The sequence below is a fragment of the Bradyrhizobium diazoefficiens genome, from assembly GCF_016612535.1.
In the GTDB taxonomy this organism is placed as follows: domain Bacteria; phylum Pseudomonadota; class Alphaproteobacteria; order Rhizobiales; family Xanthobacteraceae; genus Bradyrhizobium; species Bradyrhizobium diazoefficiens_C.
In genome coordinates this window covers 1-56027 of sequence record NZ_JAENXS010000002.1, presented here as the reverse complement: position 1 = coordinate 56027, position 56027 = coordinate 1, and the positions used below count along the sequence as shown (strand labels likewise).

The window sequence follows — 56027 nt, the reverse complement described above, 5'->3', positions numbered from 1 at the left end:
TGCGCTTGCTCCGCAGCCGCAGATGTTCGTCGGCCTCGAGCTTGGTCATGCCCAGGAGATAATGCAGCACATCGAGCTTGTGACGCTCGGCGAGCTTGCGCAATGCGCCGACCTGCTCGGCGATGAAGGCGACGGCCTCGTCGACCCCGCCCTCCCCCGGTTCCTCGTTTCGCGAGCCTCCGCGCACGCCTGAGGCGGCGCGCGCTCGTTTCTGTCCTGGCTTTGCCACCAGCCCCACCCGAATCCATGCCCGGTGAAAGATTACGCCGATCACGATCGCAACTCCAAGGTGGTAATTTACAACTTTCTCGATATGAAACTTTTCCCATTTGGCGGGCTTTCAACAGCCTTCGATTTGACAGCGAGGGCCTCACCACCCATGTTCGGGACGAAACGGCCGACCCGAATCTTGTCGATTTTGGCCCGTAATTTTCCCGTAAGTCACTGGAACTACATGAATATCGTCATTGTGGAGTCGCCGGCGAAAGCCAAGACGATCAACAAGTATTTGGGCTCGTCCTACGAGGTTCTGGCCTCGTTCGGCCATGTCCGCGACTTGCCGGCGAAGAACGGTTCCGTCGATCCCGACGCCAATTTCAAGATGATCTGGGAGATCGATCCCAAGGCAGCCGGCCGGCTCAACGATATCGCCAAGTCCCTGAAGGGCGCTGACCGCCTGATTCTCGCGACCGACCCTGATCGCGAGGGCGAGGCCATCTCCTGGCACGTTCTGGAGGTGTTGAAGGAGAAGCGCGCGCTGAAGGATCATAAGATCGAGCGCGTGGTGTTCAACGCCATCACCAAGCAGGCCGTCACGGACGCGATGAAGCATCCCCGCCAGATCGACGGCGCGCTGGTCGACGCCTATATGGCGCGCCGTGCGCTCGACTATCTGGTCGGCTTCACCCTCTCCCCCGTACTGTGGCGCAAGCTGCCGGGCGCCCGCTCCGCCGGACGCGTGCAGTCGGTGGCGCTGCGGCTCGTCTGCGACCGCGAGCTCGAAATCGAAAAGTTCGTTGCGCGCGAATATTGGTCGCTGATCGCGACCCTGCTGACGCCGCGCGGCGATGCCTTCGAGGCGCGTCTTGTCGGCGCCGACGGCAAGAAGATCCAGCGCCTGGACATCGGCACCGGCGCGGAAGCGGAAGACTTCAAGAAAGCGTTGGAAACCGCTGCCTACGCCGTGACCTCGGTCGACGCGAAGCCCGCCCGGCGCAATCCGCAGGCGCCCTTCACCACGTCCACGCTGCAGCAGGAAGCCAGCCGCAAATACGGCTTTGCCCCGGCCCACACGATGCGCATCGCGCAACGCCTTTATGAAGGCATCGACATCGGCGGCGAGACCACCGGACTCATTACTTATATGCGGACCGACGGCGTCCAGATCGATCCGTCCGCGATCACCCAGGCGCGCAAGGTGATCGGTGAGGATTACGGTAACGCCTACGTGCCGGACGCCCCCCGCCAGTACCAGGCCAAGGCCAAGAACGCGCAGGAAGCCCACGAGGCGATCCGCCCGACCGACATGTCCCGCCGCCCCGACAGCATGAGCCGCAAGCTCGATGCCGATCAGGCGCGGCTCTATGAGCTGATCTGGAAGCGCACCATCGCCAGCCAGATGGAATCGGCCGAGCTCGAGCGCACCACGGTCGACATCACGGCGAAGGCCGGCGGTCGTACCTTGGAGCTGCGCGCCACCGGCCAGGTCGTCAAGTTCGACGGTTTTCTGGCGCTCTACCAGGAAGGTCGCGACGACGAGGAGGACGAGGATTCCCGCCGCCTGCCCGCGATGAGCCCGAACGACGCGCTGAAGCGGAAGTCGCTTGCCGTCACCCAGCATTTCACCGAGCCGCCGCCGCGCTTCTCCGAGGCCTCTCTGGTCAAGCGCATGGAAGAGCTCGGCATCGGCCGGCCCTCGACCTACGCCTCGATCCTCCAGGTTCTGAAGGACCGCGGCTACGTCAAGCTGGAGAAGAAGCGCCTGCACGGCGAGGACAAGGGCCGCGTCGTGGTCGCCTTCCTCGAAAGCTTCTTTGCCCGCTACGTCGAATACGATTTCACCGCCAATCTGGAAGAGCAGCTCGACCGTGTCTCCAACAACGAGATCTCCTGGCAGCAGGTGCTGAAGGATTTCTGGACCGGCTTCATCGGCGCCGTCGACGAGATCAAGGATCTGCGCGTGGCGCAGGTGCTGGACGTGCTCGATGACATGCTCGGCCAGCATATCTATCCGCCCCGCACCGATGGCGGCGATATCAGGCAGTGCCCGAGCTGCGGCAATGGCCGGCTCAATCTCAAGGCCGGCAAGTTCGGCGCCTTCGTCGGCTGCTCGAACTATCCGGAATGCCGCTACACCCGGCAGCTTGCCGCCGACGGCGAGGCCAGTGCTGACCGTTCGCTCGGCCAGGATCCCGAAACCGGCCGTGACGTCTGGGTCAAGGCCGGCCGCTTCGGCCCCTATATTCAGCTCGGCGAGCAGAAGGATTATGCGGAAGGCGAGAAGCCGAAGCGCGCGGGCATTCCGAAGGGCACCTCGCCCGGCGATGTCGAGCTCGAGCTTGCGCTGAAGCTGTTGTCGCTGCCGCGCGTGATCGGCAAGCATCCCGAGACCGGTGAGCCGATCACCGCTGGGCTTGGCCGCTTCGGGCCGTTCGTGAAGCACGAGAAGACCTACGCCAGCCTGGAGGCCGGCGACGAAGTCTTCGACATCGGCCTCAATCGCGCCGTCACGCTGATCGCCGAGAAGGTTGCCAAGGGCCCGAGCCGGCGCTTCGGCGCCGATCCCGGCAAGACGATCGGCGATCATCCCACCCTCGGCACCGTCACCGTGAAGAGCGGCCGCTACGGCGCCTATGTCACCGCGGGCGGCGTCAACGCGACGATCCCTGCCGAGTTCGAAAAGGACACTGTCACACTGCCGCAGGCGATCGCGCTGATCGACGAGCGCGCAGCCAAGGGCGGCGGCAAGAAGCCGAAGAAGGCGGCGAAGCCAGCCAAGGCCAAGAAAACTGCAGCGAAGGCTGCGGACGGCGACGACGCCGCGCCAAAGCCGAAAAAACCGGCCGCGAAAAAGGCGGCCAAAACCAAAACCGAGTCCACCAGCAAGGCGCGCGCAGCCGTGTCGTCGACCGCCAAGACCTCAGCAGTCAAGACGTCGCCGACCAAGGCATCTGGCGCTGCCAAAGCTCCGGCCAAGAAGAGTGCCGGCACCAATTAGAGGTTAAGTGAAACGCAAGAATGACCGTGGCTTTCCCGATCGGGCAGCCATCGTCGCCTTCATCAAGGCACATCAGGGAAACGTCGGAACCCGCGACATTGCGCGCGAGTTCGGCCTGAAGAACGCCGATCGCATCGAGCTCAAGCGCCTGCTGCGCGAGCTCGCGGACGACGGCACCATCAAGAAGAAACGCCATACCATTTCAGAGCCGGACAGCCTGCCGCCGACGCTGGTCGCCGACATCACTGGCCGCGACAGTGATGGCGAGTTGATCGCCTCCCCGACCGAATGGGACGAGGTCGAAGGCGGCGAGCCGCCAAAAATCCGCATCCAGATGCCGCGCCGGCCGAAGCCCGGCACCGTCGCCGGCGTCCGCGACCGCGTGCTGCTGCGCGTCGAGCCGTCCAACGAGACCGACGGCCCGGCCTATCGCGGCCACGTCATCAAGGTGTTCGACAAGGCCAAGAGCCGCATCCTCGGTGTCTTCCGCAGCCTGCCCGAAGGCGGCGGACGGCTCGTCCCCGTCGACAAGAAGGCCGCCGACCGCGAGCTGAACATCGCCCCGACCGAGACGCATGGCGCGCAGGACGGCGACCTCGTCAGCGTCGACATCATTCGTTCGCGCAGCTTTGGGCTCGCCTCCGGCCGCGTGAAAGAGAAGCTCGGCTCGGTCAAGACGGAGAAGGCGATCAGCCTGATCGCGATCTACGCCCACGACATCCCGCTGCAATTCTCCCCCGCCGCCGAGCGCGAGGCGGAAGCGGCTGAGCCTGCGAACCTCAGGGGACGCGAGGACTGGCGCGACGTCCCCCTCGTCACCATCGATCCGCCGGATGCGAAAGATCACGACGACGCGGTGCATGCGCAGCCCGATCCCGATCCGAACAACAGAGGCGGCTTCATCGTTGACGTCGCCATTGCGGATGTCAGCTTCTACGTGCGGCCCGGCACCGCCCTCGACCGCGACGCGCTCGACCGCGGCAACTCGGTCTACTTCCCCGACCGCGTCGTGCCGATGCTGCCCGAGCGCATCTCCAACAATCTCTGCTCGCTGGTGCCGGGCGAGCCGCGCGGCGCGCTCGCGGTAAGGATGATCATTGCGCCTGACGGGCGCAAGAAGTCGCACAGTTTTCATCGCATCCTGATGCGTTCGGCGGCGAAGCTGAATTATGCGCAGGCGCAGGCCGCGATCGACGGACGTCCTGATGACAGCACCGGCCCTTTGCTCGATCCGATCCTGAGGCCGCTCTATGCTGCCTACGCCTGCGTCAAGCGCGCCCGTGACGAGCGCGATCCGCTCAATCTCGATCTGCCCGAGCGCAAGATCCTCTTGAAGAGCGACGGCACGGTCGATCGCGTCGTCGTTCCGCAAAGGCTGGACGCGCACAGACTGATTGAGGAGTTCATGATCCTCGCCAACGTCGCGGCCGCCGAGATGCTGGAGAAGAAGTCGCTGCCGTTGATCTACCGCGTGCATGACGAGCCGACGCTCGAAAAAGTCCACGCGCTCGCGGAATTCCTGGAGACGCTGGACGTTCCCTTCGCCAAGACCGGCGCGTTGCGCCCCACTTTGTTCAACCGCGTGCTGGCGCAACTCGAAGGTCACGACCACTTCCCGCTGGTCAGCGAAGTCGTGCTGCGCGCTCAGGCGCAGGCCGAATATTCCTCCGAGAACTACGGGCACTTCGGCCTGAACCTGCGCCGCTACGCGCATTTCACCTCGCCGATCCGCCGCTATGCCGATCTGGTCGTGCACCGCGCGCTGGTCCGGGCCTTGGGCCTGGGCGAAGGGGCGCTGCCCGACAGCGAGACGCCGGAGAGCCTCGGCGAAGTCGCCGCGCATATTTCGCTGACCGAGCGGCGCGCGATGAAGGCGGAGCGTGAGACCGTCGACCGGCTGATTGCCCATCACCTCGCCGATCGCGTCGGCTCGAGCTTCCAGGGCCGCGTCTCCGGCGTCACCCGCGCCGGGCTCTTTGTCAAACTGGCTGAAACTGGCGCCGACGGCCTGATCCCGATCCGATCCCTCGGCACGGAATATTTCAACTATGACGAGAGCCGTCACGCGCTGGTCGGCACACGCAGCGGCACCATGCACCAGCTTGGTGACGTGGTTGACGTCCGTCTGATAGAAGCAGCCCCCATAGCCGGCGCGCTGCGCTTCGAGCTGTTGTCATCCTCAGGCGAGACCGCGCCGCGTGGCCGCAGGCCATCTGGTCCGCAACGCCGCCCTTCGTTCAAGGCGCAGCCCGGACGCAGTCCGGCGAAGAAGCACAAGCCGGCGAAGCCAAAAAAGTCCGGCAAGGGCAAGAAGGTGAAGGGGAAAGGCAAGGGCCAGAAGGGCAAGGCATGGTGACCATGAGCACGGCGCCAAAAATCTGGACGCGCGAGACCGGCCTGGTCGAGAAGCGCGACGTGTGGGCTGCGATGAAGCGCGGCTTTCGCGGCCGCTGCCCGCGCTGCGGCGAAGGCAATCTGTTCCGCGCCTTCCTGAAGACGGCGGACAATTGTGCAAAATGCGGCCTCGATTTCACGCCGCATCGCGCCGACGATCTGCCCGCCTATCTCGTGATCGTCATTGTCGGCCACATCACCGTGCCGACCATCCTCTGGATCGAGACCAATTATACGACGCCGGTCTGGATCAGCTTTGCTGCCTATTTGCCTTTCACATTCTTCGCCTCGCTCGGGCTGCTCCAGCCGGTGAAGGGAGCTGTGGTCGGCTTGCAATGGGCTCTGCGCATGCACGGCTTTGAGGACAACCCTCCGGATGGTATTCCGCCGGTGTAAGCAAATAACCAAAAGCGGTTTGGGTGAGGACATGACGGATACGGCGCAGACGGCCGAGAAGGCCAGGATCCACGAGGGCAAGGAAGCCGACCACCATCCCTATTTCCGGCCCAAGGATGCGGCGACACTGATTCTGGTCGATCGCAGCGGCACCATCCCGAAGGTCCTGGTCGGCAAGCGTCACGACAAGGTGGTGTTCATGCCCGGCAAATTCGTCTTCCCCGGCGGCCGGGTCGACAAGGACGATTATCGCGTGCCCTGTGCGGCGCCCATCACCCCCGAGTTGGAGGCCAATCTCGCCAAGGGCAGCCCGAAGACGCCGGCCTCGCGCGCGAAGTCGCTGGCGATCGCCGCGATCCGCGAAGCCTGCGAAGAGACGGGTCTCTGCCTCGGCCGCAAGACAGGGATCAAGGCGAAACTCGAAGGCGCCTGGCAGCCGTTCGCGGATGCGGGCCTGCTGCCCGATCCGTCCAGCCTGTTCCTGATCGCGCGCGCGATCACCCCGCCCGGCCGGGTCAAGCGGTTCGACACGCGCTTCTTCACCGCGGATGCCTCCGCGATCGCCCACAGCGTCGAGGGCGTGATCCATGCCGATGCGGAATTGGTCGAATTGGTCTGGGTCGAGCTCGGCTCGAAGCCGCTCGCCGATCTGCATCCGATGACGCGCAACGTGCTCAACGAGCTCGACACGCGCCTCGCCACCGGTCCGCTCCGCCACGATGCGCCGGTGCCGTTCTTCCATTTCTACGGCGGCAAGATGCAGAAGGATATTTTGAGCTAATCAGCGTCAGGCTCGGTGCCGACATAGTCGCGTGCGGGCAATTTCAGCGCTAGCCCAAGCTCCTGGGCGAGCCGATCAGCATCCTCGCGTTTGGTAAAACTCATCAGCGGGATCGCCTCGGTACCCTTGTTGCCGCAGAGATTGACGTCATACGTCGTCGCTTGCGGATCGTAGTCGTCGGTGATGCTGATGAAATGATAGTCGGCGAGACTGCGGTGCTTGCGAATATTCAGCGGGCCGAACTGCCGGGTGATCACGATCTGGCGCAGAGTCTCGTTAAGCACGACGAAAGTGCGGAACGTGAGCAGGATCAGGCCCGGGATGCCGACGAGCAGCCCGAGGCCGGTGAACACCAGCACCGGCACGAGATCATCGGCCAGCCTTCCGAATCCGGAAAAATCCTGCCGGAGGCCAAGCGCAACGTTCCAGAGCAGATAGGCGCTCGCCGCCAGAAGCGGCAGCGACAGCAGCCGGCCGATCCATGGCATCGGCCGGTCGATGCGGACCATGCCGCCATCCACTATCATTGCGCCTGCCATCAAAAATATTCCTCGCGAGGTCATGCTTAGTCGGAGCGAACGGCGGATCGGTTCGATGGCCTCCGTCATTCCGGGCTCGCCGCTGACGCGGCGCCCGGAATGACGGGAATGTGCTGAGGATCCATCGAAAAACGAAAAACTGTTCTTGGCCTCCCCCGATGGCGGAGTTCCGCCGCGTCCCTATGTCTTCTGCAATGACACCCAGAACGGAATTAGGGCGCGATGGCACAACGGCAACTCAAGCTCGGCGCATTCATGCGCCCGATCAGCATCCACACCGGCGCCTGGCGCTATCCCGGGGCCTGGCCCGACGCCAATTTCAACTTCGGCCATATCAAGACGCTGATCCAGAAGCTCGAGGCCGGCAAGTTCGACGCCTTCTTCATGGCCGATCACCTCGCCGTGCTGAATATGCCCGTCAACGCGCTCAAGCGCAGCCACACCGTGACTTCGTTCGAGCCGTTCACGGTGCTATCGGCGCTCTCTGCGGTCACCGAGCGGATCGGGCTGATCGCGACCGGCTCGACCACTTTTGACGAGCCGTATCATGTCGCCCGCCGCTTCGCCTCGCTCGACCATCTCAGCGGCGGCCGCGCCGGCTGGAACATCGTCACCACCGCGAACCCGGATGCCGCGCTGAATTTCGGTCTCGACGATCACATGGAGCATGCCGAGCGCTACAAGCGTGCCCGCGAATTCTACGACGTCGTCACCGGCCTGTGGGATTCCTTCGCCGACGACGCCTTCGTGCGCGATGTCGAGAGCGGCGTGTTCGTCGATCCCACGAAGATCCACACGCTCGACCACAACGGCAAATATCTGAAAGTGCGCGGCCCGCTCAACATCGCCCGCCCCGTGCAGGGTTGGCCGTTGATCGTGCAGGCCGGCGCATCCGAGGACGGTCGGCAGCTTGCAGCCGAGACGGCGGAAGCCGTGTTCACCGGCGGCGGCAGCCTCGCCGACGGCCAAAAACTCTACGCCGACATCAAGGGCCGGATGGAGGAGGTCGGCCGCGATCCGGAGCACCTGAAGATCCTGCCGGGCGCCTTCGTCGTGGTTGGCGACAGCGTCGACGAGGCCAAGGAGAAGCGTGCGCTGCTCGACAGCCGCGTGCACTACGACAGCGCCATCGCCTCGCTCTCGGTCATTCTCGGCACCGATGCGTCCGGTTTCGATCCGGACGGACCGCTGCCCGAAATCCCCGAAACCAACGCCAGCAAGAGCGGCCGCCAGCGCATGGTCGATCTCGCCGCGCGCGACAAGCTCACCGTGCGCCAGCTCGCCCAGCGCGTCGGCGGCTACGGTGGGCTCGCCTTCGTCGGCACGGCCAAGACCATCGCCGATCAGATGGAGGAATGGCTGGTCGGTCGCGGCTCCGACGGCTTCAACATCATGTTCCCGTTCCTGCCCGCCGGCCTCGATGATTTCGTCGATAAGGTAGTGCCGGAGCTGCAGCGGCGCGGGATTTTCCGCAAAGAATACGAAGGCCCCACTTTGAGGGAGAATCTGGGCCTGCCGCGGCCGAAAAACCGGTTCTTCGAGGCGTAATGGGCCCGATTTGAGTGGTTTTTCGCCCCTAAAACCTTGACATCAGGCAGTTTCTGGCTAGGTTGCCGGCCAACGCGGGCCGTTTGGCCGGCTCCAGATTCCCTTCATTTTTGAGGTCCTGAACATGGCCAAAGCGGTCACCATCAAGGTCAAGCTCGTGTCCTCGGCCGACACCGGCTTCTACTACGTCGCCAAGAAGAATTCGCGCACCATGACCGACAAGCTGGTCAAGAAGAAGTACGACCCTGTGGCGCGCAAGCACGTCGAATTCCGCGAATCCAAGATCAAGTAAGATCGCGGAACGCTGGAGACTTTTACGGGGCCCTTTCGGGCCCCGTTTTATTTTGTGGCCCGCTCGTGTCCCGGACGCGGTGCAGCGCGTAGCGGTGCGCCGCAGAGCCGGGACCCAGACAGCAACCGGCACAATACAGAGACATGGGCCCCGGCTCTGCAGCGCACCGTCGAAGTGACGCTGCGCTGCGTCCGGGGCACAAGAGGTGGGCAGGAGCCAAAGCAGCCGTCAGCCTCGCGAAATCCTGGCGTGGTTAGAATGACAAGCCTTGCTGCCTTCGATTGCGAGGCTGCCACGACTTCCACCGCTGTACAATTTCCAGCCGTTCATGAATCGCAGAGAGCGCCGGGTCGCGGCCAAACAATCCGGTCAAGTCACGCCGGCGGCGCTGTGCCAGGCTGGCTTCGCGCATTTTCAATCCGGACGCATTGCCGACGCCGAGCTGTGTTGCCGGCAAGCGTTGACGCTGGACGAGCAACACCCGGATGCCCTCCATCTGCTCGGCGTGCTTTGTTTTCGCGCGCAGCAGCCTGACGCCGCCGCGGAATGGATCGGGCGCGCAATCAAGCAGACGCCAAAAGCCGAGTACCTCTTGAGTCTCGCCACGGTGCTGGAGCGGCAGGGTCGGCTCGAGGAAGCGCGGCAGCATTACAGCCACGCCTTAACCCTCAAACCGGAGGATGCGGGCCTCTGGAATCACCTCGGCAATCTGCTCTGGCAACTCGGGCGCAGGAACGAAGCTGTGCTGCACTTGCAGCACGCCTTGAAGCTAAATCCCGACTATTGGGAGGCCGCGCACAATTGCGGCATGCTGCTGCTCGAGCTCGGCCGGCACGCGGAAGCCGTCGAATGCTTCGACCTGGCCGAGAAACTGAATCCGAATTCCGCAGCCCTGTATCAGATGCGCGCCGTTTGTCTCTCGGCGGTCAATCGGTTCGAGGAAGCGGAGGCCGACTACGAGAGGTCCATCGCGCTGGATCCGAGCCTTGCGGAGACGCACAACAATCTCGGCCTGCTGCATTGGCGATTTGGCCGGCTGGAGCAGGCCTTTGCCTGTTTCGATCGGGCGCTGGCGCTTCGCCCGGATTTTCATGCCGTGCTTAACAACAAAGCCGTGATCTTGTTGCATCTGCAAATGCTGGATGAGGCATTCGCGACCCTGCACAGATCGCTGGCGGTCGCCCCCAACGATGCGCAGACGCTGTTCTATCTGGCGACGCTCCAGCTCTTGACCGGCGACTTCGAGCGCGGCTGGCTTGCGCGCGAAGCGCGTTGGCGCCTTCCCTCTGTCGGTCTGGTCGATCGCGGCTTTGCCCAACCCCTTTGGCTTGGCGAGCCGATCGCAGGCAAGACCATCTTGCTTCACTCCGATGACGGACTGGGTGATGCGATTCAGTTCGCCCGCTATGTGCCCATGGTAGCCGCGCTCGGAGCCAAGGTCATTCTGGAGGTCGAGCCACCGATCCAGCACCTTCTGGGCGGCATCACCGGGGTCGCGGAGTGTGTCGGCCGATCGTCTTCGCCCGTATTCGACCTGCATTGCCCTCTTGGAACGCTGCCATTAGCGTTTGGGACGCGTCTCGATACGATCCCCCTCGCGGAGGGGTACGTTCCTGCGCCCCCGGCGGCGCGCGTGAAGGCGTGGGAAGATCGGCTCGGCCCCCGCAACCGCTTCCGCGTCGGTCTGGTCTGGGCGGGGAACCCGGATCACAAGAACGATCACAACCGATCGATGGCGCTGCGCACGCTGGCACCTCTGCTGGATTGCGACGTCCAGTTCGTCTCCTTGCAAAAAGGCGTCCGGGATCAGGACCGGGCGTTCCTCAGCGAGCGCTCCGACATCGTCGACCTGACGGAGCAACTGACAGATTTCAGCGAAACAGCGGCGCTGATTGGATGCCTTGATCTGGTGATCTCGGTCGACACCAGCGTCGTTCACCTCGCCGGCGCGCTGGGCGCTCAGGTCTGGACGATGGTGCCTTTCAACCCGGATTGGCGCTGGTTGCTCAATCGCGACGATAGTCCCTGGTATCGATCGATGAGGCTGTTCAGGCAACCCAAGAGAGACGATTGGGCACGCGTGGTGAACGACGTTCGCCTCGAACTTGAGGGCCTGGTTGCCGTGTGGCGGTCAAGGCAAGATCAATCTACGCTCCAGGGTCCGCTGTGCGCGCGGAAGATGACGTTGAAGCCGAATAGCTCAGTGTCAGCCAACTAGGGGCCAGAAGCGGTCATTCGGGCACGCCGGCTATGCGCCAAGCTTCGCTCAATTTATCGACGTCTTCGCGTCGGCGAAATGGCGCGGCTTTGATGCTGGAAATATGCAAGGCAGGGTCCGCTTGCAGAACTGCGTCGCAAGCGCGACGGGCTTCGTCAATATGCCCGGCCATCGCCAGACTCGACATGCGTATTCGCTGTGCGCCCGGAAAATTCGGCTGGCGCTGGATCGCTCTCGTGGCCAAGAATAGACCCTCTTTGTACTGCCCGGCAAAAAAATGAGCGAATGCCATTCCCGTTTGCGGCACGAACAGATGGGGATCGATCGGGCTCAAACGAATAGCCGCCGAGAAGTGCTCAATCGCTGCGTCGTGATCGCCGAGATAAACCTGTGCCCAGCCGGCCCAAAGGCGCGCCATCATTAAATTGGGATCGAGCGCGACCGCCCTTGCAGCCAAAGCTGATCCAGTCTCGGGTTCTTCGAGTACGTAGGAATACACCTCTGCTGCGTGCGCAAGCACCAGAGGATCGCCCTGATCAAGTTGCATCGCCCGTTCCGCCAAGTGTCGGCTTTCGGCCCGTTCCTTTGCCGCGTCCTCGATCCAACCGAAACCCTTCTTCTGACCGAAAATGTTGGCTCCGGAAGCGTGGGCAACGGCAAATTCGGGATCGAGCGCGATGGCAAGTCTCGTCATCCTGAGAGCTTCATCGCTGCCTTCCCTGGTCCACTGGTAGATGCTGAACTTGGAGCGCAGATAATAGTCATAGGCTTGGAGGTTTTCGGTCGGCTTGCGCCGCGCGCGCTCGATTTCGGCGCGCTCGAGCTGTGGAGACATCGCGCCGATCACGCTGCTCGTCAGTCGATCCTGTACATCGAAGATATCTTCAAGATCGCTGTCGAACTTGTCCGCCCAGATGTGCACGCCGGTGGTTGCGTCGATCAGCTGCCCGGTCACGCGAACCTTTTTTCGTCCTTTGCGTACGCTGCCTTCCAGGACATAGCGAACGCCAAGCTCACGGCTGACTCGCTTGATATCAACCGCTTTCGTTCCGTAGGTGAAACTTGAATTTCGCGAGATCACGAACAGCAGTTTCGAGCGCGATAATCCCGTGATGATGTCCTCGACCATGCCGTCGGCGAAATAGTCCTGATCCGGATCGTGGCTGAGATTCTGGAAGGGCAGCACGGCAATGGACGGTTTGTCGGGAAGTTCGAGGATCGGCTTCGAGGGTTCGATCTGACCGTCAGTGACCGCCGCACCAGGAAGTCCATGCTCTTGCTGGACCGGTCCGACGAAACGGAAGCCCTTTCGCGGCAGAGTCCTGATCAGGCGCTGTTCGCCGCCGGAATCGTCGATCGCGCTGCGCGCGGCATTCAGGCGAGTTGTCAGTGCAGCGTCGGACACGCTGCGCCCGTTCCAGATGGCATTGATGAGGTCGTCCTTGCTGACGACGCGCTCCCGGTTGCGGATCAGAAACTCGAGCAGGTCGAATACTTGTGGCGCGAGGGCGACAAGATCCGAGCCGCGATGCAACTCGCGCCGGTCCGTATCGAATGCGAAACTCTCGAATAAAAAGCGCAAAGCTGCCGTTCCCTCGGCTGACCTCCGATCGTCGGGGCAGCAACACCGGTTGCAACTCGAAGAATAAGCTGCCGATAAGGAAAAAGTAAGCCGCAGATTAAGCGTGCCCGTCCCTGCGCTGACACGTTCGCCCGGACCGAAATGTCGCCCCGCAGCGTCTGCGACTCAGGAGCAAGTCATGACCGAATCGGTTCAGGCAGCGCCCTTGTCCCTTCCACCGCATGTTCAGCTGATACAAATGGGAACGGCCGGAGCAGTCGCCAATGTCGCGCACATCGCCGCAAGGCTCGGGTTGGCGGATAGACTTGCTGATGGCCCAAAGAGCGCGACTGAACTGGCCGACCCCCTGGCTCTTCATGCGCCGTCGCTGCACAGATTGATGAGGACGATGGCCAGTCTTGGGCTTCTCACTGAAGTTGGTGGCCAGCGCTTCTCGTTAACGGGGCTCGGCGAGGCTTTGAAGTCGGATGCTCCGGGCTCAGCAAGATCGACCTTGCTCATGACAGGCAGCAGCTGGGTTGGAAGCGGCTTTGCCAACCTTCTCCATTCCTTGCAAACCGGCGGTACGGGGTTTGAAAAAGCACAGGGAATGCCGTTCTTCGACTATCTTGCTCAACATCCCGAAGCCGCATCGGTGTTCAGTGAAGCAATGGTCGGGCTTCATGGGGCCGAACCTCCGGCAGTCGCGGAAGCCTATGATTTTTCAACATTCAAGACGGTCGTCGATGTCGGAGGGGCGTCCGGCAATATGCTCGCCGCCATCCTTGCGCGACACCCGGAGCCGCGGGGCGTGTTGTTCGATCGGCCGCACGTCGTGGTCGATGCGGAGAAGCTGCTCAAAGCGAACGGCGTTTCCGATCGCGTGACCGTCGAGGCTGGAGATTTTTTCCGGTTGGTGCCGTCTGGGGGCGATGTCTACATCCTGTCGCACATCCTGCACGACTGGAACGACGACCAGTGCCTGGCAATTCTCGGCCATTGCCGCAAAGCCATGAAGCCCGATGGCCGGCTGTTGATCGTCGAGATGGTTCTGCCTCCCGGTGACGCTCCGCATCCGGGGAAAATACTGGACATGGTGATGCTGGTACTGATCGGCGGCCAGGAGCGCACGGAAGCTGAGTATTCCCGTCTGCTGGACAGGACTGGTTTCCGCCTCAGTCGCGTGGTGACGACGCAATCGCCGGTGAGCGTCATCGAAGCCGTGCTGGCCTAATCCTCCGGTTATGCCGTCCGCAACGCCGGCGTCGGCGGCTGCGACGGTCGGATCAGCGCGAACGCGATCTGGACGATGCCGGCGGCAAGCCCGACCGCGACGCCGATCCGCCAGGCCATGTTGTAGGAGCCGAGCGCGTCGTAGATCAGGCCGCCGCCATAGGCGCCGACGAAGCTGCCGAGCTGATGGCTCGTGAAGGCGAGCCCCTGGATCATCGCCTGCCATTGCAGGCCGAACATCTCCGCCACCGCGCCCGCCACCAGCGGACCGACGCCGAGCCAGAGAAAGCCCATCAGCGCGCCGAACACCAGCGTCGAGGCCTCCGTCGGCGGCAGCATGAAATACCAGGCCAGCACCAGCGAGCGCGTGACATAGATGCCCCCTAACAGCGCGAGCTTGTTCCAGCGCTGGCCGGCCCAGCCGAAGAACAGCGACCCCAGCACGTTGAAGCCGCCGATCACCCCCAGCGTCTTTGCGCTCAGCATCGGGTCCATGCCGCAGATCTGCAAATAGGACGGCAGATGCGTGGTGATGAAGACGAGCTGCATGCCGCAGACGAAATAGGCCGCCGTCATCACCGAAAACGACACATTGCCGAAGGCCGTGGCGGTCGCGGTTGCGGCCGATACATTGCCGAGCCCGCTCGTCCTCGGCAGCGGGATGCGGTCGATCCGGCCTGCAAACCACGCCGCTGGCAACATCAGAAGCGAGAGCACGACAAAGCTGCCGAGCCCGAAACGCCAGCCGTAGCCCTCATTGAGCACCTGCCCGATCGGCGCCGCCAACAGCGCGCCGAGCGAGCCCGCGGCCGAGACCATGCCGAGCACGGTCGAGCGCACGCTCTCGGGCACCGCGCGCGCGGCAACCGACATCGCCATCGCCGCCGCGGTGCAGGCGAGCGAGGTGCCGATCAGCACCCCCGCCCCGATCATGACCGTGATCAGGCCGTGCGCGCCGGTCATCAGCGCGAGCCCCGCGATATAAAGCAGCGCGCCGACCATCATGATGATGCGAAAGCCGTAGCGCACGGTGAGCGCGCCGGCGAGCGGCTGGAGGAAGCCCCAGGCGAGGTTCTGGACGGCGATCGCGAGCGTGAAGTCCGACACGGAGATGCCGACGTCATGGGTCAGCGGCTGCAGGAAGATGCCGAGCGATTGCCGCAGGCCCATGCTCAGCGTCAGCATCAGCGAGGCGCCGATCAGGACCGGGAGGGTTGGACGAAGCGCTTGCAACAACGGCATGATCGGTCTTCCCTTTATTCTTGCTCTTGCGGCATTACACAGGTCTGTGTAATCTAGACTGCAAGCCGGCGCCGCTGTCAAGGCGTTTATTACACAGGTCTGTGTTATGCCCTCTGCCGAAAAATCCGACATGAAGGAGCGGATCCTCGCCACCGCCGACCGGTTGTTCTATCTTCAGGGCATCCGCGCCATCGGCGTCGACACCGTTGCGGCCGAGATCGGCATCTCCAAGCGCACGCTCTACAACCACTTCCCGTCCAAGGACGCGCTGATCGCGGCCTACCTGGAACGCCGCTTCGTGCGCCCGCCGCCGTCGGCGCCCGACGCGTCGGCCAAGACCGCGGTGACGCAGATCCTGTCGACGTTCGATTCGCTGGAACGGCGATTCGCCTCGCCCGACTTTCGCGGCTGTCCGTTCGTCAATGCTGTCGCGGAGGTCGGCAGCACCGACCGCACGGTGAAGAAGATCGCCAAGGCCTTCAAGGAGAGCCGCCGCGTCTGGTTTCGCGAGCGCCTCGAACAGCTCGGTGTTGTTGATGCGGAGGCGCTCGCCACCCAGCTCGTGCTCCTGGTTGATGGCTCGATCGCGCAGGACCTCGTCCGCGACGATCCCGCGATGGCGCGTGCGGCGAAGGAAGCTGCGAAGGTGCTGCTGCGGAATGCGGGTGTGGATGTCGGTGGTGGCGCGGCGACGGTGAAAGGCAAGCGCGCGCCGCAATAGCAATTGTCGTCCCGGCCTAGTGCGCAATTGCGCACGGGGGCCGGGACCCATAGCCACGGGCCGTAGTTTGACGAAGACTCGGAATTGCCAGTTCGCATCCACAACCGCTCCCTGGGGTTATGGGTCCCGGCTTTCGCGGGGACGACAGCGAGAATGAGGCAGTGCCACCGCCTCACGCCGCCTGCGACACCACGCGATTGCGCCCGTCGTGCTTGGCACGATACAGCGCAGTATCGGCGCGCTTGAGGACGTCGGCGACTGCCTCGCCCTTCTGCTCGAGCGTGGTGAGCCCGATCGAGATCGTGACCTCGATGCGCTTGGTACCCTTGTGGACGGCGAACGGTTCGCCCGCGATCGAGCGGCGCAGGCGCTCGGCGACCATGCCGGCGACGTGGAGATCGGTCTCCGGCATCACGATGACGAACTCCTCGCCGCCGTAGCGGCAGGCGAGATCGATGCCGCGGATCGACTTGCGCACGCGCACCGCGAATTCACGCAGCACGTCGTCGCCGGCATCGTGGCCGTAATTGTCGTTGATCGACTTGAAATAGTCGATGTCCAAAATCATCAGCGCCAAGGGCTTGCCGCGGGTCGAGGCCTGCTCGGCGAGCGTCGCCAGATGGCTCTCCATGTAGCGGCGGTTGTGCAGCCCGGTGAGCGCGTCCGTGATCGCCATCTCGATCGAGTTCTGCACGTTGTCGCGCAAATGATCGGTGTAGCGGCGGCGGCGGATCTGGGTGCGGGCGCGCGCCAGGAGCTCGGTCTTGTCGATCGGGCGCAGCAGATAGTCATTGACCCCGATCTCGAGGCCGCGGAGCAGCCGCGTGGAGTTCTCGGCTTCCGCGATCGCCAGGATCGGCACGTGGCGGGTGCGCTCCAGCGAGCGCGCCTGGCTGCACAGCCTGAGCCCGTCGAAATTGTTGAGGTCGAGCGAGACGATCAGCAAATCGTAATTGCCTTCGGCCGCGTGGAACAGCGCTTCCGTCGGATTGGGCTCGACGTCGACGGTGTGCTCGGCGGCGAGGATCGTCGCCAGCCGCTCATAGGACGACTGCCGGTCGTCGACCAGCAGGATGCGGCCGCCCTTACCGGCATCGGCGATGGCGCTGCGCTCGGGCGCCTGCATGCCGATCTCGAGCGAGGTGATGGCGCGCATGCGCAGCTCGTCCGTCATCATCTTCAGCCGCGTCAGCGAGCGCACGCGCGCGATCAGCACGACGTCGGAGACGGGCTTCGTGAGGAAGTCGTCGGCACCGGCTTCGAGACCCCGGTTGCGATCGGCGGGGCTGTCGAGTGCGGTGACCATCACGACGGGAATGTGGTGCGTGGCCGGATCGGTCTTCAGGCGGCGGCAGACTTCGAAACCGTCCATGTCGGGCATCATCACGTCGAGCAGGATGATGTCGCATTCGGCGCGGGCACAGATCGCGAGCGCCTCGGTGCCGTTCGAGGCTGTCATGACGTCGAAATATTCGGCGGAAAGACGGGCTTCGAGGAGTTTGACGTTGGCAGGGACGTCATCGACAACCAGGATACGCGCGGTCACTTTGAACTCACTTCCTATCCGATAAAACGCCGGACCGTCTCAATGAATTTGCCGACCGAGATCGGCTTGGACAAATAGGCTTCGCAGCCGCCCTCGCGGATGCGCTCTTCGTCGCCCTTCATCGCGAAGGCCGTGACCGCGACGACGGGAATGGCGCGCAGCTCCGGATCGTCCTTGATCCAGCGCGTCACCTCCAGGCCAGAGACCTGCGGCAGTTGAATATCCATCAGCACGAGGTCGGGCCGCATCTTGCGCACGAGGTCGAGCGCCTCGTAACCGTTGCTGGTGCCGGAGGTCTGGTAGCCGTGCGCCTCCAGCAGGTCGCGGAAGAGCTTCATGTTGAGCTCGTTGTCTTCCACGATCAGGACGGTCTTAGCCATCCCGCCCTCCTGTTTGGTCCTAGAGACCGATGCATGTGACGCCTCAGGCGCCGCTTTCCGGCGCTTCGAAAACTGGATTCAAACTAGCCTCAGATTCGCTTGAGTTTCGTTAAACCCGAGGGGCCACTTTCTGCGATGTGGTTTCCAGTTGCTTGTCTGGGGCCGCAAGATCAGGCCCGAGACTCAGTCCCAAGACTCGGGCATATTCCAAAGTAGACACCGAAAGTTAACGGAAAGGCAAACCGGGCCCTTGAAAAAGCCTGTTCACAACCCCCGCGAAGTCGCTGAAATCGTTGCGATTCAGGCGCTGTCCTTTGTCGCAGGCAATCCCGAGCGGCTGGGGCTGTTCCTGGCCGAGACAGGTGTCGGCCCGGAGACGCTCCGGAACGCGGCTTCCGACCCGAATTTCCTGCTCAGCGTCCTCGATTTCGTGATGCGCGATGACGACACCGTGAAGGCCTTTGCCAAGGTCTCGGAACTGCATCCCACCAACGTTGCCGCAGCGCGGCAGGTGCTGGGCGATGCGCTCGGCGACCGGACGTGGGAGCGCGACGTGCCGTGAGCGTCCCCGATCTGGCCGGGCCCTGCTGCTTCTGCCGGGATTGTCTGGCCGATCTGGATGTGAGCGTGCGCCGCTGTACGGCCTGCGGCTCCCCTCGCCTCGTCTGCCACCGGACGCTCGCGACGCTGACCATCGCCCATATCGACTGCGACGCCTTCTATGCGACGGTCGAGAAGCGCGACAATCCGGATATCGTCGACAGGCCCGTCATCATCGGCGGGGGAAAGCGCGGCGTGGTGTCGGCCGCCTGCTATATCGCGCGCACCTATGGCGTGCGCTCGGCGATGCCGATGTATAGGGCGCTGGAAGCCTGCCCGCATGCGACCGTGATCCGGCCGGACATGGCGAAGTATGTCCGCGTCGGCCGCGAGGTACGCCAGGCCATGCAGGCGCTGACGCCTCTGGTCGAACCGCTGTCGATTGACGAAGCCTTCCTCGATCTCTCCGGCACCGAGCGGGTCCACGGCATGATCCCGGCCAAGGTGCTGGCGCGCTTTGCCCGCGATGTCGAACGCGACATCGGCATCAGCGTCTCCGTCGGCCTGTCCTGCAACAAGTTCTTGGCCAAGATCGCCTCGGACCTCGACAAGCCGCGCGGCTTCGCCGCCCTCGACCAGGAGGAAGCGCGCACGATGCTGGCGGAAAAGCCGGTCGGCTTCATTTTCGGCGTCGGCCCCGCGACGCAGGAGCGCTTGGTGCAGCGCGGCTTCCGCATCATCGCCGATCTCCAGAAGGCCGACGAGATCGAGATGATGCGGCAATTTCCGAGCGAAGGCCGCAGGCTGTGGCGGCTCGCCCGCGGCATCGACGACCGCAAGGTCGAGGCCGACCGCGGCGCCAAGACGATTTCGAGCGAGACCACGTTCGAGACCGACATCCGCGATTTCGCGACGCTGGAGAAGATTTTGTGGCGGCTGTGCGAGAAGACGTCGTCGCGGCTGAAGAGCAGCGAGCTTGCCGGCTCGACCGTGACGCTGAAGCTCAAGACCGCCGACTTCCGCCAGCGCACGCGCTCACACTCGATCGCCGCCCCGACACAGCTCGCCGCAAAGATCTTCTCGATCTGCCGTGAGATGCTGGCGAAAGAAATCGACGGCACCGCCTTCCGCCTGATGGGCGCCGGCGTCAGTGCATTGCGCGAGGGCTCGCCCGGCGACGACACCGACATGCTCGACCGCCGCGCCGCGCATGCAGAACGGGCGGTGGACAGCCTGCGCAAGAAGTTCGGCAGTGCAGCGGTGATCCGCGGCATTGCGTATGACGGGCCGGAGAAGGCGCAGGAGTGATGGGATGACGGAGGTGCTCATCCCGTCATCCTGAGGTGCGAACCATGGGGCGCAACGCGCCGCATGGAGAGCCTCGAAGGATGCACGGCCGAGATGCAGCCGGGGCCGTTCATCCTTCGAGGCCTCCGCCCAGCGGCGCAATTGCGCCGCCAGGCTCAGGCACCTCAGGATGACGGTGCTGGATACGTCTGAGAAATTTCGCGAGAGGTAACGACCATGCAAGCCGAACGCGATCTCACTACCCTGCTGAAGAACATGAAGCCGGAGCTGCAGCCAGGCATTTTCGTGTTCTGCACGATCGCGACGGACGCGCCGATCCCGGCAGCAGTCAAACCGCTGCTGACGTTCCGCGAGCAGGAAGGGACCACGCTCGTGATCCCACGTGAAGAGGCCCAAGCCGCAGGGTTAGACCATACATTCGCCTCGCGCCTAATCACGTTGACAGTCCATTCCGCACTCGATGCGGTGGGGTTCCTGGCGGCGATCACGGCGTGTCTGGCCGACGCCGGCATCAGCGTGAACGCCGTTTCGGCCTTTCACCACGATCATCTTTTCGTACCTGCTGACAGGGTCGATGAAGCAATGGCTCTCTTGCATGACAGGTTCCGGCCGAAACACGCTTGATTGCGCTTGATCTAGGGTCTGTTGAGATTCATCTGGAATGGATTACAGCGGTGGCGAGGTAAATCATCGCCTCGAAGCTGCTGTCTGTCTTGTCGCAACGCATTGCTATGCGTTTGAATTCCTTGAGCTTGCCGAAGAAATTTTCGATCAAGTGACGCCATTTGTAAATGTCTTTGTCGATGTCGAGAGGCTGAGCGCGCCTTTGATGTTGCGAGATGACGATCTTGGCCTTGCGTTCGTTCAAGTCTTCGATGATCCAGTTGGAATCAAAAGCCTTGTCGGCGATCAAGCCACCGAACTCGATATCCTTGATCAGGGGCACGACGCCGACGGTGTCAAAGCGATGGCCGGGGAGCAGGATGAACCGCACCAGATTCCCGAGCGCGTCAGTCAGCGCGAGGATTTTGGTGGTCCAGCCGCCTTTTGACTTGCCGATGGCCTGATTTTTGGTCCCCCTTTTGCTCCCTGCCCGTGGCGGTGAACCTTGACGATGGTCGCGTCGACCATGGCGAACTCCATGTCCGGATCATCCGATACGGCATCGAAGATCCGCTTGAAAACACCGGCTTTCACCCAGTCGCGATAGCGTTTGAACACGGTATTCCAGTTGCCGAACGTCGGCGGCAGATCCCGCCATGGGCTGCCCGTGCGGGCGATCCACAGTACAGCTTCCAGAAACAGACGGTTATCGCTTCCACTGCGGCCGGGGTCCCTCGGCTTGCCCAAACAAACCGGCTCCATCTTCGCCCATTGAGCATCTGTCAGAACGAATCGGGGCATGCCAAACTCCTTTCGGAGCTTGAATCACGGACATTCCGTTCTGTGAATCCTGAATCTCAACAGACCCTAGAGCATGCTCTAGCTTGTAGAGAGATGGCTGGCCTCGATCCAAGGAGACAGCCCATGACAGTGATCGACAACAAGGCGCTCATTCAGGACATCATGGATGCGCGCGCACGTCGCGACCCCGGCCCGTTCATCGCCGCGATGGCAGATGATTTCGTCTGGCGCATTACCGGCTCGACGGCCTGGTCCGGCGAGTATGTCGGCAAGGCCGACGTGCTAGAGCGCCTGATGAAGCCTCTCCACCGACAATTCACCGCTCCCACCAGCCTTACGGTATCCCGCATCATTGCTGAGGGCGATTACGTCGTCGCCGAGTGCCGGGGCAATGCAACGACGCTGGCCGGCGAGCTCTACGCCAACACGTACTGCTTCGTCATTCGCGTGGCGGACGGAAAACTGCGCGAGCTGACCGAGTACATGGACACCGCATTGGTCGAGAGAGTGCTAGGGCCGCCCGGCAGCCAATGAGGCCTTGAGGCGTCCATGCGGCGACGCGGCGGGTCTTTCACCTCTGTCGATCCACTCCTCATAGAATTCGACCTTGGCTTCGATGAGCGCCAAAGCCTGCGACCAGCGGCGGATGTTGTCCTGCACGCGCTGCCGGTGGGCTGCGAGCAACGCGTGACGCTCGGTCAAACTCGCTTCGCCCCGTTTGGCGAGTGCGGCGTACTCCCGCATCTGCTTGACCGACATGCCGGTGCCGCGCAGGCGTTCCATCAGATCCAGCCAGCCGACGTGAAAATCGCTATAGACCCGCCGACCACCGCGGTCTCTGACGACGCCAGGGATCAAGCCCTGGGCCTCATACCAGCGGATGGTGTGGATGCTGCGGCCCGTTCGGCCGGCGACCTCTCCGATGCGAAGCCCTCGCGACATGGCCTTTCCTTTCGTTCGAAGCCGCCTCGCGAGCGTAGCGCTGTTTGCCCGGAGACAGGATATCGCGCAGCCTGGATCGCGTCGCCTGCCTCGATCGGCCGTTGCGATGTTGGGACGGCTATGATGGCATAGTACTACTGTTTTGCCCGACGCGTCAAAGTAAATTCTAAAAAAACGAAATAACGCATCCCGTTCCAAGATTGCGTTTCTACTGTGCATGGGGTTGTTTTAAAGTTTTGCGAAAGCGTGGGCCTGCGGCCTCAATCCGCAACCGCGATCGCCTCGATCTCGATCAGCCATTCGGGGGCTGCGAGCGCGGAGACGCCGACCAGGGTCGAGGCCGGCGGCTCCATGCCTTCGAAGAAGACGGAACGGGCCTTGCCGATGATCGGACGCAGCTCCGGCTTGTAGCCGACGACGAAGGTCGTGATCTTGACGATGTTGGCGTAGGTGGCGCCAGCCGCCTTCAACGCGTGGCCGAGATTCTGCATCACCTGCGTGGTCTGCGCGGCGAGATCGCCCTCGCCGACGATCCGCCCCTCTTCGTCGGTAGACACCTGGCCGGAGATGTAGATGGTGCGCGCGCCGGAGGCAGTAACGACGTGGGAATAAGCGGGATTATGGTGCAGGCCGCTGGGGCGGAGGTGATCGAGTTTGGGCATGGTGCTGCTCCCGGAGGTTTGTGATTGAGGGAGAGCGTAACCGGAGACGCCGTTGACGGCTAGCCTTGCGCCCTCAATTGCAGGGCTTGCTATCCTTGACGTCGAACTTGCCCATCGAACCGGAGATGACGAAATCATTGTAGTCGAGCACGAGCTGGCGGGAGACGCCGTTCTCGTAGAGTTCGAACGACATCGCATAGACCGGCGTCTGCTCGCCTTCCTTCTGCGGGACGTCGCGGTCGAAATAGCTGACGGTGACCGGCCAGCGCTTCAGCGACTTCATGTGTTCGTCCGACGTCGAGGGATCGGGCGACGCGATGCGGTCGTCGGGGATCGGCTGGCCGATCACTGTCAGCGTGTTGTAGACCTTCTGGCCATCGTCGGAGCCGTCATAGACGGACAGTTCCAGGAGCGATTTGCCGTCCTTGGCGGCTGCAATGATGCGCTCGATCTGTTCGGTCGGGAACACGATCTTGCCGTCGAGGGTGAAATTCTTCGGCGCCGGCAACTTCAGCTTGACGTTGATGTGGTCGCCGTCGCGCTCAGCCGAGCCGTCGACCAGGCCGGCCTCGGTCTCGTTCATCCGCGTCTCGATCTTGAAGCGGTAGCTTTTTCCCGCGGCGTCCTCCCAGGAATTGGAGCGGAGGTCGCTCAGCGTGATCTTGCCCTCACCACTGTCGAGCTCGGAGACCTGGCGGAATTCGGAGGTGTAGCCTTCGCAGCTATTACCGGCGAAATTGTAGAGGATGCGGCCGCGCGCGCTGTTGATGGAGTTAGAGCGCGATTTGACGAGGCTCAAATCATAGAGCGCCTGGTGCGAGAGGAACGGACCGCCGGCCGCATGGGCTCCATCGCCAGTGCCGAAAGCAACCGCCGCGAGCGCTATCACACCGAGCGAGGTCCGGAAAAGGTGCACCATGTCTGTCCTTTGGGAAGCGCAGATTCGACACTTTAATGACCGTTCCATTGCGTCGCAACTGCGGCGGTTTCACGTAAAGTTGCGCCTCTCCGCTGAACCTCCTGTCCTGCCTCAGGAAAATGCAGTCCAGCCCGGCGCCCGGCGGCCCCGCGGGCTTGCTTGCATGTGGCGGCATGATGGGCGAAACAGATCCGCCCGGCCGCGACATCAGGCGGCCGAAGCGGATGATTTTTGGACAATGAGGTCGAAGATGGCGGGCACGGTCGAACAGAAACTGGCGGAACAGGGCATCAAGCTGCATGAGGCCCCCACCCCCGTGGCCAACTACGTCCCGTTCGTGCGCACCGGCAATTTGCTGTTCGTGTCCGGTCAGGTCTGCTTCGCCCCCGACGGCAAGCTGATTGCGAAGGGCAAGCTCGGCGACGGCGTCTCGCTTGAAGACGGCGCCGCGGCAGCCCGCGGCTGCGCCGTCAACCTGCTGGCCCAGGTCAAGGCGGCGCTCGGCGATCTCGACAAGGTCGTCCGCGTGGTGCGCCTCGGCGGCTTCATCAACTCGGCGCCCGATTTCCTGGACGGGCCGAAGGTCCTGAACGGCGCCTCCGACCTGATGGTCGCCGCCTTCGGTGACAAGGGCCGCCACGCCCGCACCACCGTCGGCGTCGCCTCGCTGCCTGCGGATGCGGCCGTCGAGGTCGACGGCGTGTTCGAGGTCGCCTGAGGCCAGCATCGTGCGTGCTCCTGATTGGCTGACAGCGCGGCCGATCGCCCATCGCGGCCTGCATGACATCTCGCGCGGCATCGTCGAGAACATGCCGGGCGCGGTGCAGCCGGCGATCGCGGGCAATTTTTCCATCGAGGTCGACATCCAGCTCTCGGCCGACGGCGAGGCCATGGTGCATCACGACCATGCGCTTGGCCGCCTCACCGAGGCCGCCGGCGATGTGGTCGAGAAAACCGCCGCCGAACTGAAAGCCATCAAGTTCAAGGACACGCCGGAGCGGATGATGTCGCTGTCCGATCTCTGCACGATGGTCGCCGCCCGCGTGCCGCTGGTGATCGAGGTGAAGAGCCATTTTGACGGCGACCGCAAGCTGGTGAGGCGGATGGCCGAGGTGCTGGGGTCATATCAGGGACCGGCGGTCGGCATGTCCTTCGACCCCGACCAGGTGTTGGCGCTGCGCGAGCTGCTGCCCTCCCGCCCGCGCGGCATCGTCGCGCAGCGGAGCTATGAGGACGAATACTGGGCCAATCTGACGCAAGCGCAGCGCGACAGCATGCTGTACCTGCGCCACGGCTTCCAGACCCAGCCGCATTTCGTCGCCTTCAAGGTCGACCACCTCCCGGCCCCGGCGCCCTGGATCGCCCGCAATGTGTTCGGCTGCGCCCTGCTCGGCTGGACCGTGCGAACGCCGGAGCAGCGGACGCGGGTCGGGCAATATGCGGACCAGATGATTTTCGAGGGGTTTGTGCCGTAGGCTTGATGTTCCCCACTCTTGAAGTCGCTGCCGCAATGCACGATCTTGGGCGCAATGGCATCATCCGACATCACGCTCGACGCCGTCCCATCCATCAGCGAAGTCTCGCCGGAAGATTGGGACGCCTGCGCCAATCCTGGCAGGGCTTATCTTGAAAAGGCTTGCAACGGGCATAGCGCGGGAACCTCGTCCGGGCTCCCAGCCGATTCCCTCGGCCTCTTAAGGCCTCCGTATAACCCATTCGTATCCCACGCGTTTCTTGCTGCCGTTGAGAAATCGGGTTCGGCCACAATCCGCACCGGCTGGGGACCGCGGCATCTGGTGGCCAAGATCGGCGGCCGTGTCGCCGGAGCAGTGCCCTGTTATCTGAAGTCGCACAGCCAAGGCGAATACGTCTTCGACCGCGGCTGGGCGGACGCCTATGAGCGCGCCGGCGGACGCTACTACCCGAAGCTCCAGGTCTCTGTTCCCTTCACGCCGGCGACGGGGCCGCGGCTGCTGGTCCGCGACGGGGTCGACCACGAGCGCATCACGGAAGCGCTGGCGAGCGGTCTGGTGGCGTTGTGCGGCGTCAGCAAGGCGTCTTCGGTGCACGTTACCTTCGCCCGCGAGGCCGAGTGGAAGCTGCTCGCGCGACACGGCTTCCTTCAGCGTACCGACCAGCAGTTCCACTGGCGCAACGAGGGTTTTGCCACCTTCGACGACTTTCTGGCGACGCTGAACTCGCGCCACCGCAAATCGATCAAGCGCGAGCGGCGCGATGCGCTGGCCTCTGGGATCACCATCCACTGGCTCACCGGCCGCGATATCACCGAGGACGCCTGGGACGCCTTCTTCACGTTCTACATGGAGACAGGCTCGCGCAAATGGGGCCGGCCATATCTCACGCGCGAATTCTTCTCGCTGATCGGCGAGACCATGAGCGAGGACGTGCTGCTGGTCATGGCCCGCCGCAACGACCGCTGGATCGCGGGCGCGATCAATTTCATCGGCTCGGACACGCTGTTCGGCCGCAACTGGGGCGCGATCGAGCACCATCCCTTCCTGCATTTCGAGGTGTGCTACTATCAGGCGATCGATTTCGCGATCAAGCGCGGCCTGACCCACGTCGAGGCCGGCGCGCAGGGTGAGCACAAGATCGCGCGCGGCTACCTGCCGCGGACCACCCATTCCGCCCACTTCATCGCCGATCCCGGCCTGCGCCGCGCCATCGACGATTACCTCAAACGCGAGCGCACCTATGTCGCGGAGGCCGGACGGGAGTTGGCTGAGCTCGGCCCCTTCCGGAAAGGCCTCGACGAGGCGCCTTGACGGCTCACTGCGGCTGGTGACAGTAAGCGCAAAATTCCAGGGAGCCGCCGAGGAGCTACCATGACCGCCTACGACCCCAACAACATCTTCGCTAAGATCCTGCGCGGCGAATTTCCCTGCCACAAGGTCTACGAGGACGAGCACGTCTTCGCGTTCCTCGACATCATGCCGCGCGTGCCCGGCCACACGCTGGTAATCCCGAAGGCCCCCGCCCGCAACATTCTCGACATCAGCCCCGACGACTACGCCCATGTCGCCCGCGGCACGCACAGGATCGCGGCCGCCGCGATGACGGCGTTCAACGCCGACGGCATCACCGTGCAGCAGTTCAACGAGGCCGCTGGCGGACAGGTGGTATTTCATCTCCACGTGCACGTGATGCCCCGCCACGACGGCGTCGCGATGCTGCCGCCCGCCAGCCGCAAGGAAGATGTCAAGGTACTGGAAGAGAACGCGGCCAAGCTGATCGCGGCGTTGAAGGCTAGGTAGGTCTCAGCCGCCGTAGCCCGGATGGAGCGAAGCGCAATCCGGGACCGTCCCCGCTTTTCGCTACGCTCCATACGGGCTACGATCTCGCCCCCTTCACTCCGCCTGAAAATCCCCGGCCTGCGGCGCGGCCAACGGCGTGAACTCGCAGCGGTCGGGCTTGATATCGATCAGGGGCGTATGGTCGATGCAGTCGAGGCCGCGCACCAGGATCGCGTTGCCCTCGATGCCGACGAGCTTCACGATCGAGGTGCCGATCGGGTTTGGCCGCACCGGCGAGCGCAGCGAGAACGTGCCGCGGGTTTTCTCGTTGTTTTTCGGGCTTTGCAGCACGATGTCGCGGCGGGATTTGTCCAGCCAGTAGAGCACTTCGAGATTGCTATAGAAATCGACGCCCTTGATGGCCGGCACGAACGGCTCGAAGATTTCCAACCGACAGATGGGGCCGTCGGCGCGGCCCTGCCGCGGCGTTTCCAGCCGCGAGGTCCAGGGCGTGCGGATGCGGCCGATGAAGATCAGGCCGGCATCTTCCGTCGACGGCAGCTCGATGGCGACCTCGCCCTCGCGGAGCTCGTTTTCGCGAACCATATTTCCTGTTCCTTGGCTGTTCGCGACGGTTTTAACCCAACCACCACATGCCGGCCAGCATGAAGACTTCGCGTTGCCACGCCTGCAAAACTCGAGCGAGGGATCAGCAGAACCACCACGAGGGCCGCAGGGGGACCCGGACCGCGCGGGGCTGGCATGCGCGCCGTCGCTACCCCCTCACGCCCCGATTCTTCAGCACGAAACACGCCCCGCCCGCTTTGCGGATACGATTGCAGAGATCGTCGGCCTCGGGTCGCGTGTCGGTGCCGATGCGCACCTGGTAGAAGGCGTGCGAACCGCGGCTGCGCACCACCGAGCTCAACAGGCTGGGATCGCGGTCGCCGATCACGGCGCTGAGGCGCGTGACGGCGCGGGAGTACATCGCCAGTGCCTTGTTGCGGTCGAAGCCGGCAGCGAGCTGCACGCCCCAGATCCTGGCGGCGGCAAGCTCGACATGCTGCTCGAGCTCCGCGATGAACGGGTTCGGCGCGCGCTTCAACAGCGCCATCAGGTCGCGGCAGCTCGTCGGCGGCACGCTCGGCGGCCCCTTGCCGGTGCTGCCGGTCTTGGCCCACGCGTCAACCGTCGCGCCGGTGATGGCGTAGACGTAGTTGCGGGTCTGCTCCGGCATGCCGCCGGTGCCGGCGAGCCATTCCTGCACCCGGCGCGGGCCGGCATTGTAGGCGGCGGCCGCGAGGCCGAGATTGCCGAACTGATTGCGCAGTTCGTTCAAGAATTCCGCCGATTTCGGCAGGGCCTGGACCGGGTTGAAGGGATTGAGAAGCCCCCGTTCGCTCGCGGTGCCCGGCATGAACTGCGCGATGCCCTGTGCGTGCTCGCCACTGCGTGTCATCGGGCCCACCGCATCGGCCTGGAAGCGGCTCTCCTGCCAGATCACGCGGGCGAAGAATTCCAGCGGCAGATTGGCATCGCGCGCGGCCGCCTCCACGATCAGGCAGATCGATTCCCGCGTATCGCTCTCGTGGGCATCCGGCGTCTTCTCCGGCGGCATCGCAAGCTCTTCGACGCTGGGAACGGCGACGTTGGTCTTTGCCGGCGAACTGTCCCAGGCTGCCGCCGATGCCGCCGAGGCGATCAACGCGGCAACGATGATTGACGCAATTCGCGCCCCCCGTGCCCAAGCATCGCGGTGGCGGACGGCGGCGCATCGTGCAACAAGGTGATCTGCCATGTCGTGGCATCGTGCCATGGTTCGTCGAGTTGCCAATCTATGCTGTGTGACCTGCTTCTCTCAATGCGTTCCCCCGCCAAACGGATCCGCGCCTTCCTTGCCCTCGCCGCGCTCGTCTTCAGCGCCGGGCCGGCCTTGGCACAAGTCAACTGGCGGATGACCACGGAATATCCGCAAAATAACATTTCGGGGATCGGCCTCACCACTTTCGCCGATCGCGTCGCGACGCGCACAAGCGGTTTCGTGACCGTGGCCAACGCCTTCGACAACGAGCTCAAGATCAACTCAGGCGAGATGCCGCGTGCGGCGCTGGACGGTCGGATCGCCGGCGGTGACGCCTTTGCCGGCGCGCTGTCCGGCCTCGACCCGGTACTCGGTCTCTCCACCCTGCCATTTCTGGTACAATCGGTCGATATCGCCCGCACCGCCAATGCACGGGCGCGCCCCCTCTACGAGAAGGCCTTTGCCGCACGCGGTCTCAAGCTGCTCTATCTGACGATCTGGCCGGCCACCGGCCTCTGGTCGGATCATTCGCTCGCAGGCCCCGACGATCTGCCCGGACTGAATTTGCGGGCCTACGATGCCAATTCCAACGCCGTGATGCGCGCGGCGGGCGCCAATGCGCAGTTCCTGCCGATGGACAAAGCGCTTGCCGGCCTCAGGGACCATCAACTGAATGCGTTCCTCACCTCCGGCGACGGTGGCGCGGGACGCAAGCTGTGGGACTTCCTGCCCTATTTCACAGCCATCAACTACGCGATGCCGGTCTCGATCGCCTTCGTCCGCAGTGAGGCCTTTGCCGCGCTGCCCGAGCCGATGCAGCGCGAGGTGCTGGCCGCCGCGGCCGAGACCGAGCAGAGCCAGTTCGCACTGCTGGCCCACCGCACGTCCGAGAATTATGCGCGCATGCGCGACAACGGTGTCAATATCGCCGAGCCCGCACCGCCGGCCCTCGTTACGGCGCTCCGAACGGCAGCAGCGGGCACCATCACGGCCTGGGAGGCGCAGGCCGGCGCGGACGCCGCCGCGATCGTCGAATGGGCAAAACACCAATGAGAGGACCGCCAGCGGCGCTTGGCATGCCACTGCTGCGGTGAAACCTCCGGCGGTTTCGCCTTTCGCTGCTTCAGTTTTTGACCGGAACCAGGTCTTCGCCGCTGATGGCGCGGTCGAGGGCGTCGATCACCGCCTGGAGCTCCACGAACTTGTTGCGCGCTCGCTCGGCCGTGTCACGCACAAAGGGAGCAGCCAGCACCTTCGCGTGCGCATCCCTGTCCTCGATCATGCGATCGCGGGCCTTCTTCAGTGTCTGAAGTCGCTCGCTCATTCGGCCCTCTCCTGAAAATATCTTCTTGATCGCAAGCCGGCCGAAAAAGCGGATGAAACCTCAACAACCGCGGCAGATAGTCTTCAACTTCGCTGAGGTCCTGGTCTCTTCCGCAAGGAATGGGTCTTTGTAGGCACCGCGAGACACGTCGTTCTCCGGAGCAGCCGGCTTGAGCACCTTCGGAGGAAACGCCGCGTCGTAACAGGCGAGACGCCCGCTCGTGCTTTGGATCGCGCGGCAGTCAGGTTCTCCGGCGAAAGCACCTTGCGCCAATGTGCCGAGCGCCAACGCGACAAGAACCCGCAGCACAATCCGGTCGGCGAGGCGAAATCCGGGCATGCATGCTCCTGCTCAGTCGGCGGGAGCACTCGTGACCCTCAGTCACCGATGGATGCCATGGGAAGGGCGGTGATGGCGCGACCCTACGCTTGAGGGTCGCCAATAGCGAGCCTTAAAAAGGCTACGCGGCACCAATGCGGCGATTAGCCAGACCATTTGTCGTGAGCCGACGAGTTGCCTCGGCGGGCCACCTCGTCTACCTCATGTTGCGCTCGAACAACGGGCGCAGCATCAACCCAGGCGCGGCCAGGATGACGACAGTCTTTTTCGATCTCGACGGCACACTGACCAACCCGAAACCCGGAATCACCCGCTCGATCCAGTACGCCCTGGAGCAACTGAGCCTCGCGGTGCCGAGCGAGGATGAGCTGACCTGGTGCATCGGCCCGCCGCTGCATGCCAGCCTGCAAAAACTCACGGGAAGCACCGAACTCGCCGACCGGGCGCTGCTGCTCTACCGCGAGCGCTTCAGCGATATCGGCCTGTTCGAGAACGAGGCTTATGCCGGCATCATGGACACGCTAACGACGCTTGCCACGACGACACCGCGCATGTTCGTCGCGACCAGCAAGCCCGCGGTCTATGCCAGCCGCATCGTCGAGCATTTTGGCCTGAAGCCGTATTTCGAGCGCGTGTTCGGCTCCGAGCTCGACGGCACGCGCGTCGACAAGCGCGATCTGCTTCGTTACGCGCTCGACGAGGCCAAGGTCGATCCGAACAGCGCCATCATGATCGGCGACCGCAGCCATGACGTGGTCGGAGCCCGGACCAACGGCATGACCGCGATCGGCGTGCTCTATGGCTATGGCAGCGAGGCGGAGCTGCGGGACGCCGGCGCACATCACATCTGCACCGCGCATCCCGAGCTGCTCGGCCATTGCATGGTCTAAGCGCTGACCGTCTCGACCGCGGCAAGCATGCCGGTCTTCGGATGGCAGCTCAGATATTCAAAGAACTGCTCGTCGGCGGCGGCCACCGTGACCTCGTGATAGAGCCGCAGCTTCGCTGACGGCCCGAGCGTCGAGAGATATTTCATCGCCGCGCCGAAGATTTTCACGTGGGTCGGATGCGATTCCGCCCAACGCTCCAGTGCGGCGAGACTTTTCCACCAGCTCTGGCCATAGGACTTTTCGCTGACGCCGCCGTCAGCCGAGAGCACCTGCATGTAGCGGTTGGCGTAGCAACCGATTGCAAGTCCGTCATCGCGTAGAAAGTCCATGCCCTCGCGCAGCACCGGTTCAACGTCGTCGAGATACAGCTTTCGCTCGGACGACTCGGTATCGCTCCAGTCCTGCCCGGAGCGGATCAGGCAGAGATTGTCGTGCGCTTTCACGCGCAGCCGTGCCCCGTCGCGGATCAGCTCGGGATTGCCGTCCGGCGACATCGGATCGGTCTGCGACAGCGGCATGCGATCGCGCATGCCGCCCCAATAAGCGTGCTCCTGCACCTCGCCGCTCATGCCGTCGGCGATCGCCGCGACCCCTTCGGGCCTGCCGAGCGAGGAGAACAGCGTCTCGTGCCGGGCGACCGTGGGACGCAGGACCTCGATGAAGGTGCCTATTCCCTCGCGCGGCTTTCCGGTCCACGCCTCGCGTGCCGGAGCAAACCAGGCATCGAAGCGCGCGAGGTCGTCCCAATAGGCGACCGAAACGATGTTGGCATGGCCGGCCTGGTCGACGTAGTGAGCGCGGTCCCAATGCGAGGGACCACCCTCGCCGCCGAATAGCCCGGCGATTTCAGCGAGCGCTTCCGTCGCGACCGCCGGTGCCGGCCCACGATACTGCACGCCGAAATAGGCCATCACGACACGAGCGACCGCGGGCTTGTAGCGCGCCACGAAAGACGGATATGGCGGCTGATAGTCGTCCGGCACCCGCTTGTGGCGCGTGCGCGCGGTCTCGAGATGCGCAGGAATTGCGGATTCCATGATCGTGCCCTCCCCTCGATTTCGGTGATCAGCTCGCCGCTGCGGCAATGTCCGTGGGCTCGACGGTATCCGCCGGCAACGCGAACTGCTCGACCCGCTGGTATCGCTTCTTGTTGAGCAGCAGCCGTGTGACGTCGGGCCGCGAATAATGCCCGGCGGGGTCGGCGGCGTTCTTGGCGACGCCGATGGCGCCGAGATCGATCTCGGCGATCAGCAGACCCTCCTGGTCCGGCGCGAGCTTGTCGCCGATCTGGCTGCCGTCGGGGCCGTAGATCGCGGCAAAACCGCCGCCCACATGCAGCAGCGCATTTTTGTCGGGCCGGTCGCAGAGCTCGTCGATCATCGCCTGCGACACCGTCGCGCAAGGCGCGAGCACGAAGCATGAGCCCTCCACCGCATAGACGCGCGAGGCGGCGTTGTTGACCTCGGCGCCGAGGGCGGGCGCGAAGGGATCGTACAGCGAGAAGCTCGGCCAGGCCGCGACATGGACCTGCTCGTTCTGGGCGTACATCGCGTATTTCGACAACGGCTGGAGATGCTCCCAACAGCACAGCGCGCCGATGCGGCCGATGTCGGCGCGAGCATGGACGGCAAGATCGCTGCCGTCACCTTCACCGTAAACGGTGCGCTCGGCATGGGTCGGCCGCAATTTGCGGCGCTTCGCGATGGTCTCGCCGTCGGGTCCGATCAGCCATTGCGCGAGGTAGAGACTGCCGCCATCGCGCTCAGACAGGCCGATCACCGCCGTCAGCTTGGCCTTGCGGACAGCATCGCGCAGGCGCTCGGCCTGCGGGCTATCATAGGACAGCGAATTGTCGAAATAGCGCTGCACGAAGCCGCGGCCGATCGCCCAGGCCGGCGAGTCCATCCAGATGTGCCAGGGGTAGCCGGGGATGAACGCTTCCGGAAAGGCAATCAGCTTGGCGCCCTTCTCCGCTGCCTCCTTGATCAGCGCGATCGACTTGTCGGTGGACGCGTCGAGATCGAGCCAGGCAGGTGCCGCCTGCACCACGGCGACCTTGTATTTCGGATGTTCGATACCCATTGCCGCCTCCATTGCCGGTTGATCGGAAGCCACGTCCGATGCAGTCTATTAGGCCAAGCCGGGCGGCCGGGCGCTCGACCACGGCGGAACAAAAACTCGACTGGAAGGGATCGCCGTCCCGGTACGGAACTTGCCTGCGCTCCGGCTGGATCTGCGCCACCATGCGGTTTTGCGGGATGTGAAAGGGAGGCCTGCCAATGCAAATCCAGTTCACGACGGACGACAGCCCCGGCTACCGGCGGCTGGCCCTCTGGCAGGATATCGTCTGCGACGTCTTCGTCGGGCTCGACTGCAAGTCCGACCTCGGCAGCGCCTTCCACGGCTCGGTGACGCAGGCCGCGCTCGGAAAGGCCGTGTGCTCCGACGTCAGCTCCGACCGCCAGCATGTGTTCCGCACGCCCTCGCGCATCGCGCGCTCGGATCAGGATTTCGTCCTCATTGCGCTCGGCAATCGCGGCGCCGGTGGCGTGGTGCAGGACGGCCGCGAGACCGTGATCCATCCCGGCGAATTCGCGCTCTACGACACCACACGCCCCTATGAGCTGAAATTCAATGACAGCTTCACGCAGACGATCTTTAAGGTCCCGCGCCAGATGTTGCAGCGCCGGCTCGGCGGCACCGAGACGCTGACTGCAATCTCGTTCGGGGCCGATGTGCCGCTCGAGCGGCTCGCCTATGATTTCATCTTCCGGCTCTGCCAGAGCGCAGATCGGCTCGCGCCGGACAATGCCGCCGCGTTGTCGGAACAGGCCATCGATCTGCTCGCGATGGCGCTGAGCGAACGGCTCGGCAAGACATCGCTGCCGTCCTCGACCTATCGCTCCGCCCTGCTCTACCGGTTGAAAGCGCAGATCCGGACGCACCTTGCCGATCCTGACCTCTCGCTGTCGGAAACCGCGGCCACGCTCGGCATCTCGCCGCGCTATGTGAACGATCTTCTCGCCGACGAGGACACCTCGTTCCAGCGCCATGTGCTCGCCGAGCGCCTCGCCCAATGCAGGCGCGACCTCGCCTCGCCCATGCTCGCCCATCGCCACATCAGCGAGATTGCGTTTGCCTGGGGTTTCAACGACCTCTCGCATTTCGGCCGCGTCTTCCGCGAGCATTTCGGGATGTCGCCACGCGATTACCGACAGAGCCAGTTGCGGCACTGACGCTGGGGATAGCGCGATTTCAGAGCGGGCGCGTCCGCCTCTGACCAGCACGTTGCAGAGCAGAGCCGCCATGTGCTCGCGCAATGGTGCGCGAAGCATGTTTGGGCTAGCTTCAGCAGCAAGACCGCGGGGATCAATCAGCCGGCCGCCAGGAGCAGATCGATGGAATACCGTCGCTTGGGCCGGTCCGGCCTCATGGTGCCCGCTTTGAGTCTTGGCACCGGGACGTTCGGCGGCGTCGGCCGCCTCGCGGCATGGGGGACGACGGACGCGACCGAGGCGCGCCGCCTTCTGGACATTTGCCTGGAGGCCGGCGTGTCGATGTTCGACACCGCCGATGTCTATTCGCTCGGTGAATCCGAACGGGTTCTCGGTGAAGCCATCAAGGGCCGCCGCGAGAAGGTGCTGGTCTCGACCAAGGCGACGTTCCGCTTCGGAGACGGCCCTAACGACGTCGGCTCGTCGCGGCAGCATTTGCTGGCAGCCATCGACAGCTCGCTGAGCCGGCTTGGCACCGACTATATCGACCTGTTCCAGCTCCATGGCTTCGATGCCTTCACCCCGCCCGAGGAGGTGCTCTCGACGCTCGACATGCTCGTGCGTGCCGGCAAGATCCGCTATGTCGGCGTCTCGAACTTTTCGGGCTGGCATCTGATGAAGTCGCTTGGCGTCGCCGACAAGCACGGCTTCCCGCGTTACGTCGCCAACCAGACCTACTATTCGTTGATCGGACGCGACTATGAATGGGAGCTGATGCCGCTCGGCCTCGACCAGGGGCTCGGCGCGGTGGTCTGGTCGCCGCTCGGCTGGGGCCGTCTCACCGGAAAGATCCGTCGCGGTCAGCCGAAGCCCGAGGTCAGCCGCCTGCCCAAGACCGCCGATTTCGGCCCGCCCGTGCCCGACGAGCACCTCTATCGCGTCGTCGAGGCGATCGACGAGGTCGCCAAGGAGACGGGCAAGAGTGTCTCCCAGATCGCACTGAACTGGCTGCTCCAGCGCCCGACAGTCTCAACGCTGATCGTCGGCGCGCGCAACGAGACGCAGTTGCGCGAAAACCTCGGCGCGGTCGGCTGGTCCCTGACCAAGGATCAGGTCGCAAGGCTCGATGCCGCGAGCAAGGTGACGCTGCCCTATCCGTACTGGCACCAGCGCACGACTTTCAGCGACCGCAATCCGCCGGCGGTGTGAGCGCGCCGCTCCGCGGGGATTAGCACGAAATTGGCCGACGCTCACCCGCACCATCACCACCATGCCATTCTGCCGCTGTTTTGCCCGGACGGGTCAATCAATATTTCTGCGTTCCCGAATTCAAGATTTGCCAGTCGTTTCTACTGTGCATGGGGTTGTTTTCGCGTTTCTTGTTGGAGTCGCCCCAACCCATGCCCACAGCGCCGGGAGACCCGCTCCCGGGACAGGAACCGCCCGTGTCGTACCGGGTTGCGATGCATCTCGCAATTTCCTAATCCGGAGATCAGCCACGGCTCGAATCAAGCGCGCCTCCCCCATGTCCTCTGTCCCGTTCGAGCATGCCGACGGCCTGCCGCAGCCCCAGCGCAACCAGGCGGTCCTGACCATTGCGCTCGGCATCATCATGGCCGTGGTCGACAGCGCCATTGCTAATGTCGCGCTGCCGACGATCGCAGCCGATCTGAACGCCAGCCCGGCCTTCTCGATCTGGATCGTCAACGGGTACCAGCTCGCGATCACGATCTCGCTGCTGCCGCTGGCGTCGCTCGGCGAGATCGTCGGCTATCGCCGCGTCTACCTGGTCGGGCTCGTGCTGTTCACGCTCGCATCCGCATTCTGCGCACTGGCGCATACACTGCCGCTGCTCACGATCGCGCGCATCATCCAGGGCTTTGGCGCGGCCGGCATCATGAGCGTCAACTCGGCGCTGGTGCGGTTCACCTATCCGCGCAGCCTGCTCGGCCGCGGCATCGGGCTCAACGCGCTCGTCGTCGCCTTCTCTGCCGCCGTCGGCCCGACGCTCGCCGCCGGCATCCTCGCGGTCGGCAGCTGGCCGTGGCTGTTCGCCATCAACGTCCCGCTCGGCGTGGTGACGCTGGCGCTCGGCTGGCGCAGCCTGCCGCATACGAGCCCCGCCAGCCATTCCTTCGACTGGCAGAGCGCGGGTCTCTCCGCGATGACCTTCGGCGTCGGCATCGCCGCGATCGACAGCGTCGGTCACGGCGAGGCAACGCTGACATGCCTCGTCCAGTTCGCGATCGCCATTATCGCCGGCGCGCTGCTGGTCTACCGCGAGACCCACATGAGCTCGCCGTTACTGCCGATCGACCTGTTGCGCATCCCGGTGTTCGGGCTGTCGATCGCGACCTCGATCGCCTCGTTCTGCGGGCAGATGCTGGCCTTCGTCGCAATCCCGTTCTACCTCCAGAGCCGCTTCGGCTATTCGGCCGTGCATATGGGCCTCCTGATCACGCCGTGGCCGATCGCGGTGGCCTTCGCAGCCCCCCTCGCCGGCCGCCTGGTCGAGCATTATCCGGCCGGCCTGCTCGGCGGCATCGGGCTCGCGTTGTTCGCCTGCGGTCTCGGCGCGCTCGCCTTCCTGTCCGACGCTCCGACGCCGCTCGACATCGTCTGGCGGATGGCGCTGGCCGGCGCCGGCTTCGGCCTGTTCCAGACGCCCAACAACCGCACCATGATCGCGGCCGCCCCTCGCGAACGCTCCGGCGGCGCCAGCGGCATGCTGGGTACTGCGCGGCTGCTCGGCCAAACCACGGGAGCTGCACTGGTCGCGCTGTTCCTTGGCCGCTATCCAATCGATGGAACCCGAATCGCACTCCTCACCGGGGTGGGCTTCGCGCTCTGCGGCGCGATGCTGAGCATGCTGCGACTGTCGCCCGCGGGTGCGCGCGGCGCCGAGCATGTCCGCGTGCAGGACGACCAGCGCCTGCGCGGCGAATGATGCCGTCTGGCAAGGCGTGACGCACGCAAAGAAAAAGGCCGGCTCTTCAGCCGGCCTTTTTGATTCATGTTCCAGCGATCAAGCCTTGACCAGCGGGCCCTTGGAGGCCGGTCCCTTCGGGCCGCCTGGCTTGTTGGACTTGCCCGGCGGGCGCTTGCGGGCGCCGGGCAGCTTTTCCTGCTTCGGCGTGACCGGACCTTCGACGAACTCGAAGCCGATCTTTTCCTTGGTCTCGTCGGCCTCGTCCTTGACCAGGACGACACGGACGTGGCCGCCGCCCTTGAGCTTGCCGAACAGCACCTCGTCGGCCAGCGGCTTCTTGATGTGCTCCTGGATGACGCGGGCCATCGGCCGCGCACCCATCTGCTCGTCATAGCCGTGCTGGACCAGCCAGGCCTTGGCGGGCTCGGACAGCTCGATGGTGACGTCGCGGTCGCCGAGCTGCGCTTCGAGCTGAAGCACGAACTTCTCCACCACCGTGCCGATCACCTCGACGCTGAGGTGGCCGAACGAGACGATGGCATCGAGGCGGTTGCGGAACTCCGGCGCGAACTGCCGGTTGATCGCCTCGTGGTCGTCGCCTTCCCGCTTCGAGCGCGTGAAGCCGAACGCCTGCTTGGCGAGATCCGAAGCACCCGCATTCGTGGTCATGATCAGGATCACGTTGCGGAAGTTGACCTGCTTGCCGTTGTGGTCGGTGAGCCGGCCGTGATCCATGATCTGGAGCAGCACATTGTAGAGGTCGGGATGCGCCTTCTCGATTTCGTCGAGCAACACCACGCAATGCGGATGCTGATCGACGCCATCAGTGAGCAGGCCGCCCTGGTCGAAGCCGACATAGCCGGGAGGCGCGCCGATCAGGCGCGACACGGTGTGTCGCTCCATGTATTCGGACATGTCGAACCGCAGCAATTCGACGCCAAGCGACGCCGCGAGCTGCTTTGCGACCTCGGTCTTGCCGACGCCGGTCGGACCCGAGAACAAATAGCAGCCGATCGGCTTCTCCGGCTCGCGGAGGCCGGCTCGCGCCAGCTTGATCGACGCGGCAAGCGACTCGATCGCCTTGTCCTGGCCGAACACGGTGCGCTTCAGGGTCTGCTCGAGATGCTTGAGCACCTCGGCATCGTCCTTCGACACGCTCTTCGGCGGGATCCGCGCCATCGAGGCGATCGTGGTCTCGATCTCCTTGATGCCGATCGTCTTCTTGCGCTTGTTCTCAGCCACTAGCATCTGCGCCGCGCCGGACTCGTCGATCACGTCGATCGCCTTGTCGGGCAGCTTGCGGTCATGGATGTAGCGCGAGGAGAGCTGGACCGCAGCCTCGATCGCCTCGTTGGTGTATTTCAGCCGATGGTAGTCCTCGAAGTAAGGCTTGAGGCCCTTGAGGATCGCGATCGCGTCCTCGACCGTCGGCTCGTTGATGTCGATCTTCTGGAACCGCCGCACCAGCGCGCGGTCCTTCTCGAAGTGCTGGCGGTATTCCTTGTAGGTCGTCGAGCCCATGCAGCGGATGGTGCCCGAGGCGAGCGCAGGCTTGAGCAGGTTCGAGGCATCCATCGCCCCACCCGACGTTGCACCCGCGCCGATCACGGTGTGAATCTCGTCGATGAACAGGATGGCGTTCGGATGCGCCTCGAGCTCCTTGAGCACCTGCTTCAGGCGCTCCTCGAAGTCGCCGCGATAGCGCGTGCCCGCGAGCAGCGTGCCCATGTCGAGCGAGAACACGGTCGCAGCCGCCAGAACCTCCGGCACCTCGCTGTCGACGATGCGCTTAGCAAGGCCTTCGGCGATCGCGGTCTTGCCGACGCCGGCCTCGCCCACGAATAGCGGGTTGTTCTTCTGCCGGCGGCACAGGACCTGGATCGCGCGATTGATCTCGGAATTGCGTCCGATCACCGGATCGATCTTGCCGTCGCGCGCCTTCTTGTTGAGGTTGACGCAATAGGTCTCGAGCGCCTCGCCCTTCTTCTTGGCGTCCTCGCTACCCTTGGTCTCGGTCTCCTCGTCCACGCCGCGCACCGGCCGCGCCTCGGAGACGCCCGGCCGCTTGGCGATGCCGTGGCTGATGTAGTTGACGGCGTCGTAGCGCGTCATGTCCTGCTCTTGCAGGAAGTAGGCGGCATGGCTCTCGCGCTCGGCGAAGATCGCGATCAGCACATTGGCGCCGGTCACCTCTTCGCGACCGGAGGACTGCACATGGATCACCGCGCGCTGGATCACGCGCTGGAAACCGGCGGTCGGCTTGGCATCATCTGCGCCGTCCGTCACCAGATTTTCGAATTCGGTCTCAAGATAATTGACGAGGCTCGTGCGGAGCTTGTCGAGATCGACGCTACAGGCGCGCATGACGGCGGCTGCGTCGGAATCGTCGATCAAGGAGAGCAGAAGATGCTCGAGCGTCGCGTATTGGTGATGACGCTCGTTTGCGATCGCCAGTGCACGATGCAGGGATTGTTCAAGGCTTTGAGAAAAAGTCGGCATTCGCGTCCTCTATGGCCCCCACCATCATGATCGCCATCGCCCGGTCAGGCAACAACAACCTTTGTCACATATAGTTATACAAGATCGCGGCGAAAGACCGGTTCCGCGACTCAATGGGCATTACGCGCCCACGGTATATTCGATGCAAAACCCGTTCCGATTTGGGCAGAACTACCCATCTGGGCAGGATCGGCGCCGGCGCTGATCTCCGCCGGATCATGCGGCAGGACGTGCTGCCGTCACACACCGCACGAACAGAACCACTCTAAAAAAAACCTGAATTTGAACGCGCGGTTACTTCTTTTCCATCACGCATTGCAGCGGGTGCTGGTGCTTGCGGGCGAAATCCATCACCTGTGTCACCTTCGTCTCGGCAATCTCGTAGGTGAACACGCCGCACTCGCCGATGCCGTGATGGTGGACATGCAGCATGATCTTGGTCGCGGCCTCGACGTCTTTCTGGAAGAACTTCTCCAGCACGTGGACGACGAACTCCATCGGCGTGTAATCGTCGTTCAGGATCAGCACACGATACAGGTTCGGCCGCTTGGTCTTCGGTTTGACCTTGGTGATGACGGATGTGTTCGGACCCGCCGGGCCACCGGAACGGTTCTCGTCGTTGCTCATCCGAGGAGCGTGGGCGGCAGCGGGCAGGTCTAGTCTGGAAGTCAGTTGCGGCATGGCTCAGGCGTTCAAATTCCCCACGGAAGCGTGTGACGGCCCGCCGCACGGCCCCGCAGCCGGGAGCCTGGCGCTGGCGCGCCGCCTTGTCGGATCGCCGCTTCCAACCGGTCCGGTCGAAGCCGGGTCGGTTGCAAGGAATATGGGCCCGCCCCCGGCTCGCCGCAAGCGTGGAGGGTCCAGCCGATGCGGCCGCAGCGGCCCCGATTCCCGATCCGGGCGATCCGGGACAAGGTTAATCAATCCGAACCGATTTGACAAAACAATCCGTCCCCGGGTTTCACCGGTATTAACCAGAACCCCTTCGGCAGCAGCGGCGCGACCTTTTGCGCGCCACCAGCCCCGTTTTTTTGCGGTCGAGTTTACCTGGTCTTCAATCACGCGCCCTGAAATAGCGCAGAATTCGAGATTTCGGGGAATGTCATGTTTCGCCTGCCCCTCGCCCGGTGCATTCTTCGATACCTCGCTCGCTTTGCCGCCGGCGAGCAAGGCAACGTCGCCGTCATCTTTGCGATCTTGCTGTTCCCGACCATCTATTTGCTGGGCATGACCCTCGATTACACTCAGGCGCAACGCCGGCAATCGCAACTGGACGCCGCAGCTGATGCCGCCGCAATCGCGGCCGTGACACCATCGATGATGGCCCAAAGCACAACGGTCGCACAGACGACCGCCACGAATATCTTCAATGCAACAGCGAATGCAATCGCCGGCGGCCTGACTGGGGCGCCCGTCCTGACCGTCAACGTCGGCAACATCGGCTTGGTGCGCAGTGCGACCGTTAGTTACACAGCGAACTCCAGCAACGCCTTCCCGACCCTGCTCGGCGCTCCCGTGTGGCCGATCAAGGGCGCAGCGACGGCCAGCGCCTCCGGCGCGCCGAACATCAACTTCTACTTGCTGCTCGACGACTCGCCATCAATGGGAATTGCAGCGACATCGGACGATATCACCAACTTGATCGCCGCCACGAAAAACCAACCTTCCGGCTCCGCGAACTGCGCGTTCGCCTGCCATGAAGCGCATCCCAATCTCGACAGCGGTGCAAGCGCCTCGACCGTGGACAACCTCACCATCGCACGCAACAAGAACATCACGCTGCGCATCGACCTCGTGGCCCAGGCGACGGCAAGTCTAATGAAGACCGCGCAATCCACCGAGGCGACACAGAACAACACTTACAAGGCTGCGATCTATTCATTCGACTACGGGTTCAACACGGTGTATGCGCCGTCGGGGCTGCCATCCGCCGACCTGACGAGTGCCGCGACCGCGGCCGCGAACAACATTTCGCTTCTCAAAGTCGACCATCAGAACTGCGTCGTTTCGGGGAGTTGCACCACCGACTACGGCACCGACATCGAAAACGCGCTCACGAGCGTCAACGCCCTCATGCCGTTGCCCGGCGGAGGGTCAAATCAGACCGGGGATACGCCTCAGGAAGTGATCTTCCTCGTCACCGACGGGGTTGACGACAAGATGGTGTCGCTGAGCTCGTCCTGCAGCGGAACGCCGCTTGCCAACGGCTCCAAGTATCGGTGTCAGCAACCGATCAATACGTCAATATGCACGACGATCAAGAACCGGGGAATTCGCATCGCGGTGCTCTATACCGAGTACCTGCCGCTCACAAGCAACGGCTGGTACACCTCCTACATCGCGCCGTTCAACAATCCCTCGTCGTCGACCGGACAGATCGCGCAAAATGCGAAATCCTGCGCGTCGCCCGGCTTGTTCTATGACGTCCAATCGGGCGGCGACATCACCGACGCACTCAAGAAACTGTTCCTGTTGGTCGTGGAAACGGCCCCTCACCTGACGAACTGAGCTAACGTCATGCCCGAGTTGCGAGCCATATCCGGAAAGCGACGCCTTCGCGGGCTGTTCGCAACTTTCCGCAAAGACGAAGACGGCGCGAACGCTGTCGAATTCGCGCTGGTTGCGCCGGTGTTCATCGCGTTGCTGGTTGGAATCATCCAGATCTTCCTGGTCTTCTTCGGCCAGCAGCTGCTTCAGCAGATCGTGCAGCAGTCGGCGCGACAGATCATGACCGGCCAGGCACAGTCGGCCGGCATGACGCAGACCCAATTTTCGACCCTGGTGTGCTCGCAGGTCCGTATCATCTTCAACTGCAACAATCTGATGATCAGCGTTCAGTCCGGGAGCGATTGGTCGGCGTTGAGCGCGGCTGCACCGACATTGACTTTCAATGCCGACGGCAGTGTCGCCAACAGCTGGCCCTACAACCCAGGCGGTCCTTCCGACAAGGTCATCCTGGCGGTGATCTACCAATGGCCGGTCTTCATGGGACCGCTCGGTTTTACCCTTGCGAACCTGCCCAATGGCAATCGCCAGATCACAGCGTCCGCCGCTTTCCAGAACGAGCCCTATCAATGACCCGCATGCCCATGCGCCTGAGGGAATTCCGAGCCGACGAAAATGGCGTGGCAGCCATCGAGCTTGCCATCGTACTGCCGTTCATGCTGCTGCTTTGCATGGGCGGAGTCGAGCTCGGCAACGCGCTCTCGATCAACGTCAAGGTCACGGCGACGGTGCATACCATCGCCGATATCCTGTCGCAGAACAAATGTGTGACGACCAGCGACGTCACCGGCATTCTCAACGCCTCTTCCAGAGTCCTCTCACCTTATGACATCACCAAGGCCGTCGTGACGGTCACTGAGGTGCAGCCGACCGGCGACAACATCACGGCCAAGGTGATCTGGAGCCAGTCGCTTAACGGAACGGCAAGAACGACGGGAACAACGGTCAACCTGCCGACATCCCTGACGGGGGTGCCGACCACAACTGGGCTTATTCTCGGTGAGACGACGTATTTCTATACGCCTAACCTCGGCTACACGATCAGCGGGACCGTTACGCTCAGCGACAGCTACTATCTGTACCCGCGCCAAACGAGCTTTGTCCCGACCATCACAAGCGGGACGACGCCGCCCGTCCCAGGAACCTCATGTCCAACCTCTTGACGTGCCTCCGCTCGCAAAAAAGCCCGGCTGGTTCAGCCGGGCTTTTTGATTCCAGAAGTTCAGAGAATTATTGAGCGGCCGGGGTGAACTTCGACACAACCGTCTCGACCGGCTTGAACGCCTGCTTGGCGAGGTCGCTGTAGAGGCCGGCGATCTTCTGCGATTCCGCGACGAAGGTCTCGTAGGCGGAGCGGGCGAAATCGGTCTGGGCTTCCATCGCCTTGTCCAGCGACTTCACGCCGGAGAGCTTCTCGACGAAGGACTTGGTGTCTTCGAAGGACTTCTTGGTGTAGTCGCCATAAGCGCTGGCGATCGCCTGGAGGCCGTGCTGCACCGAGGTGGCGGAGGCAACGCACGTCTCGAAATGCTCTTTCCCGTAGTTCTGAAAGTCTTCAACCTTGAACATCCTGGATCCTTTTCCCTGGCTCGTGTCCGGAAGCCCCGGCTCCCTGACTCTGCCCAGAATTAGTGCAACGCACAAAAAAGTCAAGAATCTTGTGCGATGCACAAAAATGAATGTAAATTACCGAGATTCCCGGGGTTTCCCGCAAAGAGTTCCTTAAGCTTTTGGAAACCGCTGCGCCCTACCCTGATTCCCTGGACGTGTTCACCTTCCGCAGACGGCCAAAAGCCGTTCGAGAACATCACCTTAGCCAGAATAGCGGCTCAGGCCCAACGTCCCCCGCAAGAGAGCATCAGCGGAGGGACAGGCTGAGCAGGTAATGATCCCGGTCCGCAGGGCACAATTTCGCCTCACGAGCCGGTGATCAAGTCACAAACGGGGACGGGGTTCCATGCTTCGTAACAACTGGTCTTCCTCGCGCTGGGCGCGGGTTGGCATTTTCGGGCTTCTCACGGTCACTACAGCCGTCATCTTCACAACCGACGCTGCCGACGCTCGACGCTATCGGCGCCACTATGCGCACCACCGGGTGCATCGCGATGTTTCCGAGAGCTACAGCCCGCAATTCGCGTCGATCATCGTCGACGGCAATTCTGGTGCAGTGCTCCAGTCGACCAGCCCGGACGGACTTCGTCATCCCGCTTCGCTCACCAAGATCATGACGCTCTATCTGCTGTTCGAGCGCCTCGAGTCCGGCAAGATGAAACTCGACACCGAGATGCCGGTGTCCCAGCACGCCGCCGATCAGGATCCGACCAAGCTGAACCTGCGTGCCGGCCAGACCATCCGCGTCGAGGACGCGATCAAGGGTCTCGTCACCCGCTCCGCCAATGACGCGGCTGTTGTGATCGCCGAAGCGATCGGCGGCGACGAGGAGGATTTCGCCGCGATGATGACGCGCAAGGCGCGCGCGCTCGGCATGTCCAAGACGGTCTACCGCAATGCCAACGGCCTTCCCAACGACGAGCAGGTGACGACCGCGCGCGATCAGGCCACGCTCGGCCGCGCCATCCAGGAGCGCTTCCCGCGCTACTATCGCTATTTCTCGACGACCTCGTTCACTTGGCGCGGCGAGCAGATCCGCAACCACAATCACCTGCTCGGCAGTGTCGAGGGCGTGGACGGGATCAAGACCGGCTACACCCGCGCCTCCGGCTTCAACCTCGTGACCTCGATGCGCCGCGGCAACCGCCATCTGATCGGCGTGGTGCTCGGCGGCCGCAGCAGCGGTTCGCGCGACGCCATCATGCGCAATCTGCTTGCGGAAAATCTCGAGAAGGGCGCAACCACCCACACAGTCGTGGCGGTGACCGAGCGCAACAGTGCTGAAGCCAGCACCGAAATTGCCGATGCCTCGGATACCCCTGCCCGCCCCGCTCCGCAGGTTCAGGTCGCAGCCGCTCCTGCGCCCGAGGCAGCCGCGCCGCGTCTCGTCTCGCGCCTGTCGGCGCTCGCAGCTGCGACCGCCGCCATGCCGCCGGCGCAACCGAAGCCTGAGGCCAAGGCCACGGAATCCAGGATCGAGCCCGCGCCGCTCACCAATGGCGTGATCTCGAGCCAGCCGCTTTCCCTCATCCCGGGTTCGTCCGAGCCGATGAAGCCGGTCCGGGTCAAGACGGTTCAGGTCAAGGCCGGCGCGGTCAAGGTCGCGTCCGCCGCCCCGGCCCAGGTCGCGCCGCAGGTCACCAACGCGATTTCGTCCCGCAACGACGTCGCGGAGACCTCCCGCGCTGTCGTCGCCAGGGCCGATGTCATTAACAGGCCGGAGTCCGTCAGGGCCGAGGTCGCCCGGACCGAGCTGCCGCAGCAGCCGTCGGGCTTCGGCACCGGTAACGGCATCCTCGGCGTGCTGCCGGCGACCACCGCCGCCGTCCCGGCGCCCGCCCCTGTCGCCAGGCTTGCCTCAGCCGATCCGGCGCCACAGCCGATCCAGATGAGCGCCACCATCAAGCCGGCCGTCACCCATAGCGGCTGGATCGTCCAGGTCGGCGCGCTTGAGAGCGAGGGTGAGGCCCAGCAGCGCATTGAGGCCGCGCGCAGCTCGGCCCGCGGCCTCCTCAGCAAGGCTGATCCTTTCACCGAGCCGGTCGTCGCTAGGGACAATCGCAAGCTCTACCGCGCCCGCTTTGCCGGTCTCGAGCGCGACCAGGCCGAAGCGGTGTGCCGGGCACTGAAGCGCGCCGACATCTCCTGCATGACCGTCCGCAACTGATCTCTCTAACCCGTCCAACCAAAATGCCCGCGCCCTTGCGCGGGCATTTTTGTTTTTGGGGATGCGGTGGCGCTGGAAGCTGTTCCGCGACAACCTCTCGTCAAGAATTTACGGTTAAAACTTTGCTCAAGGGATCGACCACGCCGACAATGGCGGGCATCGGGGCGACGGCAGACAGAGCAAGCGGAGCTCACGCGGTACGGGCGTTTGTAGCGTGGTGCCGGAGTTAGCCGTTATGCGTACGAAGCAGAGTATCCTTGGCCTCGTTTACCCGGGCAGCGAGATACGTCGAGCCCCCCTGGTCGGGATGGAGTTTCTTCATCAGGGACTTGTGCGCCCGGCCGATGTCGTCGCGCCCCGCCCCCGGCTGCAGGCCAAGGATCTGATAGGCCTCCTCCGCCGTCATTTTGCCGCTCGCCGCCGTGCGGCGCTGCCCCCCTGCCGCGTCGCCCTGCGCGTTCTGACGCCAAGCGGGAAACCGGCGGTCCAGATAGCTTTCAAGTAAGGCCACGCTCTCGGCGTCGAACGCCGGAACCATCGCCAGCAGACTTGCAAGTTCGAACTCGTCGAGACTGCGCCCGGCGTGAGGCCCCGCGACGATCTGGCCCGAGAGCTGGCCGGACTCGTGATCGAGCCGCATGTCCAGGAATTGCGAGCGTACGCGCGAGGTCTGGCCGGACGGACGCCTCGCACCGCCGCCGAATAGCCCGCCGATATTGCCGAAGCCCGCATTCGCCAGCGGCGCCCAACCGAGCAGTCCGGCACCGAATATCCCGAGCGGGATCGCCACAGCCAGTTCGCCCCGCAAGCCAGTGAAGGCCGCCACGGCGAGCGCGACCATTCCACCGCCGACCTTGATGGCGCGCGCCAGCACGGCCGGATTCGCAGCGCGGAACATCTGGAGCAGCAGGTAGAGTGTGATAACGGCGATAACGCCGGCGATCAGAGTCATGGCCTGAATATAGTCGCCCTGTTGTCAAAAAGCATGACGTCCTTCCATGCGTCCACGATCGGAGCGTGACACGAGAAGTTCGTTTGCCGATAAGCGCCCACCCGTGGCGGGATTGATCGCGCTCGGCACGCTGCGCCTGATCCTGCATGGATTGCTATTGCCGTCGCCGGCGGCGCCGCCTCCGACGCCGGCCATACCGGCCCGACCTGCTACTTCATCTGTCCGATCAGCTTTGCCGCGCCGCTCGCGGTCTTCGCCAATCTCAATAGCGCCTCACGACCACCGGCGGCGTAGGCCGCGGCCGCCCGCAACAGTTCGCGCAGCTGCACCGCCGCGCCCGGATCGAACCGGCACCAGGCGCCACCGGTCAGACGCGCGATCTCGCGAAACGCCTGCTCGGCGACCGCGTCATGGCCTTCCTGAAACAGGAACACCGGCACCTTCAGCATGCCGAGCTCGCCGGCCTTGGCGCAGAGCGCGTCGACCTTCTCCTCCATGGCGTCGCCGACGAACACCACCGCACGCACGCCCGATGCGACCGCCTCGCACCGCGCGTCGGTCAGCACCCTGCCGATCTGAGTATCGCCGCCGCGGCAATCGATCTTGCTCATCAGCGTCGCAAGCTTGCTGCTGTCGGAAATCCACCCTGTGGCGCGGCATTCGTTGTAGCCGCGATAGTAGACGAGCCGGATGTCGAGGCTGCCGAGCACCGCCGCCTCGCGGAACATGTCCGCCTGAAGCGCGCAGGCCATGTCCCAGGTCGGCTGCCGGCTCATCGTCGCATCCAGCGCGAAGATCAGGCGGCCCTTCGCGCCGGGGGCATGCGGCGACAGTGCATGCGCCTTGGCGACGAAGGCGGCGACGTCCTCCGAGGTCGAGGTCTTTGCCTGCGGCAACACGCCGTCGCTTTCGGCTGTCGCCGACACGGCATCGCTATTGCGCGGTTTGATGGGGTCGCCAGGCATCCGTGGTCACGCTTGGAGTCAGGCCACCAATGTGGATAGCGTGCCCTGCCCGGTCAATGTGCAAAGCCTCCGCAGGCGGGTGCCAACGGAGGCTTTGAAACGCGTTTCCGACGCTGGTCGGACGGGTCAGCTCTTGGCTGGCGACATCAGGGCGACCGGACCCGGTTCGAGCACCTTCGGCGGCGACGACGTGGTGTCGACCGGCGCGATCGCGCTGTCGGTGTCGCTCAGGAATTGATCGAGCATGCCCTGGATCGAGTTCTTGGCGTCATCCGGACCGGTGTCGCGCATGTCGTTGTGCTGGAAGTCCGTCTTCACAACCTGAATACCGGCCTTCTCGCACTCCTCGTCGGTCGGGATCACGCCCGGATCAGTCTTGAACTGCGGATCATGGGAACGGAACGAAAGGATCTTGAACTTGCCGGCGGTCACGAAAGGCACGCGGAGATTGTCCAACGTCACGACCTTCTTGACCTCATCCGGATACTGCTTGGCGAAATACATCGTGATGTCGCCGCCCATGGAGTGGCCGACCATCGTGACCCGGCTGTAGTCCGCGTTGGGCTGAACCTTCTTCATTTCCTGCATCGCCAGATGGATATTGGCAACGCCGCGCAGGATCTGCGGCAGGCGGCCGACATAGAGCTCGCCGGGCTTGGTCACCATCGGCGGATCGGTCGGCAAATCATGCTGCGGGCTGACGACGAGATAGCCGCGCGCGGCAAAGACGTTGGCGAGGAAGCCGTACTCGGTGTTCTTGACGGTGTTACCGTGATTGATCACGGCAACCGGCAACGTGATCATGCCGGCATTGGCCTGCATTTCCTTGTCGCGACGGATCGCGATGTCGACAGGCACGGGACGATTGTCGCGCGAAGGATCGTAGAAGGTGATGGTCTCGTGCTTGATGGCCCACTTGCTCGCCGTGAAATAGGCGACGCCGCAGAGGGCACTGACACAAATCAGAACGGCAATTCCACGCTTCATTTTCGTCCTCAGCCTCAGGCCTTCCGACCTGATCCCTGTTGAAAATCGTGTTGTTCGGGGGCTCTTTGGCCCCTCGTCGCCTATTCCCTAATATATGTCACAGCGGCGTGACAGGAAGGCTAAATATTGTGATCTGGCAGCCCTTTCATTGTGCGACGCACACGTTTGGTGGACACCCCTGTTCTGATACCGCTACGTCCGGATGCAGATGACCGTCTGACGCAACCCGGGTTCAATTTCGCGGTAAACATTGAATGAAAATAGCTTCGCATGGGCTCGGTTCCGGCGGGAACCGGCGGACTTGATCGACTGGAAGTAGCGATATACCGCCTGGATCAGGCGCCGAGGATATCGTGAACCTCGAGCGGCTTGTCCACCTGGCTGAACCACTCGGCGCGATTTGCCGCACGTCGGCGGCCACGTTCGTCGAGCGGCAGCTTGAGCTGGCGCAGCAGGCTCGTGACCTCTTCCCGCGCAGTGAGATGGCCGAGATTCGGCCGCATGCCGAGCGTGGCCTCGTCGATCTCGTCCAGCGCGGTCAGGCCACGCGGGAAGAATTCACGATAGACGACGCGCTCGGCGAAACCGTCGACGTAGCGGAAGCCGAGCCGCAGCGACAAATCCTTCAGGCTGTCGGCAACGAGCTGCTTGTTGCGGGAGCCGAGCATCGACAGACGGTTCCGCACCACGATCCAGTCGGTCGACGAGCCGTCGAGCTGGCGGCGCTTGCGCCTGACGTCGCGCACCATCTCGGCGTAATGGCTTTCCCCTGTTACCGCGTAGTTGGCGGGATCGACGGTGCCGAGCACGTCGAAATCGAGAAAGCTGTCGTTGATCGGCGTGACCAGCGTATCGGCCATCGAATGGGCGAGCCGCATCAGATAGCTGTCGGTGCCGGGCGTATCGATGACGATGAAGTCGAAACTGCTCTCGACCGCCGAGACCGCCTCCATGAATTGAAGGAACTCGGAATTCTCGTTCTCGGCGACCTGCATGGTCTCGCCGAGCTTGATGCAGCGATGCGTCGGCAGCTCGAGGTCGAGCTTGGTGCGCCGCGCCCAGGCGGAACGGTTATTGATGTAGTGAGTGAAGCTTTGCTGGCGGCAGTCGAGGTCGATGGTGGCGACGCGCTGGCCGGCCTTCAGGAGCGCAACCGCGATGTGCAGGGCGGTGGTCGATTTGCCGGAGCCGCCCTTCTCATTGCCGAGCACAACGACGTGCGCCGAGCCGGATTGGCTTTGGCTAGCCTGCACAAGCATGGCGATCCTCAACACCCCTGAACAATATCTTCGAGTTGGCTGCGTCTGCGGTCAAGTGAAATGCGTGACAGGATGACGAAATCACAGTGCGCTGGTCTTCATCATGAATCGTGTCGTGGTGTCGCGTCTGTGATCCAACCCACAATGGCACGACATCCTCACCGCGGGAGATGCTGTGCCGCATGTCGATGCATGGCGTCCACGACCGCCGCTTGTTAAGGTTAGTCGGCTGCGCGGCAGGCCGCGCCCTCCCCCAACCTTGCCGAGTCCTGATGTCACGAAGCCCCTTGATCACCCGCACGGTGCCCGCCCTGCGACGCGCCGTCGACAACCTTCGCAAGCGAAAGGCCACGGTCGCGCTGGTGCCGACCATGGGGGCACTCCATGACGGACATGTGTCGCTGGTCCGCCTGGCCAAACGGCGTGCAAACCGCGTCGTGGTCTCGATCTTCGTCAATCCAACTCAGTTCGCCCCGACCGAGGATTTCGGCGCCTATCCGCGTACCTGGAAGGCCGACATCGCCAAGCTCGCAGCCGAGGATGTCGAGATCGTCTGGCATCCCGGCGTCGAAGCGATGTATCCGGAAGGCTTTGCGACCCGCATCGTCCCGGAGGGGCCGGCGCTGGCTGGACTCGAGGATCGCTTCCGGCCGCACTTCTTTGGCGGCGTCGCCACCGTCGTCGGCAAGCTGTTCACGCAATGCCGGCCGGATGTCGCGATCTTCGGCGAGAAGGACTTTCAGCAATTGCGCGTGGTGACGCAGATGGCGCGCGACCTCGACCTCGGCGTGAAGGTGATCGGATCCCGCACAGTGCGCGAGCGCGACGGGCTTGCGATGTCCTCGCGCAACGTCTACCTCTCGCCCGAGGAGCGGCAGACCGCCTCCACGCTCTGCCGCGCCATGAAGGACAGTGCCGGACGCATCCGGGCCGGTGAAGCCATCGCGCCCGCGATGGCGCGCGGCGCCGAGACGATCAAGGCGGCCGGTTTTGCACTCGACTATTTCGAGGCCCGCCATGCCGAGACGCTGGCGCCGGCCACCTCGCGCAAGGATGGCCCTTTGCGGATCCTGGTCGCGGCCAAGCTCGGCGCGACCCGGCTGATCGACAATATCGCGGTTTAGCTAGAGCAGTCCGAGATCGCGCAACTCGCGGCGCATCGGTTCCGGCATGGCGGCGATGGTGCCCGCAGCGGATTTACCGAGATCGGACGGCACGGAATCGTCGGCGAGATAGCGCCAGCCCTGGAACGGGCGCATCGGCCGCGGCGACACCGAGATCACCTTCGGCTGCATGACGATGCGGCAGCGTCCGATGCCGTCCTTGTCGCGAAACGGCTCGATGCCGATGATCTTCTCGCGCGCGGCGATCTCGCCCTTGATGACCCAATAGAGCGAGCCGCCCGCCAGAATCTCAGCATCGCGCTTGGGCACCATGCGGGTGACGTGGATGTGGTGTTGCGGCAGACCCTTCTTCTTGGCGGTCTGCATCCGTTCGGCGATCCACCCCTTCAATTCCTTGACGGAGTCGCAGCCGACGGCAAGCTTGATCAGATGGAGTGGCATGGCCCAGCATTAGCGGGCCGGCCGCAGGTTTTCAAAGCCGAACTAATTGTTATCCGCAGCCGCGGGAGCCGAGGCCGGCGGCGGCGCCAGCGGAACCGGCGCTGCCCGCGCGCGCGCAGCCTTCGGCGCGGGCGGCTTCTTCGCAGGCGCTGCGGCCTGTGCGGAAGTCGCAGCCGCCGCGCGAGGCGCTGGCGCCGCGTTGGCGGTTGGCGGCTGGCGCGTGGCCGCCGTCGGCGGCTCCGGATTCATGATGCTCACCGGCGGCGTTGACGACGCACTCGGGAAGTCCGCATTGGTCGGCTTGCCCGTCGGCATCGTTGTTGGCAGCCCTGCGAGCGCGCCTGAGGGCGGCATCGCCGGCCCCGCTGCCGGTGCATTCCAGGTCGGCGCATAGCGCGCGACCAGCATGTCGTAGAGATGGGCGTCCATATTGGCGGCGACCTGCTGCTGATCGGTCAGCGAGCGGAAGGCCGCGCAATCGAACTGGGTGCAGGCGTCGCGCGCGACCAGCACCTGGGCAACGAGGCCGTAGCGATCGCGCTCCAGCGCCCTGCGCAGCACCTTCATGTCCGGCGTCAGGCTCTTCTCGGCCGCAGCGGCGTCTCCGAGCGCCATCAGTCGGTCGATCCTTGCCGCCGTGTAGGAGACGGCGGCCGCCGCTGCATCCGGTGAGCCAAACAACGCTTTCTCGCAACCCACCAGCACCGCATCACCGGCGAGATCGTCGAGGCAGGACAGCGCCGGCAGGTTCGCGGTTGCCACCGCCTGAGCGCGCGCCTCACTTGGGGCGGCCTGCCCCACGGGTCCGTAGACGCGCATGGTGGCGGCCACCGCGATGCCGATCGCGAGCAGCGTGATGACGGTGAGCGCGCCATTGGCGACCGATTTCTCGGCGCGCAGCAGCGTGATCAACATGATCAATCCGAAGAAGCCGGCAGCCGCCAGCGTCATCCACATCGGAAATGCCGGCGAACGCCAGATTTGGTCGAGCGACGAGGCCCATGCCCAGTTCATGCGCGATGTCCCCTCACGCGAGCCGAGAGCGAATGGTCAGGCGAGCACCGCGAGTCGGTAACTGCCCCTCGTCCACCTTTTCGAGGTGAAGCGGGCCTTTTGACGGCGAGCAGAGTGAGTTCCCCGGCGACGTCAATGCGCAGTGCCGTCATCGTCTCAGGAGAGTGCGAGCTGGCTTTCCTTGGCGACCCGTTCGAAGGCCTCGGTCGAGCTCTTGATCCGGTACTGGCAGTCGTCGCCCTCCGTCGGCAGCAGGCGGATGATCTCATAGGCGCCGCTGGCAGCCGGGCGCGCGACGTTGCTGGCCGTGAACAATACGCGCGATCCCACGGGGAATTTGTGCTTCAACACCCTCTCCATCACTCAAACAGCGCCTGCCTCGCACATGGTCCCACTGCGGCGGCCGGCCGGAAACCCAGCCGCTGTATAGCACGCATGCGGCGTTTTTGGCCAGCCTCATGCGAGCATGGCAAACGCGCCAATTTTGAAGTCCTTTCAGGACGATAACGGGAACAAGGCCTCCGTTAATACCGCTGGAACCGGGCCTCAGGCGCCGTGGGGCAGATGGCCCTCCGGGCTCGCCTGATCCACCGCCTTGGGCAGCTCCTGGGCCAGGATCTCGCCCAGCTGGTCGACCGGAATGTTGTAGCGCGCGGCGAGCTGACGGACGGTGTCGTTGCCGAGCACCGCGCGGAGCTGGTCGGCCGAGATCGGCATGTTCTGGCCGTTGCCGAGCCAGGATTTGACCTGGTCGCCGAGGCCCGCCTGCTGGAGCTTTGCCACGATCGCGCTGAGACCGCCCTGATTGTTGCTGCCGAGCACCTCGTTCATCACGGCGGGCAGGACGGCAGCACCGAGCTGGCCGAGCGCGTTGCGCAGTGCGGGGTTGTTTTCCAGCGAGTCCAGAATTCCCATGGTCGTCCCCTTCCCGAGCCGTCGTTCAACCGCAATTGAGCGCTGCCGTCCGGCATGCCGTCAAGCGCCCAATCACATTCGTGACTACACGTTCTCGAACTTTTCGATGACAAGCGTTTCGGCGATCCCGTCGCGGGTCCATTCCTGGAAGGCCGGCAGCGCCATCATCGTCTCCATGTACGCCTTGGCCTCGGGGCCGACCTCGATCGCATAGGTGCGGAAGCGGTGGACGACCGGGGCATACATCGCATCCGCCGCGCCGAAGCGGCCGAACAGGAACGGCCCGCCTGCGCCGTAACGTGTCCGGCACGCCCGCCAGATCTCCTCGATGCGGGCGACGTTGGCCTGCGCATCCGCCGACAGCGCGATTGCCCGCACGGGCCGATGCAGGTTCATGCCGCATTCGCTGCGCAGCGCCATGAAACCGGAATGCATCTCGGCGCACACCGAACGGGCAAAAGCGCGGCCGGCGACGTCGTCGGGCCACAGCTTCTTCTCAGGATAGCGCTCGGCGATGTATTCGATGATGCTGAGCGAATCCCATACCGTGATGTCGCCGTCGACCAGCACCGGCACCTTGCCGGCCCGACTGAAGGACAGAATCTGCTCCTTGTCCGCGGGGTTGTCGGTGTAGAGCGGGATCACGGTCTCCACGAACGGGATGTCGCTGGCGCGCAGTGCGAGCCAGGGCCGCATCGACCAAGACGAGTAGTTCTTGTTGCCGATCGCCAGCTTGAGCGCTGCCATGTCACTGGTCCTTCCGTAAGTCCTCTTGGATGCGGCTGTCTTTAACGCCATTGCCTGCCGCCAATCAATCGTTGCCGCAACTCAACCTGCGTGGCAATCGTCGCGATCCTTGCGAGGAGAGAGACATGGGCAGGCATTGGGTCGACATCACCGCCGTCGGCTTCTTCATCATCGAATGGCTGGTCTATGCCGCCACGCTCGAGCATTCCGCCTATGGCCGGGACAGCCTGTCGGCGCGGATGAACCGCTATCGCGAGGTCTGGGTGCGCCGTCTGCTCGACCGCGAGGCGCGCATGGTCGACATGCAGATCATGGCCTCGCTCCAGAACGGCACCGCCTTTTTTGCTTCCACCAGCCTGTTCGCACTCGGCGGCGCGCTGGCGCTGCTGCATGCGACCAACGACGCCATCACCATTCTGGCCAAGCTGCCGATCGACCTCAGCACTTCGCCCGCAATGTGGGAGCTGAAATGCGTCGGCCTGGTGCTGATCTGCGTCTACGCCTTCTTCAAATTCGCCTGGGCCTATCGCCTGTTCAACTATGTCGCGATCCTCTATGGCGGCATGCCGCCGGCTGTGCAGCGTGACACGCCGCAGGCCGAGGCCCATGTCATCCGCACCACGCGCGTGTTCGAATCCGCCGGCCGCCATTTCAACCGCGGCCAGCGCGCCTTCTTCTTCGCGCTCGGTTATCTCGGCTGGTTCGTCAGCCCCTGGGTGCTGTTCGTGACCACGGCCGCGGTGGTGATCGTGACCTGGCGACGGCAATTCGCGTCGAGCGCGTGGGAGGCGATGGCGCCGGAGGTGGCTGGAGGTGATGAGGTGAAGAAGCGCGGTCATTGACACTTTCGTGTCCCGGACGCGCTGCAGCGTGCGCTGCAGCGCAGAGCCGGGACCCACGCCACACAGATTGCTCGGAGACATGGGCCCCGGCTCTGCAGCGCACCGCTGAAGGAGCGCTGCGCTGCGTCCGGGGCACGCATCGAGGATTGAGGCGCGTTCTCTCCACGTCGTCATTGCAAGCGCAGCGAAGCAATCCAGAATCCCTCCGCCGTGACAGTCTGGATTGCTTCGCTGCGCTCGCAATGACGGAGCAAGGGGCACTATCGCCATTCTCAAAATCGCTTCTCAACTTGGGGACACACCTTCGCATTCTCGCGACGCATTTCGCCCGAGCTTTGCTTGATCTCTCCACCCTCTTGACCAAGAGGGTGCAGGGAAGGCCGGGTGCTGGCTGGCACCCGCGG

Annotated in this window: 54 protein-coding genes and 1 pseudogene (1 of these 55 running past the window's edge); 28 read left to right on the top strand and 27 right to left on the bottom strand. The window is 63.8% G+C overall.

Annotated features, from left to right (window positions below; all coding sequences use genetic code 11):
• Window positions 1-274 carry the 5' portion of a hypothetical protein gene (locus JJE66_RS16895; protein WP_409362838.1) on the bottom strand. Its footprint begins 11 nt before the window's first position, so only the first 274 of its 285 coding nucleotides appear in the window; its start codon is at window positions 272-274; its stop codon lies beyond the left edge, outside the window.
• Between the two features lie 180 nt (window positions 275-454).
• On the opposite strand from JJE66_RS16895, the gene topA reads away from it, so the two are divergent.
• The 4 genes from topA to JJE66_RS16875 are packed head-to-tail and all read left to right on the top strand — an operon-like array spanning window position 455 to window position 6788.
• Window positions 455-3217 carry a type I DNA topoisomerase gene (gene topA, locus JJE66_RS16890; RefSeq protein WP_200515456.1) on the top strand — a complete coding sequence of 921 codons (2763 nt, stop codon included), beginning with the start codon at window positions 455-457 and terminating at the stop codon, window positions 3215-3217.
• Window positions 3218-3224: 7 nt separating this feature from the next.
• Window positions 3225-5573 carry a ribonuclease R gene (gene rnr / locus JJE66_RS16885; protein WP_200515455.1) on the top strand — a complete coding sequence of 783 codons (2349 nt, stop codon included), beginning with the start codon at window positions 3225-3227 and terminating at the stop codon, window positions 5571-5573.
• A complete protein-coding gene (locus JJE66_RS16880; RefSeq protein ID WP_200515454.1) occupies window positions 5567-6007 on the top strand; it encodes a DUF983 domain-containing protein in 441 nt (146 codons plus the stop codon). The genes rnr and JJE66_RS16880 overlap by 7 nt, the downstream gene beginning before the upstream one ends.
• A gap of 31 nt (window positions 6008-6038) precedes the next feature.
• The gene (locus JJE66_RS16875) at window positions 6039-6788 is read left to right on the top strand and encodes an NUDIX hydrolase (protein WP_200515453.1); all 750 of its coding nucleotides are present in this window, start codon (window positions 6039-6041) and stop codon (window positions 6786-6788) included.
• On the opposite strand, the gene JJE66_RS16870 is transcribed toward JJE66_RS16875, so the two are convergent.
• Window positions 6785-7327 (bottom strand): hypothetical protein, encoded by a 543-nt coding sequence (locus JJE66_RS16870; RefSeq protein WP_200515452.1) that lies wholly within the window; start codon window positions 7325-7327, stop codon window positions 6785-6787. The two genes, JJE66_RS16875 and JJE66_RS16870, sit on opposite strands and share 4 nt — an antisense overlap.
• 222 nt (window positions 7328-7549) lie before the next feature.
• On the opposite strand from JJE66_RS16870, the gene JJE66_RS16865 reads away from it, so the two are divergent.
• From JJE66_RS16865 to JJE66_RS16855, 3 genes are all read left to right on the top strand, one after another.
• Window positions 7550-8875, top strand: coding sequence for an LLM class flavin-dependent oxidoreductase (locus JJE66_RS16865; RefSeq protein WP_200515451.1), 1326 nt, complete (start codon window positions 7550-7552; stop codon window positions 8873-8875).
• Window positions 8876-8999: 124 nt separating this feature from the next.
• Complete coding sequence (gene rpmG, locus JJE66_RS16860) at window positions 9000-9167, top strand: 50S ribosomal protein L33 (protein WP_045008041.1); 168 nt, start codon at window positions 9000-9002, stop codon at window positions 9165-9167.
• A gap of 328 nt (window positions 9168-9495) precedes the next feature.
• Entirely contained in the window at window positions 9496-11385 is a 1890-nt protein-coding gene (locus JJE66_RS16855; RefSeq protein WP_200515450.1) for a tetratricopeptide repeat protein, read from the top strand.
• 13 nt (window positions 11386-11398) lie between these two features.
• Here JJE66_RS16855 and JJE66_RS16850 read toward each other — a convergent pair whose 3' ends face one another.
• A complete protein-coding gene (locus tag JJE66_RS16850; RefSeq protein ID WP_200515449.1) occupies window positions 11399-12967 on the bottom strand; it encodes a winged helix-turn-helix domain-containing tetratricopeptide repeat protein in 1569 nt (522 codons plus the stop codon).
• 178 nt (window positions 12968-13145) lie between these two features.
• On the opposite strand from JJE66_RS16850, the gene JJE66_RS16845 reads away from it, so the two are divergent.
• Window positions 13146-14180, top strand: a complete 1035-nt coding sequence (locus JJE66_RS16845) for a methyltransferase (RefSeq protein ID WP_200515448.1) — start codon at window positions 13146-13148, stop codon at window positions 14178-14180.
• A gap of 8 nt (window positions 14181-14188) precedes the next feature.
• Here the strand turns inward: JJE66_RS16845 and JJE66_RS16840 are convergent, their stop codons facing one another.
• Window positions 14189-15421, bottom strand: a complete 1233-nt coding sequence (locus JJE66_RS16840; protein ID WP_200515447.1) for an MFS transporter — start codon at window positions 15419-15421, stop codon at window positions 14189-14191.
• A 130-nt stretch (window positions 15422-15551) separates the two neighbouring features.
• Between JJE66_RS16840 and JJE66_RS16835 the strand changes: the two genes are divergently transcribed.
• Window positions 15552-16142 (top strand): TetR/AcrR family transcriptional regulator, encoded by a 591-nt coding sequence (locus JJE66_RS16835; protein WP_200515446.1) that lies wholly within the window; start codon window positions 15552-15554, stop codon window positions 16140-16142.
• A gap of 172 nt (window positions 16143-16314) precedes the next feature.
• On the opposite strand, the gene JJE66_RS16830 is transcribed toward JJE66_RS16835, so the two are convergent.
• Together JJE66_RS16830 and JJE66_RS16825 are read right to left on the bottom strand one after the other, a co-directional pair.
• Window positions 16315-17688, bottom strand: a complete 1374-nt coding sequence (locus tag JJE66_RS16830) for a PleD family two-component system response regulator (RefSeq protein ID WP_200515445.1) — start codon at window positions 17686-17688, stop codon at window positions 16315-16317.
• 14 nt (window positions 17689-17702) lie between these two features.
• Complete coding sequence (locus JJE66_RS16825; protein WP_008566616.1) at window positions 17703-18068, bottom strand: response regulator; 366 nt, start codon at window positions 18066-18068, stop codon at window positions 17703-17705.
• Window positions 18069-18318: 250 nt separating this feature from the next.
• Here JJE66_RS16825 and JJE66_RS16820 point away from each other — a divergent pair, with 250 nt between their 5' ends.
• From JJE66_RS16820 to JJE66_RS16810, 3 genes are all read left to right on the top strand, one after another.
• Complete coding sequence (locus JJE66_RS16820; protein ID WP_200515444.1) at window positions 18319-18630, top strand: DUF3572 domain-containing protein; 312 nt, start codon at window positions 18319-18321, stop codon at window positions 18628-18630.
• Window positions 18627-19916 (top strand): DNA polymerase IV, encoded by a 1290-nt coding sequence (locus JJE66_RS16815; RefSeq protein WP_200515443.1) that lies wholly within the window; start codon window positions 18627-18629, stop codon window positions 19914-19916. Before JJE66_RS16820 ends, JJE66_RS16815 begins: the two co-directional genes overlap by 4 nt.
• A 216-nt stretch (window positions 19917-20132) precedes the next feature.
• The gene (locus JJE66_RS16810; RefSeq protein WP_200515442.1) at window positions 20133-20540 is read left to right on the top strand and encodes an ACT domain-containing protein; all 408 of its coding nucleotides are present in this window, start codon (window positions 20133-20135) and stop codon (window positions 20538-20540) included.
• Window positions 20541-20637: 97 nt separating this feature from the next.
• Here the strand turns inward: JJE66_RS16810 and JJE66_RS16805 are convergent.
• Window positions 20638-21281: pseudogene (locus JJE66_RS16805) on the bottom strand (IS5 family transposase); the annotation flags it as partial.
• Between the two features lie 162 nt (window positions 21282-21443).
• Between JJE66_RS16805 and JJE66_RS16800 the strand changes: the two are divergent.
• A complete protein-coding gene (locus JJE66_RS16800; RefSeq protein ID WP_200515441.1) occupies window positions 21444-21854 on the top strand; it encodes a nuclear transport factor 2 family protein in 411 nt (136 codons plus the stop codon).
• On the opposite strand, the gene JJE66_RS16795 is transcribed toward JJE66_RS16800, so the two are convergent.
• The 3 genes from JJE66_RS16795 to JJE66_RS16785 form a co-directional block, all read right to left on the bottom strand.
• Window positions 21831-22262, bottom strand: coding sequence for a MerR family transcriptional regulator (locus JJE66_RS16795; RefSeq protein ID WP_200515440.1), 432 nt, complete (start codon window positions 22260-22262; stop codon window positions 21831-21833). The two genes, JJE66_RS16800 and JJE66_RS16795, sit on opposite strands and share 24 nt — an antisense overlap.
• 260 nt (window positions 22263-22522) lie before the next feature.
• Window positions 22523-22924: a RidA family protein gene (locus tag JJE66_RS16790; RefSeq protein WP_200515439.1), complete on the bottom strand. Its 402-nt coding sequence runs from the start codon at window positions 22922-22924 to the stop codon at window positions 22523-22525.
• A 73-nt stretch (window positions 22925-22997) separates the two neighbouring features.
• Entirely contained in the window at window positions 22998-23843 is an 846-nt protein-coding gene (locus JJE66_RS16785) for a cell envelope integrity EipB family protein (RefSeq protein ID WP_200515438.1), read from the bottom strand.
• A gap of 250 nt (window positions 23844-24093) precedes the next feature.
• Between JJE66_RS16785 and JJE66_RS16780 the strand changes: the two genes are divergently transcribed.
• The 4 genes from JJE66_RS16780 to JJE66_RS16765 are packed head-to-tail and all read left to right on the top strand — an operon-like array spanning window position 24094 to window position 27118.
• Window positions 24094-24561 (top strand): RidA family protein, encoded by a 468-nt coding sequence (locus JJE66_RS16780; RefSeq protein WP_200515437.1) that lies wholly within the window; start codon window positions 24094-24096, stop codon window positions 24559-24561.
• A 10-nt stretch (window positions 24562-24571) separates the two neighbouring features.
• The gene (locus tag JJE66_RS16775; RefSeq protein ID WP_200515436.1) at window positions 24572-25318 is read left to right on the top strand and encodes a glycerophosphodiester phosphodiesterase; all 747 of its coding nucleotides are present in this window, start codon (window positions 24572-24574) and stop codon (window positions 25316-25318) included.
• A gap of 54 nt (window positions 25319-25372) precedes the next feature.
• On the top strand, window positions 25373-26629 hold the full coding sequence (locus JJE66_RS16770) for a GNAT family N-acetyltransferase (RefSeq protein WP_200515435.1): 1257 nt from the start codon (window positions 25373-25375) through the stop codon (window positions 26627-26629).
• A gap of 60 nt (window positions 26630-26689) precedes the next feature.
• Window positions 26690-27118, top strand: a complete 429-nt coding sequence (locus tag JJE66_RS16765) for an HIT family protein (protein ID WP_200515434.1) — start codon at window positions 26690-26692, stop codon at window positions 27116-27118.
• Between the two features lie 93 nt (window positions 27119-27211).
• On the opposite strand, the gene tsaA is transcribed toward JJE66_RS16765, so the two are convergent.
• Window positions 27212-27703 (bottom strand): tRNA (N6-threonylcarbamoyladenosine(37)-N6)-methyltransferase TrmO, encoded by a 492-nt coding sequence (gene tsaA / locus JJE66_RS16760; RefSeq protein ID WP_200515433.1) that lies wholly within the window; start codon window positions 27701-27703, stop codon window positions 27212-27214.
• A gap of 169 nt (window positions 27704-27872) precedes the next feature.
• The gene (locus JJE66_RS16755) at window positions 27873-28913 is read right to left on the bottom strand and encodes a lytic transglycosylase domain-containing protein (RefSeq protein ID WP_210349831.1); all 1041 of its coding nucleotides are present in this window, start codon (window positions 28911-28913) and stop codon (window positions 27873-27875) included.
• Between the two features lie 21 nt (window positions 28914-28934).
• On the opposite strand from JJE66_RS16755, the gene JJE66_RS16750 reads away from it, so the two are divergent.
• On the top strand, window positions 28935-29951 hold the full coding sequence (locus JJE66_RS16750; RefSeq protein WP_200515432.1) for a TRAP transporter substrate-binding protein: 1017 nt from the start codon (window positions 28935-28937) through the stop codon (window positions 29949-29951).
• Between the two features lie 70 nt (window positions 29952-30021).
• On the opposite strand, the gene JJE66_RS16745 is transcribed toward JJE66_RS16750, so the two are convergent.
• Window positions 30022-30222, bottom strand: a complete 201-nt coding sequence (locus JJE66_RS16745) for a hypothetical protein (RefSeq protein ID WP_200515431.1) — start codon at window positions 30220-30222, stop codon at window positions 30022-30024.
• 590 nt (window positions 30223-30812) lie between these two features.
• Here JJE66_RS16745 and JJE66_RS16740 point away from each other — a divergent pair.
• Window positions 30813-31451: an HAD family hydrolase gene (locus JJE66_RS16740; RefSeq protein WP_200515430.1), complete on the top strand. Its 639-nt coding sequence runs from the start codon at window positions 30813-30815 to the stop codon at window positions 31449-31451.
• Here the strand turns inward: JJE66_RS16740 and JJE66_RS16735 are convergent.
• Together JJE66_RS16735 and JJE66_RS16730 are read right to left on the bottom strand one after the other, a co-directional pair.
• Window positions 31448-32488 (bottom strand): phenylacetaldoxime dehydratase family protein, encoded by a 1041-nt coding sequence (locus tag JJE66_RS16735; protein ID WP_200515429.1) that lies wholly within the window; start codon window positions 32486-32488, stop codon window positions 31448-31450. The two genes, JJE66_RS16740 and JJE66_RS16735, sit on opposite strands and share 4 nt — an antisense overlap.
• A gap of 28 nt (window positions 32489-32516) precedes the next feature.
• Complete coding sequence (locus tag JJE66_RS16730) at window positions 32517-33533, bottom strand: carbon-nitrogen hydrolase family protein (protein ID WP_200515428.1); 1017 nt, start codon at window positions 33531-33533, stop codon at window positions 32517-32519.
• A gap of 197 nt (window positions 33534-33730) precedes the next feature.
• Between JJE66_RS16730 and JJE66_RS16725 the strand changes: the two genes are divergently transcribed.
• From JJE66_RS16725 to JJE66_RS16715, 3 genes are all read left to right on the top strand, one after another.
• Window positions 33731-34687 carry a helix-turn-helix domain-containing protein gene (locus tag JJE66_RS16725; protein ID WP_200515427.1) on the top strand — a complete coding sequence of 319 codons (957 nt, stop codon included), beginning with the start codon at window positions 33731-33733 and terminating at the stop codon, window positions 34685-34687.
• Window positions 34688-34849: 162 nt separating this feature from the next.
• Entirely contained in the window at window positions 34850-35875 is a 1026-nt protein-coding gene (locus JJE66_RS16720) for an aldo/keto reductase (RefSeq protein WP_200515426.1), read from the top strand.
• 316 nt (window positions 35876-36191) lie between these two features.
• Complete coding sequence (locus JJE66_RS16715) at window positions 36192-37613, top strand: MFS transporter (RefSeq protein ID WP_200515425.1); 1422 nt, start codon at window positions 36192-36194, stop codon at window positions 37611-37613.
• A 78-nt stretch (window positions 37614-37691) separates the two neighbouring features.
• Here JJE66_RS16715 and clpA read toward each other — a convergent pair whose 3' ends face one another.
• Window positions 37692-40094, bottom strand: coding sequence for an ATP-dependent Clp protease ATP-binding subunit ClpA (clpA, locus tag JJE66_RS16710; RefSeq protein ID WP_200515424.1), 2403 nt, complete (start codon window positions 40092-40094; stop codon window positions 37692-37694).
• Between the two features lie 294 nt (window positions 40095-40388).
• On the bottom strand, window positions 40389-40721 hold the full coding sequence (gene clpS / locus JJE66_RS16705; RefSeq protein ID WP_027530069.1) for an ATP-dependent Clp protease adapter ClpS: 333 nt from the start codon (window positions 40719-40721) through the stop codon (window positions 40389-40391).
• A gap of 477 nt (window positions 40722-41198) precedes the next feature.
• Here clpS and JJE66_RS16700 point away from each other — a divergent pair, with 477 nt between their 5' ends.
• From JJE66_RS16700 to JJE66_RS16690, 3 genes are read left to right on the top strand one after another with little or no spacing between them, the layout of a single operon-like run.
• Window positions 41199-42602, top strand: coding sequence for a TadE/TadG family type IV pilus assembly protein (locus JJE66_RS16700; RefSeq protein WP_200515423.1), 1404 nt, complete (start codon window positions 41199-41201; stop codon window positions 42600-42602).
• A 9-nt stretch (window positions 42603-42611) separates the two neighbouring features.
• The gene (locus JJE66_RS16695) at window positions 42612-43172 is read left to right on the top strand and encodes a TadE/TadG family type IV pilus assembly protein (protein ID WP_200515422.1); all 561 of its coding nucleotides are present in this window, start codon (window positions 42612-42614) and stop codon (window positions 43170-43172) included.
• Window positions 43169-43762, top strand: a complete 594-nt coding sequence (locus JJE66_RS16690; protein WP_200515421.1) for a TadE/TadG family type IV pilus assembly protein — start codon at window positions 43169-43171, stop codon at window positions 43760-43762. Before JJE66_RS16695 ends, JJE66_RS16690 begins: the two co-directional genes overlap by 4 nt.
• Window positions 43763-43829: 67 nt before the next feature.
• On the opposite strand, the gene JJE66_RS16685 is transcribed toward JJE66_RS16690, so the two are convergent.
• A complete protein-coding gene (locus JJE66_RS16685; RefSeq protein WP_148754857.1) occupies window positions 43830-44168 on the bottom strand; it encodes a phasin family protein in 339 nt (112 codons plus the stop codon).
• 388 nt (window positions 44169-44556) lie between these two features.
• Here JJE66_RS16685 and JJE66_RS16680 point away from each other — a divergent pair, with 388 nt between their 5' ends.
• Window positions 44557-46377 carry a D-alanyl-D-alanine carboxypeptidase gene (locus JJE66_RS16680; protein WP_200515420.1) on the top strand — a complete coding sequence of 607 codons (1821 nt, stop codon included), beginning with the start codon at window positions 44557-44559 and terminating at the stop codon, window positions 46375-46377.
• A gap of 226 nt (window positions 46378-46603) precedes the next feature.
• On the opposite strand, the gene JJE66_RS16675 is transcribed toward JJE66_RS16680, so the two are convergent.
• From JJE66_RS16675 to JJE66_RS16660, 4 genes are all read right to left on the bottom strand, one after another.
• Window positions 46604-47329: a DnaJ domain-containing protein gene (locus tag JJE66_RS16675; RefSeq protein ID WP_200515419.1), complete on the bottom strand. Its 726-nt coding sequence runs from the start codon at window positions 47327-47329 to the stop codon at window positions 46604-46606.
• Between the two features lie 209 nt (window positions 47330-47538).
• Window positions 47539-48294, bottom strand: coding sequence for a VWA domain-containing protein (locus JJE66_RS16670; RefSeq protein WP_200515418.1), 756 nt, complete (start codon window positions 48292-48294; stop codon window positions 47539-47541).
• Between the two features lie 126 nt (window positions 48295-48420).
• Complete coding sequence (locus JJE66_RS16665) at window positions 48421-49281, bottom strand: alpha/beta fold hydrolase (RefSeq protein ID WP_200515417.1); 861 nt, start codon at window positions 49279-49281, stop codon at window positions 48421-48423.
• Window positions 49282-49616: 335 nt separating this feature from the next.
• Entirely contained in the window at window positions 49617-50540 is a 924-nt protein-coding gene (locus JJE66_RS16660) for a division plane positioning ATPase MipZ (protein WP_200515416.1), read from the bottom strand.
• 272 nt (window positions 50541-50812) lie between these two features.
• On the opposite strand from JJE66_RS16660, the gene panC reads away from it, so the two are divergent.
• Window positions 50813-51664, top strand: coding sequence for a pantoate--beta-alanine ligase (panC, locus tag JJE66_RS16655; RefSeq protein WP_200515415.1), 852 nt, complete (start codon window positions 50813-50815; stop codon window positions 51662-51664).
• Here the strand turns inward: panC and JJE66_RS16650 are convergent, their stop codons facing one another.
• The 5 genes from JJE66_RS16650 to JJE66_RS16630 all read right to left on the bottom strand — a co-directional run bounded on the left by JJE66_RS16650 (window position 51665) and on the right by JJE66_RS16630 (window position 54781).
• On the bottom strand, window positions 51665-52105 hold the full coding sequence (locus JJE66_RS16650; RefSeq protein ID WP_200515414.1) for a DUF1489 family protein: 441 nt from the start codon (window positions 52103-52105) through the stop codon (window positions 51665-51667). It lies immediately after the preceding gene.
• Between the two features lie 42 nt (window positions 52106-52147).
• Window positions 52148-53119 (bottom strand): hypothetical protein, encoded by a 972-nt coding sequence (locus JJE66_RS16645; protein ID WP_200515413.1) that lies wholly within the window; start codon window positions 53117-53119, stop codon window positions 52148-52150.
• Between the two features lie 156 nt (window positions 53120-53275).
• Entirely contained in the window at window positions 53276-53479 is a 204-nt protein-coding gene (locus tag JJE66_RS16640; protein WP_200515412.1) for a hypothetical protein, read from the bottom strand.
• A gap of 186 nt (window positions 53480-53665) precedes the next feature.
• The gene (locus JJE66_RS16635) at window positions 53666-54034 is read right to left on the bottom strand and encodes a YidB family protein (protein WP_200515411.1); all 369 of its coding nucleotides are present in this window, start codon (window positions 54032-54034) and stop codon (window positions 53666-53668) included.
• An 84-nt stretch (window positions 54035-54118) separates the two neighbouring features.
• Complete coding sequence (locus tag JJE66_RS16630; protein WP_200515410.1) at window positions 54119-54781, bottom strand: glutathione S-transferase family protein; 663 nt, start codon at window positions 54779-54781, stop codon at window positions 54119-54121.
• Window positions 54782-54906: 125 nt separating this feature from the next.
• On the opposite strand from JJE66_RS16630, the gene JJE66_RS16625 reads away from it, so the two are divergent.
• The gene (locus tag JJE66_RS16625) at window positions 54907-55623 is read left to right on the top strand and encodes a DUF599 domain-containing protein (RefSeq protein ID WP_200515409.1); all 717 of its coding nucleotides are present in this window, start codon (window positions 54907-54909) and stop codon (window positions 55621-55623) included.
• Window positions 55624-56027: the final 404 nt, after the last annotated feature.

Bases quoted from the DNA above. Each gene is read 5' to 3' on its own strand.
- JJE66_RS16880 (WP_200515454.1), top strand. From the start codon at position 5,567: ATGGTGACCATGAGCACGGCGCCAAAAATCTGGACGCGCGAGACCGGC.
- topA (WP_200515456.1), top strand. From the start codon at position 455: ATGAATATCGTCATTGTGGAGTCGCCGGCGAAAGCCAAGACGATCAAC.
- JJE66_RS16695 (WP_200515422.1), top strand. From the start codon at position 42,612: ATGCCCGAGTTGCGAGCCATATCCGGAAAGCGACGCCTTCGCGGGCTG.
- JJE66_RS16680 (WP_200515420.1), top strand. From the start codon at position 44,557: ATGCTTCGTAACAACTGGTCTTCCTCGCGCTGGGCGCGGGTTGGCATT.
- JJE66_RS16845 (WP_200515448.1), top strand. From the start codon at position 13,146: ATGACCGAATCGGTTCAGGCAGCGCCCTTGTCCCTTCCACCGCATGTT.
- JJE66_RS16765 (WP_200515434.1), top strand. From the start codon at position 26,690: ATGACCGCCTACGACCCCAACAACATCTTCGCTAAGATCCTGCGCGGC.
- JJE66_RS16840 (WP_200515447.1), bottom strand. From the start codon at position 15,421: ATGCCGTTGTTGCAAGCGCTTCGTCCAACCCTCCCGGTCCTGATCGGC.
- JJE66_RS16625 (WP_200515409.1), top strand. From the start codon at position 54,907: ATGGGCAGGCATTGGGTCGACATCACCGCCGTCGGCTTCTTCATCATC.
- JJE66_RS16635 (WP_200515411.1), bottom strand. From the start codon at position 54,034: ATGGGAATTCTGGACTCGCTGGAAAACAACCCCGCACTGCGCAACGCG.
- JJE66_RS16755 (WP_210349831.1), bottom strand. From the start codon at position 28,913: ATGGCACGATGCCACGACATGGCAGATCACCTTGTTGCACGATGCGCC.
- JJE66_RS16660 (WP_200515416.1), bottom strand. From the start codon at position 50,540: ATGCTTGTGCAGGCTAGCCAAAGCCAATCCGGCTCGGCGCACGTCGTT.
- rpmG (WP_045008041.1), top strand. From the start codon at position 9,000: ATGGCCAAAGCGGTCACCATCAAGGTCAAGCTCGTGTCCTCGGCCGAC.
- clpS (WP_027530069.1), bottom strand. From the start codon at position 40,721: ATGAGCAACGACGAGAACCGTTCCGGTGGCCCGGCGGGTCCGAACACA.
- JJE66_RS16675 (WP_200515419.1), bottom strand. From the start codon at position 47,329: ATGACTCTGATCGCCGGCGTTATCGCCGTTATCACACTCTACCTGCTG.
- JJE66_RS16750 (WP_200515432.1), top strand. From the start codon at position 28,935: ATGCTGTGTGACCTGCTTCTCTCAATGCGTTCCCCCGCCAAACGGATC.
- panC (WP_200515415.1), top strand. From the start codon at position 50,813: ATGTCACGAAGCCCCTTGATCACCCGCACGGTGCCCGCCCTGCGACGC.
- JJE66_RS16645 (WP_200515413.1), bottom strand. From the start codon at position 53,119: ATGAACTGGGCATGGGCCTCGTCGCTCGACCAAATCTGGCGTTCGCCG.
- tsaA (WP_200515433.1), bottom strand. From the start codon at position 27,703: ATGGTTCGCGAAAACGAGCTCCGCGAGGGCGAGGTCGCCATCGAGCTG.
- JJE66_RS16810 (WP_200515442.1), top strand. From the start codon at position 20,133: ATGCAAGCCGAACGCGATCTCACTACCCTGCTGAAGAACATGAAGCCG.
- JJE66_RS16865 (WP_200515451.1), top strand. From the start codon at position 7,550: ATGGCACAACGGCAACTCAAGCTCGGCGCATTCATGCGCCCGATCAGC.
- JJE66_RS16725 (WP_200515427.1), top strand. From the start codon at position 33,731: ATGCAAATCCAGTTCACGACGGACGACAGCCCCGGCTACCGGCGGCTG.
- JJE66_RS16685 (WP_148754857.1), bottom strand. From the start codon at position 44,168: ATGTTCAAGGTTGAAGACTTTCAGAACTACGGGAAAGAGCATTTCGAG.
- JJE66_RS16795 (WP_200515440.1), bottom strand. From the start codon at position 22,262: ATGTCGCGAGGGCTTCGCATCGGAGAGGTCGCCGGCCGAACGGGCCGC.
- JJE66_RS16630 (WP_200515410.1), bottom strand. From the start codon at position 54,781: ATGGCAGCGCTCAAGCTGGCGATCGGCAACAAGAACTACTCGTCTTGG.
- JJE66_RS16835 (WP_200515446.1), top strand. From the start codon at position 15,552: ATGAAGGAGCGGATCCTCGCCACCGCCGACCGGTTGTTCTATCTTCAG.
- JJE66_RS16665 (WP_200515417.1), bottom strand. From the start codon at position 49,281: ATGAAGCGTGGAATTGCCGTTCTGATTTGTGTCAGTGCCCTCTGCGGC.
- JJE66_RS16770 (WP_200515435.1), top strand. From the start codon at position 25,373: ATGGCATCATCCGACATCACGCTCGACGCCGTCCCATCCATCAGCGAA.
- JJE66_RS16825 (WP_008566616.1), bottom strand. From the start codon at position 18,068: ATGGCTAAGACCGTCCTGATCGTGGAAGACAACGAGCTCAACATGAAG.
- JJE66_RS16800 (WP_200515441.1), top strand. From the start codon at position 21,444: ATGACAGTGATCGACAACAAGGCGCTCATTCAGGACATCATGGATGCG.
- JJE66_RS16745 (WP_200515431.1), bottom strand. From the start codon at position 30,222: ATGAGCGAGCGACTTCAGACACTGAAGAAGGCCCGCGATCGCATGATC.
- JJE66_RS16640 (WP_200515412.1), bottom strand. From the start codon at position 53,479: ATGGAGAGGGTGTTGAAGCACAAATTCCCCGTGGGATCGCGCGTATTG.
- JJE66_RS16715 (WP_200515425.1), top strand. From the start codon at position 36,192: ATGTCCTCTGTCCCGTTCGAGCATGCCGACGGCCTGCCGCAGCCCCAG.
- JJE66_RS16870 (WP_200515452.1), bottom strand. From the start codon at position 7,327: ATGGCAGGCGCAATGATAGTGGATGGCGGCATGGTCCGCATCGACCGG.
- JJE66_RS16720 (WP_200515426.1), top strand. From the start codon at position 34,850: ATGGAATACCGTCGCTTGGGCCGGTCCGGCCTCATGGTGCCCGCTTTG.
- JJE66_RS16690 (WP_200515421.1), top strand. From the start codon at position 43,169: ATGACCCGCATGCCCATGCGCCTGAGGGAATTCCGAGCCGACGAAAAT.
- JJE66_RS16790 (WP_200515439.1), bottom strand. From the start codon at position 22,924: ATGCCCAAACTCGATCACCTCCGCCCCAGCGGCCTGCACCATAATCCC.
- JJE66_RS16700 (WP_200515423.1), top strand. From the start codon at position 41,199: ATGTTTCGCCTGCCCCTCGCCCGGTGCATTCTTCGATACCTCGCTCGC.
- JJE66_RS16670 (WP_200515418.1), bottom strand. From the start codon at position 48,294: ATGCCTGGCGACCCCATCAAACCGCGCAATAGCGATGCCGTGTCGGCG.
- JJE66_RS16875 (WP_200515453.1), top strand. From the start codon at position 6,039: ATGACGGATACGGCGCAGACGGCCGAGAAGGCCAGGATCCACGAGGGC.
- JJE66_RS16785 (WP_200515438.1), bottom strand. From the start codon at position 23,843: ATGGTGCACCTTTTCCGGACCTCGCTCGGTGTGATAGCGCTCGCGGCG.
- JJE66_RS16780 (WP_200515437.1), top strand. From the start codon at position 24,094: ATGGCGGGCACGGTCGAACAGAAACTGGCGGAACAGGGCATCAAGCTG.
- JJE66_RS16740 (WP_200515430.1), top strand. From the start codon at position 30,813: ATGACGACAGTCTTTTTCGATCTCGACGGCACACTGACCAACCCGAAA.
- JJE66_RS16735 (WP_200515429.1), bottom strand. From the start codon at position 32,488: ATGGAATCCGCAATTCCTGCGCATCTCGAGACCGCGCGCACGCGCCAC.
- JJE66_RS16730 (WP_200515428.1), bottom strand. From the start codon at position 33,533: ATGGGTATCGAACATCCGAAATACAAGGTCGCCGTGGTGCAGGCGGCA.
- JJE66_RS16650 (WP_200515414.1), bottom strand. From the start codon at position 52,105: ATGCCACTCCATCTGATCAAGCTTGCCGTCGGCTGCGACTCCGTCAAG.
- clpA (WP_200515424.1), bottom strand. From the start codon at position 40,094: ATGCCGACTTTTTCTCAAAGCCTTGAACAATCCCTGCATCGTGCACTG.
- JJE66_RS16855 (WP_200515450.1), top strand. From the start codon at position 9,496: ATGAATCGCAGAGAGCGCCGGGTCGCGGCCAAACAATCCGGTCAAGTC.